Source organism: Thalassovita mediterranea (assembly GCF_001458435.1).
Taxonomy (GTDB): Bacteria; Pseudomonadota; Alphaproteobacteria; order Rhodobacterales; family Rhodobacteraceae; genus Thalassobius; species Thalassobius mediterraneus.
Map to the genome: position 1 here is coordinate 171,367 of NZ_CYSF01000009.1, position 45,204 is coordinate 216,570.

Below are 45,204 nucleotides of genomic sequence, written 5' to 3' on the forward strand. Positions count from 1 at the left end.
CGGCACCGTACGTCGCAACCGCCTGTCGGATTTCACCAATGTGAAATCAAACGGCAAGATCGCGATGAAGTTCGAGGATGATCATGCCGACACCCGCCTGATCAACGCCCGCATCTGTTCCGAGGAAGACGATGTGATGCTGGTCACCAACTCGGGCCGTGCGATCCGCTTCCCGACAACTGAGGTGCGCGTGTTCAACTCGCGTGCGTCGGTCGGTGTCCGTGGCATCAAGCTGAACGGCGATGATGAGGTCGTGTCGATGTCGGTGATCCGCCACTTCGACGCCACGTCCGAGGAACGCGCCGCCTACCTGAAAATGCGCCGTGCGGTTGCTGGTCTGACGGACGATGCCGAAGGTGGTGATGAGGATGACGTGCCAGCGGGTGAGCTGTCACAGGAACGCTATGCCGAAATGTCGGCGGTGGAAAACCTGATCCTGACCATCACAGAAGGCGGCGCTGGCAAGCTGAGCTCCAGCCACGACTACCCTGTGCGCGGTCGCGGCGGCCTTGGCGTTGCAGCGATGGACAAGGCGATGCGCGGTGGCGCGCTGGTGGCCTCCTTCCCGGTTGAGATGGACGATCAGGTGATGCTGGCAACCTCCAAGGGTCAATCGATCCGCGTGCCTGTGGATGGCATCTCCTTCCGCTCCCGCTCTGCTGGTGGGGTGCGGGTGTTCAACACTGGCAAGGGTGAAACGGTTGTGTCCGTGGCCCGCGTGGTGGAACAGGACGATGAAGACGGTGCAGAGGGTCAGACAGAGAGCTGATCTGAGCGACATCGCTGAGAGATTGAAGCCGCCCTTCGGGGCGGTTTTTTTTGTGGAACAGTATTCGATTTGTGGTCTAGCGCCGCCCCGTGGGGGCGGAACGGCGCGGCCCAACAGTACCTGTTGGGCGGGACTTCAATACAAAACGGCGCCCCAAAGGGACGCCGCTCCATTCCATACGCTTGCGTAGGTTCAAAGGCCATAGATGCCTTTGAACTTCGCCTCCAGATACTCCAGCAACGGCTCTGCAGACGGCTCCATCCCACTGGCACGCCGCACCACATCACGTGGCGCATACAGCCCACCGTGACGTTGCAGGCTCTCTTTCAGCCAACCGGTTGCCGCCGCAGTGTCCCCCGCGGCCAATTGCGCATCCAGATCCGGCACTGCCTGACGCAGCGCCTGATGCAGGCAACCTGCGTAGACATTGCCCAAGGAATAGGTTGGGAAGTAGCCAAACAGACCCACCGACCAATGCACATCCTGCAAACAGCCGTTCGATGGCTTGTCCACCACATAGCCGAAGTCCGCCTTGAACCGGTCGTTCCACGCGGCCTCCAGATCGTTCACCGACAGATCGCCCAGCATCAACGCGCGTTCCAGATCAAACCGCAGCATGACATGCAGGTTATACTGCACCTCATCCGCCTCGGTCCGAATGTAGCCGTCATTGACGCGGTTAACGGTGCGATAGAACTCTTCCGCGCTGGCAATCCCGAAATCGCCAAACACATCACGCATCTGGCCATAGACCCAACCCGAAAACGCCGCCGAACGGCCCAGCTGGTTTTCATAAATCCGGCTCTGGCTTTCATGCACCCCCATGGACACACCGCCGCCGATGGGCGTTAGCAAATAAGCGTCATCCACGTTCTGTTCATAGCAAGCATGCCCCACCTCATGGATGGTGGAATAGAAGCAGTTGAACGGATCATGATCGCTGGTGCGGGTGGTGATGCGCACATCATGGCCCGAGCCGGAGGAGAACGGATGCACCGCCTTGTCAATGCGACCGTGGTTCAGATCATAGCCAAAGGCCAGCGCCAGCTTTTCGGTCAGCTGCATCTGTTTGTCGGCATCAAAATGGCCGGACAGTTTCTGCGGTGCCTCGGCCGCCAGCGCTGCTTCGCGCAGGGCAACCAGACGGGGGCGCATGGTGTCGAACATCGCGGCCAGCTCTGCGCCGGTCATGTTCTGTTCGTAATCATCCACCATCGCGTCATAGACGTTTCCGCCAGCGGCCAGCGCCTCACCCTCGCGGCGCTTCAGCGCGACGACCTGTTCCAGCACCGGCAGGAAGGCAGCGACGTCTTCGTCCGCGCGCGCCTGTGCCCACTGGCCTTGGGCCCTGCTGGTGACTTTGGCGATCTCTACCGCCAGATCGGCGGGCACCTTGCTGGCACGATCAAAGGCGCGGGAAATTTCGCGCACTTGGGCCTGCCCCACCTCATCCAACGTGGCCGGATCAATCGCCGCCAGCCATTCACCAACCTTTGGGTCGGTGCGGCGTGCATGCAGCATCTTTTCCATCGCGGCCATTTCTTCAGACCGCTGATCGGCAGCACCGCGTGGCATCATGGTTTCCTGATCCCAGCCCAACCGGCCCGCCACTTGGCCAAGCGCCGCCGTGTCACGGGCAAAGCCCATCAGGTTCTCAAATGCACTCATTCCATCACTCCAAAATTAAACACGCACAGACCTAGCCGCGCAGAGAGGCCACAATCGGATGCGCGGCCAGAAAACGCGCACGCAGGATCAAAGCAAACACAAGAATCGCAAACACCTGATGCACAATCGCAATGTTCCAAGGCGCAGCGGTCACAACGGTGTAGATGCCCAACACGATCTGCGCGATCACCGCGATGAAGGCCGCCGTAAAGGCCGCGCGCGTCGCCGCATGGGCCGACTTGCGCCCTTTGACAAAGGCCATCACACTAAACGCCAACAGCACATATCCCACCATGCGGTGAATGAACTGCACCAGACCTGCGTTTTCAAAGAAGTTGCGCCAAACCGGTGTGATATCAAACGCCTCGGGCGGGAAAAACTGATCCTGCATCCACGGCCAATCGGTAAAGCTACGACCTGCATCAATGCCAGCAACCAGCGCACCCAGCAGGATCTGCAAAAATGCCAGATGCAGCCAACCGGTTGACAGGCCAAACAAACGTGCCTCTTTTTGACGGCGGGCCTGCATCAGCTCGCGCTCTTCGCGCCCGAGCAGCATCACGTACCACGCGATAAAACCAAGGATCACAAAGGCCAGACCAAGATGGGTCGCCAAACGGTAAGAGGCCACAGTCGTCACGCCTTCGCCCGACGTGACGCCAGAGGCAACCATCCACCAGCCCACAGCGCCCTGCAGACCGCCAAGACCACCGATAAAGGCCAGACGTCCGGTCCAGCCCACAGGGATCTTGCGTGCCGCCAAGAAGCCGAAGAAGCCGACGGCCCAGACCAGACCGATCACACGGCCGATCTGACGATGACCCCATTCCCACCAGTAGATGAATTTGAAATCTTCCAGTGTCATCCACTGGTTATCAATCGCCCATTGGTCGATCTGTTTGTATTTATCGAACTCGGATTGCCAGTCTGCCTCATTCAGCGGAGGGATGGCCCCCGTTACAGGGCGCCATTCTGTGATCGACAGCCCGCTGTCGGTCAAACGGGTCAGGCCGCCAACCACAACCATCACAACGACCATGGCAAACAGCACCATCAGCCACGCGCGAATGCCGCGCCGTGCGCCGCCGCGTCCCTGATCAATCATGCCGCCCTTGGGCGCGGGTTTGCTGGCGCTTTGCTCACCAACCTCTTCGAATATATTGCGTTTCTGGCTCATTCCACCCTCCGGTTCCGGCGCAGGATATGGGGTATATAGGGCGCAGGGCAATGCCGGTGCGACCACTTGTCTTGGCTATGATGTTTTGGGGCGATTATTTATCGCCGCTGCGCTCTTTCCAGCGCACCATCTGGCGCATCACGCCATGCAGCATCTGGGTGTCAGACCGCGTCAGGCGCATCCGCGACCACAGATTGCGCAGGTTCACCTTCATCCCTTCGGCCTTTTCCGGCGGGAAGAAGAAACCGGCCTCGTCCAGACGGTCCTCATAGTGTTCGGCCAGCTTCTCCACCTCAATGGTGCTGGCCCATTCGGACCCAGCCATTTCGACCCGCTCACCCTCAATTTCAACCGACTGACGACGGAATTCATAGGCGGTCAGCAACACACATTGGGCAAGGTTCAGGCTAAAGAATTCCGGGTTCACCGGCACGGTGATGATCGCATTGGCGCGCGCCACATCCTCGTTTTCCAGACCAGAGCGTTCTGGGCCGAACATCACCGCAACCTTTTCACCGGCGGCGATCTTCTGACGCGCCAGCTCCATCGCCGCCTCAGGGCTATAAACAGGCTTGGTCATGCCGCGACCACGGGCCGTGGTGGCGAACACAAAGGTGCAATCATCCAGCGCCTCGGCCACGGTGTCATGCACCCCCGCCTCATCCAGCAGCCGCCCGGCACCAGAGGCCAGCGCAACCGCGCGCTGGTTCGGCCAGCCGTCACGAGGATCGACAATACGCATCCGATCAAGGCCAAAGTTCCACATCGCACGCGCCGCCGCGCCGATGTTTTCCCCCATCTGCGGGCGCACCAGAACAAAGCTGGGCTGTGGCATATCGCTGGGCATCACGGGTCTCCAAAAAATCCAATGCCGCCTGATAATCCACCGCCGCCGTCTTTTCCAGCCCTGCCAGCATGATGTCAGCAATAGCCAAAGCGAAAAAACCAATGTATAGCGGCGCGAACGCATGAATTCGGGCCACCTGCGCCCGCAATAAAGGAGCCGCGCCATGTCAGAGGTTGAGCAGCCGCAAATCTATCTGATCACCCCCCCTGAGGTGGAGCTGTCGCGCTTCCCTGATCGTCTGGCGGCGGTTCTGGATGCCCACGATGTGGCTTGCGTCCGTCTGGCATTGGCCACACGGGACGAGGACAAGATCAGCCGCGCCGCCGATGCCTTGCGCGAGGTGACATATTCCCGCGATGTGGCGCTGGTGATCGACAACCACATGCTGCTGGTCGAACGTCTGGGTCTGGACGGTGTCCACCTGACCGACGGCGCGCGTTCTGTGCGTAAAACGCGCAAGGCGCTGGGTCAGGACGCCATCGTCGGCGCCTTCTGCGGTGCATCGACACATGATGGCATGTCGGCGGGTGAGGCTGGCAGCGACTACGTGGCCTTTGGCCCGCTGCGCGACACCGGTTTGGATGATGGCACCGTGGCAGAGCGTGATCTGTTCCAGTGGTGGTCCGAAATGATCGAAGTGCCCGTGGTGGCCGAAGGCGCCCTGACGCCTGAGATCGTGCGCGAGGTGTCGCCGTTCACCGACTTCTTCGGCATCGGTGAAGAGATCTGGAACGCAGAAGATGCGGTGAAAGCACTGGCCGATCTGAAAGCCGAATTCAGCTAAGAGACACGCGGGCGGGAAATCTGGCGCCAGATTTCCCCGCAACCCAGACGTTTAGGCGTGATTAAACCTGCACGCCCATGCCACGCAAAACCGCATGGGCGGCGCGCAGACCCGGACGCTGCCCTCCACGGCCCAGGCGCTGCATGGTCAGTTCCATCGCCTCTTGCTGCCCACGTGCGCCGTCCAGCACTTTCAGAACCGCAGGGGCGATAAGCTCTGGCTGGCAGTTCTTGCCGATAAACTCGGGGATGGTGCGGGTGTCTGACACCAGATTCACCAGCGTCACCGTGTCGATCTTCAACATCCGTGAAATGATGATCCGGCTCAGCCAGTTCATGTCATAGGCAATGACCATCGGCGTGGCGGCAGCGGCCAGTTCCAGCGACACCGTGCCAGACGCCGCCAGCGCCGCGTCCGCCGCTGCAAAGGCCGCAGCCTTTTCCAATTTGTAGATCGCCGGATCCATACCACGCGGGTCCATCACGAACGGTTTCACCGGCCACTGCGCGACCTGTTCGTTGACCAGATCGGTGACATTCGCGGTCGTTGGGATCACCACGTTCAGATCCGGCTGTGCAGCCACCACGTCCGTCAACACCGCGCCAAATGTAGGCGTCAGGCGGCTGACCTCGCCACGGCGCGATCCGGGCAGGACGAGCAGTGTTTTCCCCTGCCCCATACGGTGTTTCGCACGAAACAGCGTCGCCTCTGACGCGCTGGCTTGCGGTTCTGACACGACCGGATGACCGACGAAGCTACATTCCATCCCTGCCGCCTCCATCAGGGGCGGTTCAAACGGTAGCAGGGCCAGAACGTGATCAATCACCTTGGCCATTTTAGCAGCACGCCCCTCGCGCCATGCCCAAACCGACGGCGCGACGTAATGCACGGTGCGGATATCGCTAGCGGCCTTAACCAACTTCGCCACACGCAGGCAGAAATCGGGGCTGTCGATGGTGATCATCACGTCAGGTTTCGCCGCCAGCGCGGCCTCTGCCGTTTCGGCAATGCGGCGTTTCAACTGGCGGTATTTCGGCAGGATTTCGGCCAATCCCATGACGGATAGCTCATCCATGGGAAACAGGCTCTGCATCCCTTCGGCCTGCATCAGCGGTCCGCCGACGCCGAGGAATTCCACCTGATCTTCCAGCAGCTCAGACAGGCCCGCCATCAAGGCAGCGCCCAGACGGTCGCCCGAAGCCTCACCCGCGATCAAGAAGATACGCATCAGGAATGCCCCTCAAACTCTTGCCCCAGCAGGAAAATACCCGCCTCATTTGCCGCCGCAATCGTGCGGTCGCGTTCCAGAACCATCACATGGCCGGCCTGTACCGCGATTCCGGCCAGTCCGGCAGCAGCAACCTGCGCCACGGTATCCGGCCCGATTGCGGGCATATCGACGCGCAGATCCTGCCCCGCTTTGGCGGCCTTCACAAAGACACCCTTGGCCCCACGGCGCAGATGCGGCGCGGTACGGGTGACAGTATCCAACATAAATTCGGTGCCCTGCAGGGTTTCCACCCCCAAAACCAAACCACCGCCAACCACACAGCCCTGCCCCACATCATGGGGCGACAAGGCGGTCAGGATGGCAGCGGCGCGGGTGATGTCTGCGGTTGCAGTCACGTCCGGTTCAGGACCAGCCAGTAGCGCGGCCTCAGCGGTCAGACCGTCCAGCAGCTCATGGGCGCCTAGAACCTCAAAACCTTCATCCTCGATCACTGAAATGATCAGCCGCAACAGCGCATCATCACCGCCCTGCATCGCCGCCATCAAGCGTGGCGCAAGCGCGATCATGAAGGGATCAAGGGCGGCAGGGTCCAGCGGTGGGCGGCTCATCGAGCCAGCCATGACAACACGGGTTACGCCCGCAGCACGCAAAGCGTCAAACAACTCGCCCAGACGTTCAAACCGGTGGGTTTCAACCGCGCCGGTCAATTGGTGCGCCACGCCTTCGAACGTCACGCACAGCGCATCGGGATGTGCTGCGGAAAGGGCAACGGGCAAAGCCCCGTCGCCGGAAAGAATTGCCAGACGCCCCATCAGATCCGCCCCTTAGCTGGGTGTTAGGAAGGAGCGATCAGACGCTCCGGTGACGAAATCAATGATCTCGCGCACGTAGTCGCTATCGTCATCAAGGTTGCGCACCCGTTCTTGGAACGTGCCCTCACCCGACGCCATCGCCTTCAACGCGGCCCGCAGCGCAGAGATATCCGCACGCGGCACGCCACGCCGTTTCAGGCCGACGAGGTTCAACCCGTCCAATTCACCGCGCGGTGCCTGCACCAGACCGTAGGGCATCACATCCGCAGTCACCATCGACAGGGCACCAATGATTGCCCCCTTGCCGATGCGCACAAACTGATGAATGCCCGACAAGCCGCCGATGATCACATCATCATCAATCAGGCAATGGCCCGCGACAGCGGTAGAGTTCACGACAATCACGCGGTTCCCAATGATGGCATCATGGGCGATGTGGCAGCCAGCCATGAACAAGCCGTCGTCACCAATTTTGGTCAAACCGCCGCCACCTTCGGTGCCGGTGTTCATCGTCACGTGTTCGCGGATCCGGTTACGCGCCCCAATTTCCAGACGGGTCGCTTCGCCGTTGAATTTCAGGTCCTGCGGAATCTCACCGATCACAGCGAACGAGAAGATCACCGTGTCTTCTCCAATAGAGGTTTTGCCAGACACGACAACGTGGCTTTTCAGTTCGACCCGATCATGCAGGACAACGTCTTTGCCCACGACACAAAACGGGCCGATTTTGCAGCCCGCCCCGATTTGCGCGCCATCCTCGATAATGGCAGAGGGGTGAATATCAGCACTCATACCGATCACCCTGCGTTGGCGCTGAGGTCCATCATCGCGGTAAATTCGCATTCGCAGGCCATTTCGCCTTCGACCGTTGCGACACCGGCGAATTTCCAGACCTTGCCGCCCGGTTTACCACGGGTGGTGGTCACCTTCATTTCCAGCACGTCGCCAGGAACGACCATGCGGCGGAACTTGGCCTTGTCGATGGCCATGAAGTAAACCAGCATGTTCTTGTCGGCCATATCCAGCGCGGTGCCCACCATCACGGCGGCGGTTTGCGCCATCGCCTCGACGATGGTCACACCGGGCATGATCGGTTTGCCGGGGAAGTGGCCCTGAAAATGGGGCTCGTTCATGGTGACGTTTTTGATGCCACGGCCGGACTGATAGCCGTCGATGTCCACTACCTTGTCCACCAGCAGGAAAGGATAGCGATGCGGGATGATCCGTTGGATCAGGTCGATATCCGCTGACAGCAGCTGCTCGGTCATGGTGTGTCCTTTCTGACGCCGTATTCTTATCGCTGATCCCTAGCAAGTCGCCGCCAAAGGGGCAAGCAAACAAGCACCTTGGCCGCGATCTCTATCTATCTGGGATCAGTTGTCGTTTCCCGCTTGTGGTGCGTTTTCGGTCGCAGGCGCGGCATCGGTCTCTGTGCTTGTACCGTCGTCGGTGCCGGTCTGTCCGCTTTGGCCTGCGATAAAGGCCAAACCGTCCCCCAGTTCTGCATTGATGCGCGCGATCGCGTCATCCGTGATTTCGATCGACAGATTAGTGGCATAGACATTGCGTTTTTCCACAATGATTGCGGCGCCACGTTCTGTCATCAACGCTTCTACCACGGGAAAGGCGGCGGTCAGAAAACGGCGCTCAGCCAATTCCACGCGCGACTCGATAACCTGTTGTTTGGCGGTTTGTTCGCGCCGGATACCCTGCACACGCTCGTGAAACGCATCAGCCATTTTGGCGAAGGTTGCGCTGTCCAACTGCGCCCGCTGCGCGGTCAGCGCCTGCTCTTCTGCGCGCAGTTCGTCAGCAATACGGGTGTTTTCCACATCAAGCGCACGCAAGGCATCCTGATATTCCGCGATCACACGCAACCCAAATGCAGAGCCGCGGAAGAACTGTTCGCTGTCGATGCTCAAAACGGGGGATTGGATAGGTGCCGTGGGTGTGGCCTGCGACTGCACCTGAGGGGTGGCCGATGACTGCGGTAAAGACGTATCTTGCGCCCCAGCTCCTGTGGTTAGCGGCAGCCCCAATAGGACCGCCGCCAAGGTGGCGCGCCCAATCTGGCGCTGCCTTTTCGTCATCATTCGCATCAGAATTGGGTCGAGACCGTCAAGTTGAAGGTCTGTTCCTGATCGAATTCCTCTTTCTGCAATGCGTGGCTCCAGTTGAAGCGCAGCGGGCCGATCGGCGTGGTCCAGAACAGCGACACACCGACGACCTGACGCAGGGTGAAATCATCATAGAACACATCACCCGTTGCCGCAGCCGCGTTACCGACCCCCCAGACCGAGCCGACATCGTAGAATACACCGCCACTCAGGCCATATTCTTCGGGCAGGCCCAGCGGGAATTCCGCCTCGAAACGCGCGACGGCGAATTTGTCGCCACCAAGGGCGTCGTTGGACACAATCGCCCCAGTCGGAACACCGCCAGCGCGCACAATCTCACGCGGGCCGATCCCGTCAGGCTGGAAGCCGCGGATCAGGCCGCTGCCAATCTGGAAACGGTCTACCGACCGGCTGGAGCCCTGATTGAACGCCAGAATACCCGCCTCAACGGTGGCGCGCAGCGTGATCTCATCATTGAACACTTTGGTCTGCGCAGTCGCGTTACCTGTGGTTTTGATGTAGGTGTTGTTGCTACCCATACCGCCCGCTTCTTGTTCGAAGGTCAGACGGTAGCCACGATCACGTTCCAGTTCGTCGATACGGCTGTCATAGGTCAGACGATACCCCAGCCCCAGATCCCATTCGTCCGGACGATCAATTTCCGAAGTAACGATACCACCAAGGTCAGTGACGCTGGCGCGACGTTTCAGCGAAATCCGTTCTGCTTTGGTGAAGACACCCAAGCGGCTCTTTTCACCCAGCGCAAAGCTCAGCCCCGGACGCAAGCGAATGGTTTCAGTGTCAAAGTTCGCAAACGAACCAGAGGTGCTTTCGGAGTAAGTCGCATCCAGCGAGAAAGACAAGTCACGCCCCAGCAGCGCCGGTTCGGTGAACTGCAGGCTGTAAACCCGTGATCCTTCGGCACCCGACAGGTTCAGCGCAACAGATTGCCCACGACCAAGGAAGTTACGTTCGCGCAGACCAATCACCAGACCCAGACCTGCGTTGGTGGAATAGGTCCCACCAAAGTTGAGCGAGCCTGTGGGCTGCTCTTCGACGGAAACATCCACGATCACCTGATCAGGACGGCTACCTTCACGAGCGCGCACATCCGAGTTTCCAAAGAACCCAAGCGCGCGAATACGCTCTGCGGTCTCACGAATCTCACGTGGGTTGAAGGGGTCACCTTCAACAATGCGGAACTGGCGACGAATGACCTGATCCAGCGTGGTGGTGTTGCCTTCGATATCGATACGTTCCACGAAAACACGCGGGCCACGTACCAATTCAAATTCAACATCCAAGGTCAGGTCGCGTTCATTACGGCTGATGCGCGGTTCAACACGAACAAAGTTCAGACCTTTTTTGTTGGCCAGACCTTCCAGACGGGAAATGGCATTTTCAACACCGGTCGGGGTGTAAATGTCGCCGCTTTTCAGTTTCAGTTCTTCCTGAAACTCATCTGCGTCCACGTCAGACAGATCGGAAATGGTGGTGATTTCACCGACGCGGAACTGATCACCTTCGTGGACGTTGAACGTCACAAAGTAAGCGTCACGTTCACGGGCCAATTCGGCGTTCACACCCATCACGCGGAAATCCACGTAGCCGCGCGACATGTAGAAATCGCTCAGCACCTGCTTGTCGAACTCGATCCGATCTTCGACCAGGGTATCGCTACGCAGGAAACGGCGCAACAGGCCTGCCTGTTTGGTGCTCAGGACGCGACGCAGACGGCGATCAGGATAAACGGCATTGCCAACGAAGCTGATGCGCTCAATCTCGGTTACGTCACCTTCGAACACCTCAAAGACAACATCGACGCGGTTATCGCTGCGGCGAATGATCTTGGGGGTGACGCGGCTGGCCAGACGGCCCTGCTGCGCATAGGCTTCGGCGATTTTTTCCGCATCACGGTCCGCCTTGGCAGGATCAAACACCAAACGCGGTTTGATTTCCAAAAACGCGGTCAGATCTTCGTCTTTCAGACGACGGTTGCCTTCAATCGCGACACGGTTCACCGTCGGATATTCGGTAACTTCGATCACCAGCGTGCCGCCGCGCGGTACAATCTCAACGCTTTCAAACAGGCCACTGGCCAAAATACGTTGATACGCCGCGTTCAGTTCACCGGCAGATACAGTCTGCCCACGCGCGATCCCAGCATAGGACAAAATGGTCCCATCTTCGATGCGCTGGTTTCCTTCGATTGAAACGGAATTGAACCGGTAACTCTGCGCCGAGGCAACATTCGGCGCGGCTGTCAGCGCGGTGGTAGCAGAAAGAAAAACAGCGAGCCCCAGGCTGCGCAGTTTCGATTTAGATTCGGCAGGCGAAACGCGCCGACCCCCCAGAAAGTTGGTCATTCAATCAACCTAAGTCAGACATCCCATTGTTGTCCTGACTAACCAGATTGTCGCCCATTGTCAAAAGCACAAACCGCCCAAGGGGAACATGGGCGGCGCTTTGCTAATGTTTCCAAGGCATCGTCGCAGATACGCCGCATACATACGCAGCGCAATGTCTGCGACTGAGGGTTTAGGGCGTGCTGAATACGACCGTCAGCGCCAGCGTCAACGCGATGGTGCCGACCATCAGGATACGATCCCAGTTCAGTTCCAACAGCAGGCTCAGGCCGTTGTAGCTTTGTTGAATGATGTGCATGCCAGTCTCCTTTGCGAAGGCGGAAAGGGATTGGACCGCGTGGTCCCCGACAACGTGGATAGACCGCCAATAAGGCAAAAAAGGGGCACAATCGCGCCCCTTTTGTTAAGATTTTAGCGATCAGAGCCCAATCGGCTACATCACGGACAGAAGAAATCGTTGAACAACGCAAATGCCGTCAGCGACAGGATCACCGTCAGACCTAGCGTCATCAAGAACTGCAATGCGCGCTCGCTAGGCTTGCGCCCTGTTACGGCCTCGTAGGCGTAAAACGTCAGGTGGCCACCATCCAAAACCGGGATCGGGAACAGGTTCAGCAACCCAACGGCAGTGGACAGAACACCAATAAAATAGATGAAGTTCTCAAACCCCTGCCGCGCCATTGCGCCACTGACCTGCGCAATACCCAGCGGGCCGGACATGTTGCACGAACTGATCGCACCCGACACCATATGATACAGACCCGAAAAAGAGCCAGTGATGATGCTGGTGGTCATGTTTACGCCTGCTTCGATCCCTTGCAATGGGGACAACTGCTCCGTGGCGGGGCGGAACAACATTCCACCCACGATGCCGATGCGCCAGTTGGTTTCATACCCACCGCCCGGCTGAGGTTCATCCACGCGCTTGGCCGACAGGGTCACATCCAGAACTTCGCCATCACGCCATACAGTCAGCGCCAGCGGCGCCCCTTCGGCCGCTAGAACAGCCTGCTGCAGTTGGCGGAACGCAAGGATTTCTTTGCCTTCGACATGGGTTATCACATCGCCTTGCTGCATGCCGCTTTCATAGGCCGCCGATTGCGGTGCCAGCTGCACAACAACAGCCGGCATCGGGTGGGCCGTGCTGACAGTGGTTTCTACCCCACCCCGACGCAGCAGATAATCGACGTTGGATTCAACAGGCAGTTGGCGCAGCAACTCATCAAAGGTCAGCGCATCCCCCGGCCCCGGCACCTTGATCCCACCGATTTCCAGCACTTCGTCACCAGGACGCAGATCAACTGCGTAGGGCACGGTGTTTACCGAGCCGACTGTCAGGGGCTGGCGGGGGGTGCCGTTCAAAGTGGCGATCGCCGCAAAGATGGCAATCGACATGATAAAGTTAAAAATAGGCCCAGCGGAAACCGTTGCCGCACGTGCCCACAATGGGGCGCCAGCCATGGTATTGCGCGCAGGCGGTGTGGCGTCTGGGTCCCCTTCGGACCCGACAGAGGCCGCGTTGGCGTCGCCCACAAATTTCACATAGCCGCCGAAGGGCAGAGCAGCCAGTTGCCAACGGGTGCCACGCTTGTCCACGCGTGAAAAGATCACCGGCCCGAAACCCAGCGAAAACACCTCGGCCTCAATCCCCGACCAACGGCCGACGATGTAGTGGCCATATTCATGCACGGCAACGATGATGGACAAAGCCACCACGAAGGCCACGAAGGTCGTCAGCGAACCGCCCAATGCGGAAAACAAGGAAAGACTGTCCAAGTTCATACCTCTTGATTAACGCGCAATGCTACGCGCGCTGCTTCAGCAGCGTGTCTGCCTGTTCTCTTGCCAGATGGTCTATGGTGGCCACATTGGCAAGGGTCACCGGCTGCATCAGGTCCGCTGCACCGGCAGAAAGTTTGTCCAGCACATCCTCAACCATGCGCGCCATATCCAGAAAGCCCAAAGATCCGGCAATGAAATGATCCAGCGCCCGTTCCTTGGCCGCGTTGAACGCCGCGCCATAAAGGCCGCCCTTCTCCATCACCTCATAGGCCAACCGCAGCGCTGGATAGCGCTGCATGTCGGGCGCACGGAAGGTCAGTTGCCCGATCGCCACCAGATCCAGACGGGCCACCGGCAGTTCGCGCCGTTCAGGCCAGTGCAGTGCGTAGCCGATGGCATGGCGCATATCGGGCGCCCCCACATGGGCCATCAGAGCCCCGTCGTTGAACCCGACAAGGGCGTGCACCATGCTTTCGGGATGCACCACGACCTCGATCTGGTCAGGGCGCACGCCGAAGTATTCTTTGGTTTCAATGACCTCTAGCGCCTTGTTGAACATGGACGCGCTGTCGATGGTGATGCGCTGGCCCATGTCCCAGTTCGGGTGGCTCGACGCCTCGGCCAAGGTCGCGGTCGCCAGCTTTTCCAGCGGCCAATCGCGGAAGGCCCCGCCGGAGGCTGTGATGATGATGCGCTCAACCGCTGCCATATCCTCACCCACCAAACCTTGGAAGATGGCGGAGTGTTCGCTGTCCACCGGCAAAACGCGGGCATTGTGCGCCTTGGCCGTGGCCATCAGCAAGGGACCTGCTGCGACCAGCGATTCCTTATTGGCCAGCGCAAGTGTTGCGCCCTGTTCCAGCGCCTTTAGCCCCGGTTCCAGGCCGGCGGCGCCGACGATGGCGGACATCACCCAATCTGCGGGGCGGCTTGCCGCCTCGGTCAACGCAGTCTTACCAGCCGCGGCCTCAATCCCTGATCCATCCAGCGCTTCGCGCAGGTCGGGCAGCAGTTCTGGATAGGCAGTGACGGCAACATCCGCGTTCAGACGTTTGGCGTCATGGGCCAGCTGCACGATATTGCGCCCCCCGCTGAGGGCGACGACGTCATACCCGTCAGGATCACGCGCGATCAGATCAATGGTGTTTTGCCCGATGGAGCCTGTGGCGCCGAATATGGAAACCTTTCTCATCCCACCCCCGGCAGAATTTGCAGCAGATGACCAGCAACCAGCACCAAGAGAAGCGCGCCCAGCATGCCGTCGAAACGATCCAGAAAACCGCCGTGGCCGGGGATCAGGTTCGAACTGTCTTTGATGCCGAACCGACGTTTGATCGCGCTTTCGGCGATGTCACCCATTTGCGCGGCAAAAGCGGTGATAACGGACAGAACGATTAGCCCCAGACCCGCCGGACTGTTCATCGCAAACAGCGCACCGATGATGCCTGCGCCAACCCAGCCAGCGATGGTGCCGGACCACGTTTTCTTGGGGCTGACCTTGGGCCAGAACTTCGGCCCACCCAGCAGGCGACCTGCGAAGTATCCGGCGATATCGCTCATCACCACAACAGACACCAGCCAGCCCAGCCAGAACAACCCATGTCCGCCCATGATGACCAAGGCGCTATAGCTGCCCAAGAGCACAACCGCGCCATAGGCCATCCAGATGCCAGCGCTACCCGTTGCGACCATCGAGGCCCCCACCAGCAAGGGCGCCGCCAGCATCGGCAGGTGCACGATCACCGGCAGATAGGACAGCGCAGCCATCACCACAGCGCTCAGCACCCCTAGTTGCACCGGCGCACCGGGCTGTTTTGGCCCCAGAATGCGCACCAATTCCCAGATCATCAGACCCGCCACAGCAGCAACCAGCAGCACAAAGGCCACGCCGCCCTGCCACAGCGCCGCAGCGCCCACGGCAACCATGACCAGCGCCGACAACAGGCGCGGCCCCAGGTCGGTCCATTTCGATTTTATGCTCATGTCTTTACAGCACCAAAGCGCCGGTCACGTCCGGCGTAGCTTTTGACCAGCTTGGTAAAGATTTCATCGGTGAAATCCGGCCACAGCGTGTCAATGAATTCGTATTCCGCATAGGCAGATTGCCAAAGCAAAAAGTTGGAAATCCGTGCTTCGCCACTGGTGCGGATCACCAGATCGGGATCAGGCAACACGCAGGTATCCAGATACTTGGGCAGGGTTTCCTCGCCCACATCAGCTGGGTCCAGTCGACCATCCGCGACGTCCTGCGCCAGACGTTTGGTGGCGCGCGCCACCTCATCGCGACCGCCATAGTTCAGCGCGATAGTCAGGTTCACCCGCGTATTGCCGGCTGTATAGTCTTCCAACTCGTCCATCAGCTTGACCAGCTTGGCATCCAGCCGCACCCGATCCCCGATGAACCGTACCCGCACGCCTTCGTCATGCAGGGCGCGGGTTTCTTTCTTGATGTAGCGGCGGAACAGGCTCATCAAACCGGATACTTCGGTTTGTGTGCGTTTCCAGTTCTCGGTCGAGAAGGCGAAAATCGTCACACATTTCACCCCGAGGTCAGGGCATGCTTCGACGATTTCGCGAACACGGCGCGCGCCAGCGCGGTGACCAAATAGACGTGGTCTGCCGCGCGATTGCGCCCAGCGCCCGTTGCCATCCATGATGATGGCAACATGTTGAGGACCTTTGCGGTCAGTTGCCTGCGCCGTGTCGCTGTTTTTTGACATCGTGCTGATCCGATCAGACCTGCATGATTTCGGCTTGTTTGGTTTCAAGCGCTTTGTCGACGTTGCCGATGAAGGTGTTGGTCAGATCCTGAACCTCGGTTTCCCAGAGTTTCTGGTCGTCCTCGGACATGCCGTCGTTTTTGGCCTTCTTGATCTGATCCATACCGTCGCGGCGTACGTTGCGGATCGCAACACGGGCGCTTTCGGCGTATTGGGCAGCAACGCGGCCCAGATCGCGGCGGCGCTCTTCGTTCAGCTCAGGGATTGGCAGCATGATGATGGTGCCGTTCAGCTGTGGGTTGATGCCCAGGCCGGAGTTACGGATCGCTTTTTCAACGGCGCCCACCATGGATTTATCCCAGACGTTTACCGTCACCATGCGCGGTTCCGGCACGTTCACTGTGCCCACCTGGTTGATCGGGGTTTTCTGGCCGTAAGCTTCAACCATCACCGGCTCCAGCATGGTGGCCGAGGCACGCCCGGTCCGCAGCGATGCGAATTCGGTCTTCAGGTTGGACATGGCACCTTCCATGCGGCGCTCCAGATCGTCGGTATCGATCATGAAATCATCGGACATTTCTGCTGTTTCCGTCAGTTGTCTGCGTCAGGGATTAGCTCATAAGCTATTGTGGGACAGTTGTATAGCACCGCGACCCAAGGGTGAAGGGCGAACCGCATTGCGGGTGGCGTATTCTTGCAAACGACAGCCCGTTCAACCGAAAAAGGCGCGCCCTCAGGGCACGCCAGTTCCAGTTTCTACATCAGCAACCGCTGCAGCGTAGCCGAGCCTTAGCTGTGGACGGTGGTGTAGGTGCCACGGCCTGCCAGAATACCCTTGAACCCACCCGGTTCATCCAACGGGAAGACGATCAGCGGCAGGTTGTTGTCCCGCGCCAGCGCAATGGCCGAGGCATCCATGACCTTTAGGTGCTTGGCCAGAACCTCATCATAGGTGATATCCTCATAGCGCACTGCATCGGCGTTGGTGGCGGGGTCTTTGTCGTAGATACCGTCCACACCATTCTTACCCATAAAGATCGCTTCACAGGCCATCTCATTCGCACGCAGGGTCGCGGCGGTGTCGGTGGTGAAATAGGGGTTACCAGTGCCGGCGGCAAAGATGCAGACACGCTTCTTCTCAAGGTGGCGCACAGCACGGCGACGGATGTACGGCTCGCAGACCTCATCCATACGGATCGCGGAAATCACACGGGTGAACACGCCGATGCTTTCCAGCGCGCTTTGCATTGCCAGCGCGTTCATCACGGTCGCCAGCATACCCATATAGTCAGCGGTGGTGCGTTCCATCCCCTGCGCCGCACCGGAAAGGCCACGGAACACGTTACCGCCACCGATGACCATGCAGATCTCAACCCCCAGATCATGCACCGTCTTTACCTCACGGGCGATACGCTCCACGGTCGGCGGATGCAGGCCAAAGCCCTGATCGCCCATCAATGCCTCACCGCTGATTTTCAGCATGACGCGATTGAATTTGGTGTCGTTTTCTAGGGTGATGGCGGAGGAGGTGTCGGCGGCCATGCGGGGCTCCATCTGGGAAGGACTCAAAACTTCACGCAAAATGTCGGAAAACGACGTAAGGTTCAATCGAATAACGGGGCGTAAATGAAAAAGCTGCGCCGCTCTAGTGTTACACAAAACGCGGCTCGCGTCCGCCCCTTTCCTCATCCCCACAATCGCGATATTGGCAGGATATGGATCTGATTGCGCAAATATCCCCCGAACAGCCCGTGTTGATCGCAGGCCCCACAGCCTCCGGCAAATCCGCGCTGGCGTTGGAGGTGGCGATGCGACAGGGTGGCGTGGTGATCAATGCGGACGCCATTCAGGTTTTTAACAACTGGCGGGTGCTGACCGCCCGCCCTCCGGCGGAGGATGAGGCGCAGGCGGAACACCTCCTTTACGGCCATATCGCGGGCGATGCGGACTATTCCGTCGGCCACTGGCTGCGCGAGGTTACGCCGTTACTGCAAGGGCAGCGTCCGATCATCGTGGGCGGCACCGGCCTCTACTTCACCGCATTGACCGAAGGTCTGGCCAATATTCCCCCCACCCCACCAGAAGTGCGCGTGCTAGCGGATCGACGGCTGGCCACAGAGGGTCGCGAGGCACTGCTGGCTGAACTGGACGACGCCAGCCGCGACCACATCGACCAGCTGAACCCAATGCGGGTGCAGCGCGCGTGGGAGGTGCTGCACAGCACAGGCAAAGGCATCCGCGCATGGCAATTGGATACCCCGCCGCCTTTGCTGGCGCTGGCGGACTGCTTTCCGATTGTCTTCGACCTCAGCAGTGAAGCGGACAAAGACTGGCTGAACACCCGTATCGCGCAACGCTTTGATCTGATGCTGGAACAAGGCGCATTAGAAGAGGCGGAGGCAAATCTGCCCACATGGAACCCTGCCCATCTGTCCGCCAAAGCCATCGGCGCGCCAGAGCTGATTGCGCATCTGCAAGGCACCCTGACATTGGATCAAGCGCGCGAGGCGGCCACCATCGCCACCCGCCAGTTCGCCAAACGCCAGCGCACATGGTTCCGCGCCCGTATGAAGGCGTGGCACCCCTATCAACCAGCACGGTAGCACCCCGCCCGACCACACATCACATAGCTGCGCACGCCCTGTCTGCGCCGAATAATCGTGCGGTATTCTTAGGAAAATCCTTTACAGAACGCATCTGCCCCCCAAAACTGCGGCTGAGTTTCCGTGATGTCAGACGCAATAGGCAGGCCCGCCCGTGCAGATGCAGCCCCGCACACATCCCCAGACCGCGCCGCAGCCACCGCGCAGCGCATTGGGGGTGTGGCTACGCCCGCTGGCACAGTTCGAACGCGGCGAAGACTGGCGCCTGACCACACTTCATGACCGCAAGGACTATTTGGTCATCTGGCTCACCAAAGGCCAGGGGCGCGTCATACTGGCGGGTCAACGTCGGGGCATTGCAACGCACACAGCGTTAATGATCCCGCCTGATACCTTGTTTTCTATGGATCTGATGCGCAACAGCGGCGCACAGGTTCTGACAGTACCCGCCGATCTGGCTGTGGACCTGGCGCTGCCGCACCGCCCGCACTTGCTACGTTTGCGTGAGGGGCAAGATCAGGCGGAGATGACCCATCGGCTGGACGCCATTCACCGCGAACAGGCCAGCCCCCTACCCCATGCAAGCGACGCACTAAAGGCGCATATTGCGCTCCTCTCCGTTGCGCTAAGACGCTATCTGGATGCAACGGATCCGGCACCGCGCCCCAGCGCCAGCGTCCGCCTAAGCGAAGCCTATTGCGCCTTGATCACCCAACACTATGCCAGCGGCATGGGGGTCAGCGAATATGCCCGAATGCTGGGGGTCACCACACCGCATCTGACACGGTCATGCAAACAGGCCGCAGGCCTGACGGCAGCGGCCATCCTCAGCGACCGCGCGCTTTATGCTGCGCGCGATTTGATCGAACGGTCTGACATGCCGATCAGCACCATCGCCGCTGAACTTCAGTTTGGCACCGCCGCCTACTTTTCACGCTTCGTCACAAAACACACGGGCCACGCCCCATCCAGCCTGCGCAAGCGTGCCACTCACAAATTCACCTAAAGAACTTGCGCGATCACTCTTCCAACAGATGTTCGTAACGCTCGTCTGTCAGCGTTTTCATAAAGGCCACCAGCGCATCAATCCGCTGATCATCAAGCGCAGGGCCATGCGTCAACTGTTCAACAGATAGCGTATCCGGCACCTCAGGCGCGCGCCACGGCTCCCCGGTTTCGGGGTTGATCTGACGCGCCTCTGCGCGGGAATTGTATTTGTTGTAGAACAATACAACGGTGCGCAGATCCTCAAAAACACCATTGTGCATATAGGGCCCGGTCACAGCGACATTGCGCAGGGTCGGTACTTTGAACTTACCAGCAGCATCCGGCGCTTCGACCGCGGGGTTGGCCAAAAGGCCCACATCGACATATTCCTCGTCAATCCCGTTCAAAGCACGGGCGCGCTCATTCACTGGCGTGCCGATATTGTGGTATTCATAATTGCTAAAGGTTTCAAACCGCGACACGGGGCTGGTTTCCAGCTGGTGGCACAGGTTGCAGTTGGTAAACTGCTGCGAGAAGAACAGAACGCGACCCAACTCTTCGTCGCGGGTCAGTTCTACTTCGCCACGCAGATAACGGTCATATTTGCTGTCAAACGGCGCAAACTGCTCTGTGCGTTCGAACGAGGCGATGGCATCCATCATTGCGCTATAGCCAGCATCGGCATCCTGCAACACACCGGCACCGTACAAACGCTCAAAGGCGGTTACATAATCCGCATTGGCGCGCAGGCGCTCCACAACCGCCTCTTTGGACGGCATGCCCATTTCAATTGGGTTCAACGGCGGACCACCCGCCTGTTCGGCTAGATTGGTTACACGACCGTCCCAGAATTGTCCCCCCACATAGGCGCCATCAGCGCGTTGGTGAAAGGGCGGTGAAAACCCGGCGTAACCGATGGAGGGCGTGTTGCGGTCCCCAAGAGAAACCCCGTCATCACCGAGCGAAACCGCGCGTCCTGCGTCCGTCACGCGCGGATCTGCAAAACCGCTTTCAGGATCGTGGCAGGTGGCACAAGACATGGTGCCATTGGCAGACAGATCGACATCGAAGTAGAGCCGTTCCCCAAGCGAGGCACGCTCCATGATCTCTGCCACGAATTCTTCAGCCTGCGCAGGTTGCCCAGTAGGGGCGATGCCCGCAGCAAATGCCGCACCCATCAGCCCTGATACCAAGGCCCCGCCAAAACGCTGAGAGGACATCAAAGAACGCACTGCTTTCATCCTACCTTATTACCGACACGGGGCCGCCAATCGCCGCACCACGAATATGTGCCACCTGATAGAACAACTTTTACGAAAATACCATTAACCAAACAGCGAAAAAAGCGATCTCTTTTGAGAGCCTTGTCACCTGTATCTGGTGTATCTTGCATCGAGGCGGCGAAGGATATCACCTTAGCTGCCAAGGATGATCCGCACATAGTCCCGTGTTTCCTTGAACGGGGGCACCCCGCGGTGTTTTTTCACCGCCCCTGGGCCTGCGTTATAGGCGGCAAGCGCCAGACGCCACGACCCAAAGGTCCGGTATTGCTCTGCTAGGTAACGCGCACCACCGTCCAGATTTTCATAGGGATCATGCGGATCCACGCCCAGTGTCGCAGCGGTTGCAGGCATTAGCTGCGCCAGTCCCAACGCCCCCTTGGGCGACACGGCTTTGGCGTTGAAGCCGCTTTCCTGCTGCACCAGCTTCAAGAACATGTCTTCGGGGATGTTGTGGCGGCGCGCAGCGGAACGGGCCATGTCCAGATAGGGGCCGTCATATTTGCCCTCAAAACCTTCGCCATCCCATTTGGTCGGCGTACGCACCACAGGCGCCGCGATTGATACTGACAGGTTATCCTGCCCTTTCAACCGACCATCCAACAGGTTGGTTTGCGATTTGAACAGCTTGACCCGACTTTTTGACCCTTTCAGATCCGCCGCACCAGCGTGATCCACAGGCACCATCGCGACCGTCATTGCCAACGCCAACAGACCGATCCAAGACGATTTAGCTGTCCGATGTGTCATGAGGCCTCTCTGCCTGTCTCAACCCGAATTGTCACGCGCCACCGCAGGTGCCGGTGACCAACTGCGGGGAATATAAGGAAAACTTGCTTCAAATCCACCCTTTGACACAAAAGCAGGCAATCCTCCGCCTTGGTCCCTAAAAGGCGACGAAGCCGTCGTAGGCCTTGTTTCTAGCAGTTTTCACCGCCCTGCCCCCATTTGAAATTGCATTTTCTGACAATTATAAGAAACTTTACCTTTCCGTGAGAGCATGGTGTAAGCAATGCCCAAGTTCGAGTCAGAGGGAGACAATCATGGCCGGATCCGTCAACAAAGTTATTATCGTCGGCAATCTGGGCCGTGACCCCGAAGTGCGCAGTTTCCAGAACGGCGGCAAGGTGTGCAACCTGCGCATTGCCACCTCTGAAAACTGGAAGGATCGCAACACCGGTGAACGCCGTGAGCGGACCGAATGGCATTCGGTTGCCATCTTCTCGGAACCGCTGGCACGGATTGCGGAACAGTATCTGCGCAAAGGCTCCAAGGTTTATATCGAAGGTCAGCTGGAAACCCGCAAATGGCAGGACCAGAACGGCCAGGATCGCTATTCGACCGAAGTGGTGCTGCGCCCCTACCGTGGGGAACTGACCCTGCTGGACGGCCGTGGTGACAACCAAGGTGGTGGCCAAGGCGGCGGCTACGGCGGTGATCAGGGTGGCTACGGCGGTGGCTACGATCAGGGCGGCGGCTACGGCGGCGGCAACCAGAACCAACAGCAAAGCGCCCCGTCGCGCGATCTGGACGACGAAATCCCGTTCTGATCCGCACACAGCTTATTCAGAGAAAACGGCCGATCACATCGGCCGTTTTTTTGTGCGACTGTTAAAGGATGCGGATCAAATCACCCGATGAACCAATGCCAGCCCAATCGCTGCGTAGATCATCATCGCACCGCTCAGCACCACCAGTGCGCTGATCATGCGACCCACCCGTGGCGGCATTTGTTTGAGACGTTGTTTCACAAAAGCCATAAATAAACTCAGACACTAAAACGTTACATCTTCGTGAATAACGGCAAATCCCGTGCCGGATTTATGCCGCAGGCGTCAAAAATCACCAAAACGCCCAATTTCACTGGCCTTCCGAACCGATCCGGTATAGCCGGAGCGCGAACAAACAAGGACAGCCTTATGGATCTGCGCAACATCGCCATTATCGCCCACGTTGACCACGGCAAAACCACGCTTGTGGATGAGCTGCTGAAGCAGTCGGGCGCCTTCCGTGAAAACCAAGCCGTGGCCGAACGTGCCATGGACAGCAACGACCTGGAACGTGAACGTGGCATCACCATCTTCGCGAAACCCACCAGCGTTGAATGGAAAGACACCCGTATCAACATCGTGGACACCCCCGGCCACGCCGACTTCGGCGGCGAGGTAGAGCGTATCCTGTCGATGGTTGACGGTGTTGTCCTGCTGGTTGACGCCGCCGAAGGCCCGATGCCGCAGACCAAATTCGTAACCTCGAAAGCACTGGCACTGGGCCTGCGCCCCATTGTGGTTCTGAACAAGGTCGACAAACCCGACGCCGAACCCGATCGCGCGCTGGACGAGGTGTTTGACCTGTTCTCGTCGCTGGATGCGAACGAAGATCAGCTGGATTTCCCGCACATGTACGCCTCTGGCCGTTCTGGCTGGGCCGATCATGATCTGGATGGCCCGCGCAAAGACCTGCACGCGCTGTTTGACCTGATCGTCAACCACGTGCCGGAACCCAAGCAGGTGAAACAGCAAGGCGACGATTTCCGCATGCTGGCGACCACCCTTGGCTCGGACCCGTTCATGGGCCGCACCCTGACCGGTCGCGTTGAATCCGGCAAAATCGCTGTGGGTGCCACCGTTCAGGCGATCAGCCGCATCGGCCAGAAAATCGAACAGTTCCGCGTCACCAAAATTCAGGCCTTCCGCGGCCTGCAAAACGCCGACATCGATGAAGCCACCGCAGGCGACATCGTCACCCTCGCCGGTATGTCGAAGGCCACCGTGGCTGACACCATCTGCGCATTGGCCGTGGATGAGGCGCTGGACGCACAGCCCATCGACCCGCCGACCATCACCGTGACCTTTGGCATCAACGACAGCCCGCTGGCGGGTCGTGACGGCAAAAAGGTTCAGTCGCGCGTGATCCGTGACCGTCTGTACAAAGAAGCGGAATCCAACGTCGCAATCAAAATCGAAGACACCCCCGGCGGCGAAGCTTTTGAGGTGTCCGGTCGTGGCGAACTGCAAATGGGTGTTCTGATTGAAAACATGCGCCGTGAGGATTTCGAACTGTCGATCTCCCGCCCGCAGGTGATCATGAAAGAAGAAGACGGCCAGCGCATCGAACCCGTCGAAGAAGTCACCATCGACGTGGATGACGAATACTCCGGCGCGGTGATCGAAAAACTGACCGGTGCGCGCAAAGGTGATCTGGTGGAAATGCGCCAGAACTCGGGCAAGACCCGTATCATCGCCCACGTCCCGTCGCGTGGCCTGATCGGCTACCACGGCGAATTCCTGACCGACACCCGCGGCACCGGCGTTCTGAACCGCGTGTTCCAAGGCTGGACCGCGCACAAAGGCCCGATCCCCGGCCGTCGTGCAGGCGTTCTGATCTCGATGGAAGATGGTGAGGCCGTGGCCTACGCGCTGTGGAACCTCGAAGATCGTGGCCGCATGATGATCGGCGCTCAGGCGAAGGTGTATCAGGGCATGATCATCGGCGAACACTCGCGCGATAACGATCTGGAAGTGAACCCGCTGAAGGGTAAGAAGCTGACCAACGTGCGTGCCTCCGGCAGCGACGAAGCGGTCCGTCTGACCACCCCGATCACGCTGAGCCTGGAAGAGGCGATTGCCTACATCAACGACGACGAACTGGTGGAAGTGACCCCCAACTCGATCCGTCTGCGCAAACGCTACCTCGACCCGCATGAGCGTAAGCGTATGGCGAAAGCCAACCAGTAAGACACTGGCATAGAATTAGAAAAGCCCGGTGAGAGTGATCTCACCGGGCTTTCTCTTTCTAATCTCGGCGCCGCTCAATGCCGCTCAGTGTGGCTCAAACGGCTCAATCACCGCATCAGACGCGGTGAAGGTGCAAAACGATCCCGCAGGCACCTCTTCCCAACAGTCGCCCGTATGCAGTGGCTCAGACACAACCATACGCCCCTGCCCGTTTGGCCCCACATGGCTATAGACCGTGGGCGCACGGCTATCAGAAGAATAGCGCACCGCGAATAGTTTCTCGCCACAGCTGAACGCCGCTGCCAGCCGCATATGCGGCGTGGTGCCGTGTTCACGGCTCAGCCGTTCCAGAATGGCAACCGCGCGTTCCATCGCGCCTTTGGGATCCTCAAACAGCCCCTCGGACACCGCGATCAAAAACAACGCCTCACTGTCGGTGGCGCCTTTGCGTTCGGGATACAGCTCATCGGGAATCAACATGTCCGCGCGGCGGCGGAACGTCTCAAATCCCCCGACCTGCCCGTTGTGCATGAACGACCAACAGCCCGAGGTGAACGGGTGGCAGTTATTGCGGCTGGTCGCCGTGCCAGTCGACGCGCGCACATGTGCCAGAAACAGCCCTGATTTCACCTGATGCGTCAACGAACGCAGATTAGGATCAGACCATGCCGGATGGGTATCGCGATAAATCCCCGGCGTGCCGCGATCCCCGTACCAGGCCACACCAAACCCATCGGCATTGGTCGCGGTTTTGCATTCATTGGCAGAAATGCTCTGCGCAATCAGCGAATGGTCCGGTTTGCTGACCAGATCCTCTAGGTAAACGGGGGATCCGATATAGGCGGCCCAGCGGCACATGGGGTGTCTCCTGCACTTCTTGGTATGCGTCCTCACAGACCACAAAAAAGGCCCACGCGGAAGGCGCAGGCCAATCTGCTGTTATGCACAGAAGTGGTCATTCGGTCGTTTCGACCACCATCAATTCACGCTCTGACGCATCGCGCGCGTGGCTTAGCGCCTCTTGGTATTCGGGGCTGTTGTAGCAATCGACAGCCGCCTCAACACTGGGGAATCGCGCGACGACATTGCGCGGACGTTCCTTGCCCTCTAGCTGCACAAAACGGGCGGCGCGGGCGATGAAGTGGCCACCATGTTTGGCGATCGCAGGCCCTGCAAGGGCGGCGTATTTTCCGTAGGCCTCTTCGTCGGTGACGGTGACGTGGGCGATCCAAAGTGCGGGCATGAAAACTCCTCCGGCGTATGTGTTTCCCTAAAGATTAGAGAAACCGCCGGAGGAGCCAATTGTTTTATGCGCTAAGGCGCGAAGTTTTTTGACCAACGGGTCGAATATTAGCCGGTGATCGCCGCCTCTGCCGCGGCGATGGCTGCATCGGCGTTGGCAACATCCTTGCCGCCACCTTGGGCCATGTCAGGACGACCACCGCCGCCCTTACCGCCCAGTTCCGGCACAGCCGCCTTCACCAGATCCACCGCCGACACCTTGTCGGTTGCGTCCTTGGTCACGCCAGCGGCCACGGCCACTTTGCCGCCTGTGTCCGCGATCAGCAGAACCGCGCCAGTGCCCAGACGTTCCTTATGCTCATCAATCAGTGCGGGCAGATCCTTGCCCGACACGCCGGACAGTACCTGCGCGATGAACTTCACACCGTTGATTTCCTTGGCTTCCACGCCGCCGCCATTCGATGCACCGCCCGCCATTGCCAGTTCACGACGCAGCTGTGCCACCTCGTTTTCCAGCTTCTTACGTTCGTCCATCAGGCCGCGCACACGATCCGCAACTTCGGCCGGTTTGGTTTTCAGAACCAGTGCAACCTCAGCCAAACGCTGATCCTGCTGCGCCAGATACTCCATCGCGGCCTGACCAGTCAGTGCCTCAATCCGGCGCACACCAGCGGAGGACGCGCTGTCCCCCAGCGCCACAAAGGCGCCGATATCACCGGTTTGGCGCACATGCGTACCGCCACACAGTTCCAGCGAATAGGTGTTGCCATCGTTGCCCTTGCCGGACCCGTCCTGCACACCCATCGACACAACGCGCACTTCGTCGCCGTATTTCTCACCAAACAACGCCTGCGCACCCAGCGCGCGGGCATCATCGGGGGTCATGATACGGGTCGTGACCTCGGTGTTCTGGCGGATGTAGGCGTTCACGTCACGCTCCACACGGGCCAGTTCATCTGCGGTCAGCGCCTTGGCATGGCTGAAGTCAAAGCGCAGTCGATCCGGCGCGTTCAGCGAGCCGCGTTGCGCCACATGTTCACCCAGCGCCTCGCGCAGGGCTTCGTGCAGCAGGTGCGTGGCCGAGTGGTTGGCGCGAATGGTGCTGCGGCGGACGTGATCGACGATCAGCTGCGCGGCGGCGCCTTTGGACAGTTCACCTTCGGTCACTTCGGCGAAGTGGATGAAGACGCCAGCGGCCTTGCGGGTGTCGGTCACGCGGGCTTCACCGCCATCAACCTTGATCACGCCGGTATCGCCAACCTGGCCACCGCTTTCTGCGTAGAACGGCGTTTGGTTTACAGCGATCTGCACGCTGTCACCCTTGGCAACCCTATTAACCTGCGCACCGTTCTTGATCAGCGCCACAACCTGCCCTTCGGCCACTTCGGTGTCATAGCCTAGGAATTCGGTGACGCCACCCGCTTCGGCCACGTCGAACCAAATGGTTGCATCCGCCGCCTCACCCGAACCAGCCCAAGCCGCGCGCGCCTTGGCTTTCTGCTCTTCCATCGCGGCGTCAAAACCGTCGGTGTCCACGGTCAGGCCCTTTTCACGCAGCGCATCCTGCGTCAGGTCCAGCGGGAAGCCGTAGGTGTCATAAAGCTTGAACGCGGTTTCGCCGTTCAGCGCGTCGCCTTCGTTCAGGTCCGCAACCTCACCGTCCAGCAATTTCAGACCGCGATCCAGCGTCTGCTTGAACCGGGTTTCTTCCAGTTGCAGCGTTTCTTCGATCATCGGCTGCGCTTGGCGCAGTTCCGGATAGGCGTCGCCCATCTGGCTGACCAGCGCCGGCACCAGCTGGTGCATCACCGGATCTTTGGCTCCCAGCAGGTGCGCGTGACGCATGGCGCGGCGCATGATGCGGCGCAGCACGTAGCCGCGTCCGTCGTTCGACGGCATCACACCATCCGCGATCAGGAACGAGGTCGAACGCAGGTGGTCCGCGATCACGCGGTGATGCACGTTCTGATCACCGTAGGGGTCAACGTTGGTCACGTTGGCCGAGGCCTCGATCAGCGATTTGAACAGGTCAGTGTCGTAGTTGTCATGGCTGCCCTGCAGCAACGCGCCGATCCGTTCCAGCCCCATGCCGGTGTCGATCGACTGCATGTCCAGATCGGTCATCGAGCCGTCTTCGAACCGTTCATTCTGCATGAACACAACGTTCCAAATCTCGATAAAGCGGTCGCCGTCTTCCTCAGGGCTGCCCGGAGGGCCACCCCAGATGTGATCGCCGTGATCATAGAAAATCTCGGTACACGGACCGCAGGGGCCGGTCGGGCCCATCTGCCAGAAGTTGTCAGAAGTGGCGATGCGGATGATGCGATCCTCGGGCACGCCGAGTTTTTTCCACATCTCAAACGCTTCGTCATCGGTGTGATACACCGTGGTCAGCAGGCGCGATTTGTCGATGCCAAACTCTTTGGTCACCAGTTCCCATGCAAAGGGGATCGCCTCAGACTTGAAATAGTCGCCAAAGCTGAAGTTGCCCAGCATCTCAAAGAACGTGTGGTGGCGTGCGGTGTAGCCCACGTTATCAAGGTCGTTATGCTTGCCGCCAGCGCGCACACATTTTTGCGACGTGGTGGCGCGGGTATAGTCGCGTTTTTCGACGCCGGTGAAGCAGTTTTTGAACTGCACCATGCCAGAGTTGGTGAACATCAGCGTCGGATCGTTACGCGGCACCAGCGGGCTGGAGGACACGATCTCGTGCCCCTGTTTCTGGAAGTAGTTCAGAAAAGTCGAACGGATTTCGTTAAGACTGGGCATCGGCCTGAAATTCCCCAATAGATCGGTTTCACGCTGATGTATCCGCAGGATAGGGCCATGTCCACTGCTACCTCTGCGAAAGCAGGGCCGCATGGCCATTACGGATGTCACGTTTTGTTAATCCGCCCCCCAAGGCGGCGGGCACATCAAATGCAAAAGCCGCGGCAATCATGCCGCGGCCCTTAGTCGGTTCAGATCTAGTCAGAGGATCAGGATTCCAAAATATCCTCGTCATCCTTGTCCATATCAAATTCCAGCCCGTGGGCGGCGCGGATCTTATCCTCAATCTCGGTCGCAATCTCGACGTTGTCGCGCAGGAACTGTTTGGCGTTTTCACGCCCCTGCCCCAGACGATCATCCGCATAAGAGAACCACGCGCCGGATTTATCAACCACGCCAGCCTTTACCCCCAGATCCAGCAATTCGCCGGTTTTGGAGATGCCTTCGCCATACATGATGTCAAATTCCACCTGTTTGAACGGCGGCGACACTTTGTTTTTCACGACCTTCACACGGGTGGCGTTACCCACAACCTCATCACGGTCCTTGATCGCGCCGATGCGGCGGATGTCCAGACGGACGGAGGAGTAGAATTTCAACGCATTACCGCCAGTGGTGGTTTCGGGGCTGCCGAACATGACGCCGATTTTCATCCGGATCTGGTTGATGAAGACCACCATACAGTTCGAACGATTGATCGACCCAGTCAGCTTACGCATCGCCTGGCTCATCAGGCGGGCCTGAACGCCAACATTGCTGTCGCCCATGTCGCCTTCCAGTTCCGATTTCGGCGTCAGCGCTGCAACCGAATCGACCACAACCATGCTGACCGCACCAGAGCGCACCAAGGTGTCGACAATTTCCAGCGCCTGTTCACCAGTATCGGGCTGCGAAATCAGCAACTCATCAAGGTTAACGCCCAGCTTTTTGGCGTATTGCGGGTCAAGCGCATGTTCCGCGTCCACAAAGGCACAAATACCGCCCTTTTTCTGCTCTTCTGCAACGCAGTGCAGGGTCAGCGTCGTCTTGCCCGAGCTTTCAGGGCCGTAAATTTCAATGATCCGCCCCTTGGGCAGGCCACCGATGCCCAGCGCAATGTCGAGCCCGAGGGAACCGGTGGAGGTCGCCTCAATCTCGGGGACGACGTTTTCGCCGCCCAGTTTCATGATCGAGCCCTTGCCGAACTGACGTTCGATCTGTGCCAGAGCGCTATCCAGCGCCTTTTGCTTGTCCGCGTTGCGTTTGCTGTCCATCGAAAGAAGATCTGCCATAGCCATTGTTATGCTGTCCTTATCCCACAGCCGCGGCGCCGCGGCAATCCCTGGATGTTCTCATCTTGTTCCTACTGTGTATGAGATCAAAACAGGAACATTGCAAGAAATTTCTTCGCAGCCAGTATTTGACCAAACTGGTTAAGGAATGGTTTATAGAACGCGCGCAGGTGCAACTTCAGGAGGCGGCGTCGTATGTTGGTGTTTTGGAAGCAAAATTTGGTGTTCCTCTCGGTGCCCAAAACAGGCACCACCGCCTATGAGAAAGCGCTGGCGCCGCTGGCCTCGATGTCGGTCCAGGATCCGCCGGAACTGAAACACTCGCCACTTTTTCGCTACAACCGCTTCTTTCGGCCAATGTTCGAAAAGGTTTGTGGGCAAGAGCCCGAAATACTGGCGGTGGTTCGTGAACCGGTCAGTTGGCTGGGCAGCTGGTATCGGTATCGCCGTCGCCCGTTTCTGTCGGGCCGCCCCAATTCCACTGAAAACATCAGTTTCGACGAATTTGTAGACGCCTATTGTCGCGGCGACACCCCGGCCTTTGCCCGCGTGGGCAGCCAGGCCAAGTTTCTGGAACCGCGCCCCAATGGGACAAACGTCACACATCTGTTCCGCTATGAGGATCAGGCGCCGCTGATCGCCTTTCTGGAGGCAAGGCTGGACTGCTCGCTGGATCTTGGGCGCGAAAACGTCTCTCCAACGATGGAGCTGGAGCTGAGCGCCAAGACGCGCGCCAAGCTGGAGCGCAAATTCAGCGACGATTTCGACCTATGGGAAAGCAGTGCGCGCTAGCGCATCTGGTTTTGAACCGTCTCTGTCAACTCGTCCAACGTGAAAGGCTTGGGTAGAAACTGCGCCTGCGCAAATTCGTGACGCGAATCCTGTAGCGCGTCTTCGGCATAGCCAGAAACAAAGACGACCGGCACCCCAGGTCTGGTTTTCAACGCCTCTCGCACCCAGGTCGGCCCATCCATTCCAGGCATAATCACATCAGTCAGGAACAAATCCACGGTCAGCGCCTCATCCGAGAGTAACTCCAATGCTTCCTCTGCACAGCAGGCTTCGACCACCTTGAAACCCGACAGTTGCAGCGCGCGCGCCGTAAAGGCCCGCACAGGCGCCTCATCCTCGACCATTAGGATGGTGCCTGCGCCAGTGACAGAAGTTGCAGGAGATACCGTTTCGGTTTTGCGCGTAACAGCAGCTTCAAATGCCGCCGGAAACATGAGCGTGAACCGTGTCCCTTCGCCGACGATGCTGTCGACAAAGACAAACCCGCCACTTTGTTTGACGATGCCATAAACCGTCGACAGTCCCAATCCGGTGCCTTTGCCCGGCCCCTTGGTCGTGTAAAAGGGTTCAAACACCTTCTGCAGCTTGTCCGGCGCGATCCCGCAGCCGCCATCCTCAACCTCGATCACCAGATAGTCGCCTGCTGGGACGGTTACGTGATCGCGGACCAATGGCGCCGCCACTTTTTGGTTGCCTGCATTGATATCTATCTGCCCCTGCCCGTTCATCGCATCGCGGGCGTTTACAACCAGGTTCATCATTACCTGTTCCAGCTGACGTCGATCAGCGCGCAAGTTGTGGATATCTGGATCAACCTTCAGGGACAACGTCACACGTTCCCCAACCAACCGGTTCAACAGATGCGCAAGTTCCGAAAGAACATCGCGCAGCCCCATCACCTCTGGGCGCAGGGTCTGCTTGCGCGAAAAGGCCAATAGCTGCCCGACCAAAGCCGCCGCGCGATTGGAGTTTTGCCGGATCTGCATCAGGTCGCTGAAGTCTTTGTCGTCTTCAACGCGGTGACGCAGCAACAAATCACAATGCCCCGAAATCGCAGTCAGCAAGTTGTTGAAATCATGCGCGATCCCCCCGGCAAGTTCACCAACGGCCTGCATTTTCTGGCTTTGGGCGAATTGATCCTCTAGAGATTTGATCATTGTCGCATCACTTAGAACCGCCAACAGGCGGCGCCCCTCGCTCTGTTCGATCTGGCACAAGGATACCTGCACGAATAGGTCATCCGTATGTCCTTTGACCCGCAAAAATTCGGATTTGGTCGGCGCGCTATCAGATAGCGCCAACGCCAACCATTCGCGCACGTCGCGGCCCGGGCCCTCTAGAGTGTCGCCCAGATAACATGGCAGGTCTGGTTCAATCTGCAGCAGGGATTGTGCTGCGTGATTGGCCCCCAGAATACGGCCCTTTCCATCCAGACGCAGGATCGCCAAAGGCAACAGATCCAACGCACCGTCCCCGACACCGCCCTGACTTAACCCATCGCCATCCATCATCGGCAGAAAGTAGATCTCTCGGCGGCCCATACTTTGTTCGACAAAATGGGCCAGACAGTTGCGCGGCCCCGCCTGTGACAAGGCCACCGCAAAACGCCCCGAGGTGGTCGGCGGGTCGGGGAACACCTCCTCCAACGCATTAGGTCGGGCGCCGCAGAAATCGCGCGCTGCCTCATTCATGAACAGGATCGTGTTCCCCCGGCCAATCGTCAACATAGGCAAGCCCGCCCCGGAACGCTGACGCGCGGGGCCGATGCCGCGATCTTCTAGGCGCCAAAGATATCCAACACGGGGCTGACGATGGACCGAGAGGCGCAAATATCCCTGACGTGTGATTGCCTCCTCCTCGGCGACGCCAACCTTGTCGGCCTGCGCTTTCAATCGGTCCAAGATAGCATTGGGATTGGCGAAAATATCGCTCACAGCCTCGCTCAGCGATCGGGCCGATTGCCAACGCCCCTGCTGGCGGGCCGCGTTATTCATATAATGCAACGCATTACTGCGATCCGTAACGAAACAGGGCGTGGGGTCCCCATCCAGATACCGCCCCATACGTGCCACGTGTAGCTGCAGCACCCATCGTCCAATCCATTGCAGGACAATGCGCAGTGGGAACAGAGTTAACAGGGTTGCGCCAATGCTGGCAAAAAACAACGACCAGCCATTGGGCGTCAGAAACGAGGCCGCAGCAAAACTCCCCCCCAATAACACCAGACCAGTTGCGATATGCCGATCGCGCGCGGCGCGGTCGTCATTCACTGTTGAGCGATCATCTGTTGCGCCAGCGCGACGTGTGTCCGGCTGCAGGAACATGACATCGGGCAAAACCCCCGCCCGCGCGGCCGCAATGCCAGATGACCCTGCGCCATGCGCTACCGCAGTGGGCGCATCGCCTATTCGCTGCGCCTGAGGTCGCTGCTTCAGTCTGCGCTCTGCCTGTCGGTCCTGCGTTTCAATCACAACTGCCCACCCTTCCGTCACCGTGTCCGCAACGCAGTATGGCCGAGAGAGACTTAACAGTTACTTAATGGAATAGAGGGACCAAGGTGCGCGCAAAACATAACCAAGGGTTGCACTGACTTATTGTGCTGTCAAGATCGCCAGATAGAAGCCATCGCCATCCGCACCGGGAAGCCAGTGAATTTCGCGGGTCAGAGAAAACCCCTGATTTTCAGCCAGGAAACTGGCCACCACATCGTCATTTTCCTGTTTCAACACCGAACAGGTCGCATAGGCGAGCGTGCCACCCGTCGCCACCAAATCCGCGGCACGGCGCAGAATTTGCCCCTGTAGCTGGGTCAGATCATGCAACCCATCGGCGTCCATGCGCCACTTCCCCTCGGGCGCGCGGCGCCAACTGCCACTGCCGGAACAGGGCACATCGCACAGGATCAGGTCAAAGGGCGCAGCACCTTCGGGGTTATTGCACACCTCGATCTGCGCGCTGGCGCGGCGGGCGCGTTCGGGCAGATCACGCAGCCGTTGGGCGTTGGCGTCATAGGCCATGAACCGCGCTTTGGCGCGTGCGGCCATCGCCAGTGATTTGCCGCCGCCACCGGCACACATATCCAGCACCTTTTGCCCATCTTCCAACGGCAACGCCTCGGCCACCGCCTGACTGGCACCGTCCTGCAATTCCACCAGACCGTCGCGGTAGGCGTTGGAATTGTTGATCTTGCGCGCACCCTCGGTGACGTGCAGCGCGTTTGGCGCGGCCTCGGACACCTCAGCAATGATGCCTTCGGCGGCGAGCTTGGGGATCGCAGCATCGCGGCTCAGTTTACGACTGTTGACCCGCAACATCACCGGCGCACGGTGGCGCAATGCCTCGGCATACTCCGCCAGATCATCGCCCAGACTGTCGCGGAACATCTCCAGCAGCGCCTCTGGCAGGTCGAGGGCAGCGCCGCCTTCGGCGGGCTGGCCTGCGGCCTGCTCTGCCTCGGACAGGGTGGCAGGCGCATGGCCTTCACCGGTGAAGACCGTGGCCGGATCAATGCCCTCTTGACGCAACAGACCCAACACCATCGCACGCCCAGTTTCCACGCCGCCCTCAACAGCGGTACTGCGCTTGCGGCGCAGGATGTCGAAAACATGATCGCGGATTGCCGCGCGGTCCTTGGATCCGGCAAACCGCGACCGACGCGCCCATGTGGTCAGCGCCTTTTCAGCAGGCGTTCCGTCCAAAATCTGATCGAGGATTTCAATGGCGGCACCATATCGGGCGGCTGGGGTCATCGGGGCATCCTCGCTTAGCTATCAGGCGTTTTGGCGGGGATAGCAGTGGCGGGCAGTGGCGACAAGCGTAACAGCGTGACTTGACCGGCGTGCGTGATGTGGCGCAAGCAGGGGACAACACAACGAAGGATGAAAGATATGATCGAACGCATGCACACCGGCCAGCGGATGAGCAAGATCGTCAAGCACAACGGCACCGTTTACCTGTGCGGTCAGGTCGGCAAGGCCGAGGATGGCATCAAGGAACAAACCGCCGAATGTCTGGCCCGCGTTGAGGCGTTATTGGCAGAGGCCGGGTCCAGCAAGGAACAGATCCTGCAGGCAATCGTCTGGGTGTCGGATATGAAGTATTTTGCCGAGATGAACGAGGTTTGGGACGCATGGGTGCCCGAAGGCCACGCCCCTGCCCGCGCCTGTGGCGAAGCGAAACTGGCACGGCCAGAGCTGTTAGTAGAGGTGATTGTGACGGCGGCGTGTGATTAAGCTTCGGCCCGCCAACTCATCCAAAAGCAAAGAGCGCGTGGTTTCCTCCACGCGCTCTTTTTATGTCATGTGCACCCCGCCCTCGGGCACAAACCTATCACGGCACCTTACCCAATCCGGTAGTTCGGTGCCTCGCGGGTGATCTGAACGTCATGCACGTGGCTTTCCTTCAGACCGGCACCAGTGATGCGGACGAAGTTCGACTGGGTGCGCATCTCGGCCACGGTGGCGTTGCCAGTGTAGCCCATCGCTGCGCGCAGACCGCCCACCAACTGGTGGATCACCGTGCCAGCCGGACCTTTGTAGGGCACCTGACCTTCGATGCCTTCGGGCACCAGTTTGTCGCTGGCCGCATCCTTCTGGAAGTAGCGATCGGCCGAGCCACGCGCCATCGCGCCAAGGCTACCCATGCCACGGTAGGATTTGAACGAACGACCTTGGTACAGGATCACCTCACCCGGGCTTTCATCCGTGCCCGCGATCATCGACCCGACCATGGCGCAAGAGGCACCTGCGGCAATCGCCTTGGCAAAATCGCCGGAGAATTTGATGCCACCGTCGGCAATCACCGGAATGTCGCCCGCCGCTGCGGCGCAATCCATGATCGCGGTCAGCTGCGGCACGCCGACACCTGCCACCATACGGGTGGTACAGATGGAACCTGGGCCGATGCCAACCTTCACCGCATCTGCGCCCGCGTCGATCAGCGCCTTGGTCGCGTCGCCGGTGGCCACGTTGCCCGCGATGACCTGAACGCCACTGTTCAGCGCCTTCACACGTTTCACCGCCTCGATCACGCCCTCAGAATGGCCGTGCGCGGTATCAACAACCACAACGTCCACGCCTGCATCAATCAGCGCCTCGGAACGGGCAAAGCCGCTGTCACCGACAGACGACGCGGCCGCAACGCGCAGACGACCCAGATCGTCTTTACATGCGGTGGGGTTCAACACCGCCATTTCGGTGTCTTTCAAGGTCAGCATGCCAGTCAGCTTGCCCGCGCCATCATGCACCAGCAGTTTTTCAATGCGACGTGCGCGCATCAGGCTCTTGGCTTCGTCCAGATCGGCAGGCTCTGCCAGCATCGCCAGATCCTGCGTCGTCATCATTTCGCGCACCGGCATATCGTCGGAATTGGCAAAACGCATGTCACGGTTGGTCAGAATGCCGACCACACGACCTTCGTTATCAACGACAGGGAAACCGGTGAACTTGTACCGTTCCACCAGTGCCTTGGCATCGGCCAGCGTCTGATCGGCGGTCAGGGTCACGGGGTTGTAAACGATCCCCGATTCAAACCGTTTCACCCGACGCACTTCGCGCGCCTGTTCTTCGACGTTGAGGTTTTTGTGAATAACCCCCATGCCGCCTGCCTGCGCCATGGCAATCGCCATCCGGCTTTCGGTCACGGTGTCCATCGCCGAGCTGAGCAGCGGAATGTTCATCGCAATATTACGCGTCACCTGCGTGCGCGTATCCGCCGTGTTTGGCAAAACACTGGAAGCCGCCGGCACCAGCAAAACATCATCAAAAGTGAGAGCCTCACGAATTTGCATAACCCGTCCTCATGCATAACCCCGTTTGGCGATGACCCTATGTCACATATTTCCCAAAGGGGGAAGCCCCCACATCTGCAATCCCATCACAATTTTGCTGCACCTGCAAAAAGCGCAGGTATCCGATCACCATATGCGGTGAATTTTCCGCCGCCAGCCGCCCTTTCACAAAGCTGAAGAGTCTGATCTGTATCAATGCGGCACAGTATGACAGCGCTATCAAGCGGCCAAACAGACCCCACTCCTGACCAGAGGATCGTACATATGAGTGCCCCCCTTTCCGGTATCACAATCCTGGACCTGACCCATGTTCTAGCTGGCCCCTACGCTTCGATGATCTTTGCCGATCTGGGCGCACGGGTGATCAAGGTGGAACGCCCCGGTATTGGCGATGACACCCGCGCCTTCCCGCCCTTCAAAGACGGGCAAAGCGCCTATTTTGCCACCATCAACCACGGCAAGGAAAGCATCGCGCTGGATCTGAAACAACAAGACGACCGCGCGATTTTTGATCAGCTGTTGGAACACGCCGATGTGGTGCTGGAAAACTATCGCCCAGGTGTGATGGAAAAACTGGGCTATGGTTGGGAGGATCTGCACAAACGCCTGCCCTCGCTGATCTATGGCGCTGTATCCGGCTTTGGTCACACGGGACCAGAGGCGTTGAAGCCCGCCTATGACATGGTGGTGCAGGCCCGTGGCGGGGTGATGTCGATCACTGGCGAACGGGACCGCGAACCAGTGCGCGTCGGCGCCTCTATCGGGGATATTGTGGCGGGGATGTTTCTGGCCCAAGGCGTCACTGCTGCGCTGCTGCAACGGCGCGACACAGGGCTGGGCCAAAAGGTGGATATCGCCATGCTGGACAGTCAGTTGGCGCTGTTGGAACATGCGGTCGCGCTCACCTCGGTCACCGGAGAGGCCCCGCGCCCATCCGGTGCGCGCCATCCGTCGATCACCCCGTTTGAGACCTTCCATGCCGAAGATGGGTTGTTTGTCATCGCCGCAGGCAATGACGCGCTGTTTTCGCGCCTGTGTGACGCACTGCAACTGCCGCTGGCGGCGGACGAACGGTTCGCCACCAACCCCGCGCGCTGTGACAACGCCCGCCTGCTGAAACGTTTGATCGAGGCGGTGACGCTCGGCGCGCCCAAGGCGCACTGGATCGAGGTTCTGACAGAGGCAGGCATTCCCACCGGCCCGATCCAAAACGTCGCCGAGGTGATGAAAGACCCGCAGATCCTGTCGCGCAACATGGTGGTGGATGTGCTGGACAAGGCAGGCAAGCCGCAGTTCACCGCCGCCGGCAACCCGATCAAACTGTCTGGCATGACGGACAGCACCACCCGCGGCCCGTCGCCTGCCCTAGATGGAGATCGGGCAGAGATTTTGGCCTGGCTCGCAGAGGCAGAAAGCTAACGGCGCCTTCAACTGGGTGCGCCCCCGGATCAAGTCCGGGGGTTGGCTCAATGCACACCCGCTAGGTAAACCCGCACACGCCTCGGACCTGATCCGGGGCCTCCTGCCGTGCCGCAACAGACAATGCTTGCCCGAACGCCTGCTTTCCCCCACTCTCCCTTAAACACAGCTAAATAAGGGAGAACGCAATGGCAGATCACGGATATGAAAGCGGACGTCTGGATCTGCCTTTTGTCGGCATCGCTACCTTTGGCAAACGTCCCTATCAGCCTGACTGGACCCAGCTAGAGGCGGATGTCGCCGTCATTGGCGCGCCCTTTGATGCAGGCACGCAGTGGCGGTCCGGTGCGCGCTTTGGCCCCCGCGCGGTGCGAGAGGCCTCGACCCTGTTCAGCTTTGGCCATGCTGGTGCCTATGATCATGAGGATGAGGCGACCTATCTGCCCGGATCCGTCCGTATGGTCGATATGGGGGATGCCGATATCGTGCACACTGACACGGTGAAAAGCCACGCCAACATCGAAACCGCCGTGCGCGCCGCCCTTGCGGCCAAGGCGCTGCCGGTGGTGATTGGTGGCGATCATTCAGTCAACATCCCCTGCATCAATGCCTTTGACGATCAGGGCGATTTTCATATCCTGCAAATCGACGCCCATCTGGATTTTGTCGATGAACGCCACGGGGTGCGCTTCGGCCACGGCAACCCGATGCGCCGCGCTGCTGAGAAACCCTATGTCACCGGCCTGACGCAGGTGGGCATTCGCAACGTGTCGTCCACTGCGAAAGAGGGTTATGAGGACGCCCGCGTCATGGGGTCAGACATCCTATCAGTGCGCCAAATGCGCAAGCTGGGGCCAGAGGCGACCGCCCAGCGTATCCCCGAGGGCGCGCGGGTCTATGTGACGATTGATATCGACGGTTTCTGCCCCTCTATCGCCGCAGGAACAGGCACGCCCAGCCATGGTGGGTTCCTGTTCTATGAGGTGCTGGAGCTGCTGCAACAGGTCGCCCAACGGCATGAGATTATCGGCATTGATCTGGTCGAAGTGGCGCCGGATTACGATCCATCGGGCGGCACGCAAATCCTGGCGGCGCAGGTTTTGCTGAACCTCCTCGGCTTCATCTTCCACGCGCGCGGATACCGCTAACGGCCAACCGCTCACTGCGACCTAACTGCCAAAATATAACTATAAAATTCAACTTCATGACGCGGTTGGAATGGTTTATGCCGCCTTTGCACTGTCGGGCGGTTTGCGTCGCCCTATGCTAAACTCACGCGAACAATATGTGATGAGCCATGACCACTGAGCCAAACACCGATCCTCTTGTCATCTTCACGCCCTCGGGGCAGCGCGGACATTTTGCCAAAGGCACCTCGATCCTGGATGCCGCCCGTCAGCTCGGCGTTGATCTGGACAGTGTCTGCGGCGGACGCGGCATCTGTTCCAAATGTCAGGTGACGCCCTCCTTTGGCGACTTCCCCAAACACGGGCTGACTGTGTCCGAAGAAGCCCTGTCAGAGTGGAACGCAGTTGAGGAACGCTATCGCCACAAACGCGGGCTGATCCACGGCCGCCGCCTTGGCTGTCAGGCCAAGGTTGAGGGCGATGTGATCATCGACGTCCCGCCCGAAAGTCAGGTTCACAAACAGGTGGTCCGCAAAGCCGCCGACAGCCGCGTGATCGAAATGGATCCCGCCACCAAATTGGTGGTGGTCGAGGTGGAAGAGCCCGACATGCACGCCCCCACCGGCGACTTTGAACGGCTGAAGGACGCGCTGCGTGAACAGTGGCAGATCGAACGGGTCGAGGCAGACCTGAACATCCTGACCCGCCTGCAACCCACCCTGCGCAAAGGCAAGTGGCAGGTCAGCCTCGCGATGCACATCTGTCATGCCGGTGGCCCGTCGCGCATTCTGGATATCTGGCCGGGCGTTGCGGAACAGGGGCTATACGGTCTGGCGATTGACCTTGGCTCCACCACCATTGCGGCGCATCTGTGTGACCTGAGCGACGGGGCCGTGATGGCGTCATCCGGCGCGATGAACCCGCAGATCCGCTTTGGTGAAGATCTGATGAGCCGCGTCAGCTACGCGATGATGAACCCCGGTGGCGATCAGGAAATGACCAAAGCCGTGCGCGAGGCGCTGAACGGTCTGATCGCCGATCTGATCAAGGAAACCGACATTCCGCCAGAACGCCTTTATGAGGCGGTGATCGTGTGTAACCCCGTCATGCACCATCTGTTGATGGGCATTGATCCGGTGGAACTGGGGCAGGCGCCCTTTGCGCTGGCGACCTCAGACTCGCTGTCTTTGCAGGCCTCTGATCTGGACCTCTTGGCCATGGCACCGCGCGCACGGGTTTACGCCCTGCCCTGCATCGCTGGGCACGTTGGCGCCGATGCCGCTGCCGTGGCGCTGGCGGAATCACCGCAAAGCTCCAGCGATCTGGCACTGATGGTTGACGTGGGCACCAACGCGGAAATCCTGCTGGGGGATCGTGATGGCGTGTTGGCCTGTTCCTCGCCCACCGGTCCGGCGTTTGAGGGGGCGCAGATCTCCTCCGGTCAACGGGCCGCGCCGGGTGCGATTGAACGGATTGAGATTGATCCGGTGACCAAAGAGCCCCGTTTCCGCATCATCGGGGTGAACATGTGGTCCGATGAGGCCGGATTTGAAACCGCGGCGGCGGCCACTGGTATCAGCGGCATCTGTGGATCCGGAATTATCGAAGCGGTGGCTGAAATGCGCATCGCAGGCCTGCTGGATCCCACCGGGTTGATCGGTTCGGCCGAGGCAACGGGCACATCCCGCTGCATTCCCGACGGGCGCACCCATTCCTATGTGATCTGGGACGGCAGCGCCGATGGCGGGCCGGTGATCACCGTGACCCAGGGCGACATCCGCGCCATCCAGCTGGCGAAATCCGCGCTATACGCGGGTGCGCGTCTGTTGATGGATCAACGCGGTGTGGACAAGGTCGATCGCGTGGTGCTGGCCGGTGCGTTCGGTGCCCATATCAGCCCCAAACACGCGATGGTGCTGGGCATGATCCCCGATGTGCCGCTGGACAAGGTGCAATCCGCCGGCAACGCCGCAGGCACCGGTGCGCGGATCGCGCTGTGTAACCTGGGTGCGCGGGCCGAGATTGAGCGTGTGGTGCGCGAAATCACCAAGGTGGAAACCGCTGTGGAGCCGAAGTTCCAAGACCACTTCGTCGCCGCCAACGCGATCCCGCACGCCAGCGATCCCTTCCCAGAGCTGAGCCAAGTCGTCACCCTGCCGGATGTGAACTACAACACCGGCGGCGGCGATAGCGCCGAAGGTGGCCGTCGCAGACGTCGCCGCAAGGCTTAGAACCGCCGCTAGGGAATAGCCAATACTCCAAAAGGGCGTTGCTTCGTTGAGGCGACGCCCTTTCTGCGTCATACTCCCCGTATTTTAAGCATCCATTCCCTGATGGCGGAGAGAACGCCCATGTCACGCAAGTTGATTGTCTGTTTTGACGGCACCGGAAATGAGATTGAAAAGAACGAAAGCAACGTGCTGCGGCTTTATAAATGTCTGCAACATAACGACCGCCAGCTGATCTACTACGAACCGGGCGTTGGCACGCTGTCGACCCGCCCCTTTGCCCGCAACAGCTTTGACAAGGTGCGGTTGGCGCTGGGGCTGATCGCCGGTCTTGGCCTGCATGACAACGTGTTGCACGCCTACCGCTTCCTGTGTGAAAACCACCGTGAGGGGGATCAACTCTACTTCTTTGGCTATTCGCGTGGCGCCTATACCGCGCGGGTGCTGGCGGGGTTTATCAATGATTTCGGCCTTGTGGCGCCGCATGAACTGCACCTGATCGGTCCAGTGTTCAAAGCGTGGCGCAAACTGCGCCAGAACGGGCCGCGCGAACAATATGCGCCGTTGCGAATATCGCAGCAGTTCTTTCACATGCGCCACCCGTCGATCCGGTTTTTGGGGCTGTGGGACACGGTCAGCTCGATGATCCGGCTGCGGCTGAAGTGGGGGACGTTTCTGGAATTTGGCACCCACTCCAGCGTTGATGAAAACCCATCTGTGCGCGCGGTGCGCCATGCGCTGTCCATCGACGAACGCCGCCGATTTTTCCGCCATCAGTTCTGGACAGATGGTCAGACATATTACGGCAACCGCTTCAAAACAAAGAACGATCCGCCACCGCAAGACGTCAAACAAGTCTGGTTCCCCGGCACCCACACCGATGTGGCCGGCAGCGTGCCGGAAGCAGAAGCGGGCCTGAGCAAGATTACCATGCAATGGATGCGACAAGAGCTGGACGGCCTTGGCGTCGATCGGTTGGAATTCCGTGATCCCTTCTACAACCGCTATGTGCTGGGCAAAAAGGACAAGGTGACAGAGCGTATGGGGCTGAACATTTCGCCCCCAAGCCACACTGCCGCGTTGCATGATCAACTGGCGCCGCCAAAACCGTGGATCCTGTTGGAACGGCTGCCCCGACTGACCAAACGCAGCCGCTGGCCGGACCAGCGCGGGCTCTTGGGCTATTACCTACCGCTAGGTCAATACCGCTACATCCCGCCAGAGGCCACAATCCACCCTTCCGCCTTTGAACGCCGCGCGGCGCTCAGCGACTATGACCCACTGAACCTGCGGGATTTCAAACAAATGGAGACGGGGGAAGAAAAGGCATCCTGAACACCTTGACCTTCCCCGACCGCTTGGATACCTCAAGGGCGAGCGCGGGTATGGTGAAATGGTATCATGCGAGCTTCCCAAGCTTAAGGTGCGGGTTCGATTCCCGCTACCCGCTCCAACTTCCCTACCATCGACGTCGCCCGCGCACCGTAGCCCTCCGACTTGTGGCACCTGTCGCGCTGTGACATGAACATGGATACAGGTTACGGAGGCCCGCCATGAACAGCCGCAGTATACTCACCACTCTTGGGCTGTGTGTGATTGCGGGGATCGGCGGTTATCTGGCCAGCTTCACCCTGCTACCCCTGCCCTATATGTTGGGCGCTCTGCTGACATCGGGCGCGATTGCGTTGTTTCAGGAGGATCGCCTGCCGCGCGAATACCAGTTTCCGCAACGGTTCCGTCTGATTTTTATGGCGCTTGTGGGCGTGATGATCGGGGCGCAGGTGACGCCTGATTTGATCGGGCAACTGCCGGGTCTGACACTGTCGCTGGTGGCGCTGACCGCATTCACACTGCTGGCGCAGCTGGGCAACTATTTGATGTTTCGGCACGTTGGCGGATATGACCGCACAACCGCCTTGTTTGCCGGTGCGCCCGGGGGATTGCTGGAATCTCTCGCCATGGGCGAGGAACGCGGCGCCGATCTGCAATTGCTGACCATGCAACAGTTTTTACGGATCATTTTGGTGATCTCGCTGCTGCCGATGGGGCTATCGTTGTGGTACGGCACCCCGCTTGGCAGTGCAGCGGGCGCCAGTTCTGCGCCACAGGATATTGCGCCACTGACCATCGTTCTGGCGGTCTGTGTTGGCCTTCTGGGGACCGTCGCTGGCCGCTTTCTGCGCCTGCCTGCGGGGCAACTGACCGGCCCGCTGTTGGCCGCGGCTATTGTCACGGTTAGCGGGTTGGCACCACTGGCCCTGCCGGATTGGATGATCAACATGGCGCAGGTCGTTATTGGTGCATCACTGGGATTGCGGTTCAAGGGATTGCGCGGACACGCCATGATACGGGCGTTGTGGCTTTCGGGGCTATCGGTGGCATGGATGCTGGGGCTTGGATTAGCCCTATCGCTTGGGGTCGGGGCCTGGACCGGCTTGCGATTTGACATACTGCTGCTCTCTTATGCGCCGGGTGGCGTCACCGAAATGGCGCTGGTGGCGCTGAGCCTCAATGCCAACCCCGCGCTGGTCACGTTGCACCATGTCTACCGCATCTTTGTCACCGTTTTGGCAATGGGCGCATTCGCGCGTTGGCTTCTGGGGCCACAGAACCGCTAGCCCATTCTTGGCCTCACTTTGACAGCCTTCCTTTGACAGATGCCGTCGAACCCGCTACCCATTTACTGAACGATTGTTCAATTCAAGACAATCAGCGCATCACAGTGGAAAAGGGAGACACGAGGGATGGAGATGAAAGACACCTGCGCGGTGATCACTGGCGGCGCGTCCGGTCTGGGAGAGGCCACAGCCCGCGTATTTGCAGCAAGCGGCGCCAAAGTGACTCTGCTGGATCGTGACAGCACCCGTGGCGCGGCCATCGCCACAGAACTGGGCGGCACCTTTGTGGAAACCGACGTCACCGACGAAGCATCGGTTCAGGCCGCCCTGGCCACCGCACGCGACGCAATGGGTGGCCTGAACGCAGCCGTAAACTGCGCCGGTATCGCCATTGCGGAGACTGTTCTGAAAAAGGACGGCGGGCTGCATAGCCTAGAAAGCTACCGCAAGGTGATCGACGTCAATCTGGTGGGCACTTTCAATGTCGCCCGTCTGGCCGCTGATGCGATGAAGGACAATCCCCCTGCCCCTGATGGCAACCGTGGCGTCATCATCAACACGGCGTCAATCGCGGCCTTTGACGGGCAACGCGGCCAGACAGCTTATGCCAGTTCCAAAGGGGGCGTCGTCGGCCTGACCCTGCCCATGGCTCGCGATCTGGCGCGCAGCGGTATCCGTGTGATGGCAATTGCGCCGGGGATCTTTATGACCCCGATGCTGGCAGGCCTGCCACAAGAGGCACAGGATAGTCTGGCCGCATCCGTCACCAACCCCAAGCGTCTGGGCGATCCCAGCGAATATGGCCGCCTGGCAAAGTTCATCGTGGAATGCGGCTACCTGAACGGCGAAACCATCCGCATCGACGGCGCTCTGCGCATGATGTGAATCCACACAGACAACACATCAAAAAAAACGGCGGGGAAAACTCCCCGCCGTTTTGTTTTTGGACAACAAGCAAAGCGTTTAGGCTGCTTTGCGGGTTTGCGTACGTCCTTGTTGCAGCTGCGCGGCTTGGGCCCCATCCTTTGCAACAGACAGCGTTTCAACCTCCGCCGATGGCGCCTGTTCTA

39 protein-coding genes and 1 tRNA gene (1 of these 40 only partly in view) are annotated in these 45,204 nt (G+C 59.4%); 15 read left to right on the top strand and 25 right to left on the bottom strand.

Annotated features, from left to right (window positions below; translation table 11 throughout):
• A protein-coding gene (gene gyrA, locus TM5383_RS10680) for a DNA gyrase subunit A (protein WP_058319025.1) crosses the window boundary here: on the top strand, nucleotides 1-769 show its 3' end. Its footprint begins 1,982 nt before the window's first position; the window shows 769 of its 2,751 coding nt (coding positions 1,983-2,751); its start codon lies beyond the left edge, outside the window; its stop codon occupies nucleotides 767-769.
• Between the two features lie 192 nt (nucleotides 770-961).
• On the opposite strand, the gene TM5383_RS10685 is transcribed toward gyrA, so the two are convergent.
• From TM5383_RS10685 to TM5383_RS10695, 3 genes are all read right to left on the bottom strand, one after another.
• A complete protein-coding gene (locus TM5383_RS10685; protein WP_058319026.1) occupies nucleotides 962-2,437 on the bottom strand; it encodes a carboxypeptidase M32 in 1,476 nt (491 codons plus the stop codon).
• Between the two features lie 31 nt (nucleotides 2,438-2,468).
• Complete coding sequence (ctaA, locus tag TM5383_RS10690; RefSeq protein ID WP_058319027.1) at nucleotides 2,469-3,614, bottom strand: heme A synthase; 1,146 nt, start codon at nucleotides 3,612-3,614, stop codon at nucleotides 2,469-2,471.
• 94 nt (nucleotides 3,615-3,708) lie between these two features.
• Nucleotides 3,709-4,461, bottom strand: coding sequence for an RNA methyltransferase (locus TM5383_RS10695; RefSeq protein ID WP_058319028.1), 753 nt, complete (start codon nucleotides 4,459-4,461; stop codon nucleotides 3,709-3,711).
• 163 nt (nucleotides 4,462-4,624) lie between these two features.
• On the opposite strand from TM5383_RS10695, the gene TM5383_RS10700 reads away from it, so the two are divergent.
• Nucleotides 4,625-5,245: a thiamine phosphate synthase gene (locus tag TM5383_RS10700; protein WP_058319029.1), complete on the top strand. Its 621-nt coding sequence runs from the start codon at nucleotides 4,625-4,627 to the stop codon at nucleotides 5,243-5,245.
• A gap of 61 nt (nucleotides 5,246-5,306) precedes the next feature.
• On the opposite strand, the gene lpxB is transcribed toward TM5383_RS10700, so the two are convergent.
• The 13 genes from lpxB to pyrH form a co-directional block, all read right to left on the bottom strand.
• Nucleotides 5,307-6,473 (bottom strand): lipid-A-disaccharide synthase, encoded by a 1,167-nt coding sequence (gene lpxB, locus TM5383_RS10705; protein ID WP_058319030.1) that lies wholly within the window; start codon nucleotides 6,471-6,473, stop codon nucleotides 5,307-5,309.
• The gene (locus TM5383_RS10710) at nucleotides 6,473-7,288 is read right to left on the bottom strand and encodes an LpxI family protein (protein WP_058319031.1); all 816 of its coding nucleotides are present in this window, start codon (nucleotides 7,286-7,288) and stop codon (nucleotides 6,473-6,475) included. The genes lpxB and TM5383_RS10710 overlap by 1 nt, the downstream gene beginning before the upstream one ends.
• A 12-nt stretch (nucleotides 7,289-7,300) precedes the next feature.
• A complete protein-coding gene (lpxA, locus tag TM5383_RS10715; protein WP_058319032.1) occupies nucleotides 7,301-8,080 on the bottom strand; it encodes an acyl-ACP--UDP-N-acetylglucosamine O-acyltransferase in 780 nt (259 codons plus the stop codon).
• Nucleotides 8,081-8,085: 5 nt separating this feature from the next.
• Entirely contained in the window at nucleotides 8,086-8,556 is a 471-nt protein-coding gene (gene fabZ, locus TM5383_RS10720; RefSeq protein WP_058319033.1) for a 3-hydroxyacyl-ACP dehydratase FabZ, read from the bottom strand.
• A gap of 105 nt (nucleotides 8,557-8,661) precedes the next feature.
• The gene (locus tag TM5383_RS10725; RefSeq protein WP_058319034.1) at nucleotides 8,662-9,210 is read right to left on the bottom strand and encodes an OmpH/Skp family outer membrane protein; all 549 of its coding nucleotides are present in this window, start codon (nucleotides 9,208-9,210) and stop codon (nucleotides 8,662-8,664) included.
• 176 nt (nucleotides 9,211-9,386) lie between these two features.
• Nucleotides 9,387-11,771 (bottom strand): outer membrane protein assembly factor BamA, encoded by a 2,385-nt coding sequence (bamA, locus tag TM5383_RS10730; protein WP_058319035.1) that lies wholly within the window; start codon nucleotides 11,769-11,771, stop codon nucleotides 9,387-9,389.
• Nucleotides 11,772-11,943: 172 nt separating this feature from the next.
• Nucleotides 11,944-12,069, bottom strand: a complete 126-nt coding sequence (locus TM5383_RS17095; RefSeq protein WP_268807754.1) for a hypothetical protein — start codon at nucleotides 12,067-12,069, stop codon at nucleotides 11,944-11,946.
• 140 nt (nucleotides 12,070-12,209) lie between these two features.
• The gene (gene rseP, locus TM5383_RS10735; protein ID WP_231725125.1) at nucleotides 12,210-13,547 is read right to left on the bottom strand and encodes an RIP metalloprotease RseP; all 1,338 of its coding nucleotides are present in this window, start codon (nucleotides 13,545-13,547) and stop codon (nucleotides 12,210-12,212) included.
• A 28-nt stretch (nucleotides 13,548-13,575) separates the two neighbouring features.
• Nucleotides 13,576-14,745, bottom strand: coding sequence for a 1-deoxy-D-xylulose-5-phosphate reductoisomerase (gene dxr / locus TM5383_RS10740; RefSeq protein ID WP_058319037.1), 1,170 nt, complete (start codon nucleotides 14,743-14,745; stop codon nucleotides 13,576-13,578).
• The gene (locus TM5383_RS10745) at nucleotides 14,742-15,536 is read right to left on the bottom strand and encodes a phosphatidate cytidylyltransferase (protein WP_058319038.1); all 795 of its coding nucleotides are present in this window, start codon (nucleotides 15,534-15,536) and stop codon (nucleotides 14,742-14,744) included. Before TM5383_RS10745 ends, dxr begins: the two co-directional genes overlap by 4 nt.
• Complete coding sequence (gene uppS / locus TM5383_RS10750; RefSeq protein WP_058319039.1) at nucleotides 15,533-16,273, bottom strand: undecaprenyl pyrophosphate synthase; 741 nt, start codon at nucleotides 16,271-16,273, stop codon at nucleotides 15,533-15,535. Before uppS ends, TM5383_RS10745 begins: the two co-directional genes overlap by 4 nt.
• 13 nt (nucleotides 16,274-16,286) lie before the next feature.
• Nucleotides 16,287-16,850 carry a ribosome recycling factor gene (gene frr, locus TM5383_RS10755; protein WP_058319040.1) on the bottom strand — a complete coding sequence of 188 codons (564 nt, stop codon included), beginning with the start codon at nucleotides 16,848-16,850 and terminating at the stop codon, nucleotides 16,287-16,289.
• Nucleotides 16,851-17,062: 212 nt separating this feature from the next.
• On the bottom strand, nucleotides 17,063-17,815 hold the full coding sequence (gene pyrH / locus TM5383_RS10760) for a UMP kinase (RefSeq protein ID WP_058319041.1): 753 nt from the start codon (nucleotides 17,813-17,815) through the stop codon (nucleotides 17,063-17,065).
• A 173-nt stretch (nucleotides 17,816-17,988) separates the two neighbouring features.
• Between pyrH and miaA the strand changes: the two genes are divergently transcribed.
• Nucleotides 17,989-18,876, top strand: a complete 888-nt coding sequence (miaA, locus tag TM5383_RS10765) for a tRNA (adenosine(37)-N6)-dimethylallyltransferase MiaA (protein ID WP_058319042.1) — start codon at nucleotides 17,989-17,991, stop codon at nucleotides 18,874-18,876.
• Nucleotides 18,877-19,036: 160 nt separating this feature from the next.
• Nucleotides 19,037-19,882, top strand: a complete 846-nt coding sequence (locus TM5383_RS10770; RefSeq protein WP_076399959.1) for an AraC family transcriptional regulator — start codon at nucleotides 19,037-19,039, stop codon at nucleotides 19,880-19,882.
• A gap of 13 nt (nucleotides 19,883-19,895) precedes the next feature.
• On the opposite strand, the gene TM5383_RS10775 is transcribed toward TM5383_RS10770, so the two are convergent.
• Together TM5383_RS10775 and TM5383_RS10780 are read right to left on the bottom strand one after the other, a co-directional pair.
• On the bottom strand, nucleotides 19,896-21,083 hold the full coding sequence (locus tag TM5383_RS10775) for a cytochrome-c peroxidase (protein WP_058319076.1): 1,188 nt from the start codon (nucleotides 21,081-21,083) through the stop codon (nucleotides 19,896-19,898).
• Nucleotides 21,084-21,278: 195 nt separating this feature from the next.
• Complete coding sequence (locus TM5383_RS10780) at nucleotides 21,279-21,893, bottom strand: lytic transglycosylase domain-containing protein (protein ID WP_082645459.1); 615 nt, start codon at nucleotides 21,891-21,893, stop codon at nucleotides 21,279-21,281.
• A gap of 293 nt (nucleotides 21,894-22,186) precedes the next feature.
• On the opposite strand from TM5383_RS10780, the gene ssb reads away from it, so the two are divergent.
• Both ssb and typA read left to right on the top strand, forming a co-directional pair.
• Complete coding sequence (ssb, locus tag TM5383_RS10785) at nucleotides 22,187-22,693, top strand: single-stranded DNA-binding protein (protein ID WP_058319043.1); 507 nt, start codon at nucleotides 22,187-22,189, stop codon at nucleotides 22,691-22,693.
• Between the two features lie 369 nt (nucleotides 22,694-23,062).
• Nucleotides 23,063-24,880, top strand: coding sequence for a translational GTPase TypA (typA, locus tag TM5383_RS10790; protein ID WP_058319044.1), 1,818 nt, complete (start codon nucleotides 23,063-23,065; stop codon nucleotides 24,878-24,880).
• 84 nt (nucleotides 24,881-24,964) lie between these two features.
• Here the strand turns inward: typA and TM5383_RS10795 are convergent, their stop codons facing one another.
• The 4 genes from TM5383_RS10795 to recA form a co-directional block, all read right to left on the bottom strand.
• On the bottom strand, nucleotides 24,965-25,738 hold the full coding sequence (locus TM5383_RS10795; protein ID WP_058319045.1) for a class II glutamine amidotransferase: 774 nt from the start codon (nucleotides 25,736-25,738) through the stop codon (nucleotides 24,965-24,967).
• 97 nt (nucleotides 25,739-25,835) lie between these two features.
• On the bottom strand, nucleotides 25,836-26,123 hold the full coding sequence (locus tag TM5383_RS10800) for a DUF1330 domain-containing protein (protein ID WP_058319046.1): 288 nt from the start codon (nucleotides 26,121-26,123) through the stop codon (nucleotides 25,836-25,838).
• A 107-nt stretch (nucleotides 26,124-26,230) separates the two neighbouring features.
• Nucleotides 26,231-28,891 carry an alanine--tRNA ligase gene (gene alaS / locus TM5383_RS10805; RefSeq protein ID WP_058319047.1) on the bottom strand — a complete coding sequence of 887 codons (2,661 nt, stop codon included), beginning with the start codon at nucleotides 28,889-28,891 and terminating at the stop codon, nucleotides 26,231-26,233.
• A gap of 209 nt (nucleotides 28,892-29,100) precedes the next feature.
• Nucleotides 29,101-30,168 carry a recombinase RecA gene (gene recA, locus TM5383_RS10810; RefSeq protein WP_058319048.1) on the bottom strand — a complete coding sequence of 356 codons (1,068 nt, stop codon included), beginning with the start codon at nucleotides 30,166-30,168 and terminating at the stop codon, nucleotides 29,101-29,103.
• 189 nt (nucleotides 30,169-30,357) lie between these two features.
• Here recA and TM5383_RS10815 point away from each other — a divergent pair, with 189 nt between their 5' ends.
• Nucleotides 30,358-30,954, top strand: coding sequence for a sulfotransferase family 2 domain-containing protein (locus TM5383_RS10815; protein ID WP_058319049.1), 597 nt, complete (start codon nucleotides 30,358-30,360; stop codon nucleotides 30,952-30,954).
• Here the strand turns inward: TM5383_RS10815 and TM5383_RS10820 are convergent.
• Both TM5383_RS10820 and TM5383_RS10825 read right to left on the bottom strand, forming a co-directional pair.
• A complete protein-coding gene (locus TM5383_RS10820; RefSeq protein WP_143570208.1) occupies nucleotides 30,951-33,278 on the bottom strand; it encodes a hybrid sensor histidine kinase/response regulator in 2,328 nt (775 codons plus the stop codon). The two genes, TM5383_RS10815 and TM5383_RS10820, sit on opposite strands and share 4 nt — an antisense overlap.
• Before the next feature lie 267 nt (nucleotides 33,279-33,545).
• Nucleotides 33,546-34,703, bottom strand: coding sequence for an RsmB/NOP family class I SAM-dependent RNA methyltransferase (locus TM5383_RS10825; protein WP_058319051.1), 1,158 nt, complete (start codon nucleotides 34,701-34,703; stop codon nucleotides 33,546-33,548).
• Nucleotides 34,704-34,841: 138 nt separating this feature from the next.
• Between TM5383_RS10825 and TM5383_RS10830 the strand changes: the two genes are divergently transcribed.
• Entirely contained in the window at nucleotides 34,842-35,186 is a 345-nt protein-coding gene (locus TM5383_RS10830; RefSeq protein ID WP_058319052.1) for a RidA family protein, read from the top strand.
• Between the two features lie 107 nt (nucleotides 35,187-35,293).
• Here the strand turns inward: TM5383_RS10830 and guaB are convergent, their stop codons facing one another.
• Entirely contained in the window at nucleotides 35,294-36,736 is a 1,443-nt protein-coding gene (gene guaB, locus TM5383_RS10835; protein ID WP_370695971.1) for an IMP dehydrogenase, read from the bottom strand.
• Between the two features lie 270 nt (nucleotides 36,737-37,006).
• Here guaB and TM5383_RS10840 point away from each other — a divergent pair, with 270 nt between their 5' ends.
• The 7 genes from TM5383_RS10840 to TM5383_RS10870 all read left to right on the top strand — a co-directional run bounded on the left by TM5383_RS10840 (nucleotide 37,007) and on the right by TM5383_RS10870 (nucleotide 45,019).
• Nucleotides 37,007-38,161 carry a CaiB/BaiF CoA transferase family protein gene (locus TM5383_RS10840; protein ID WP_058319054.1) on the top strand — a complete coding sequence of 385 codons (1,155 nt, stop codon included), beginning with the start codon at nucleotides 37,007-37,009 and terminating at the stop codon, nucleotides 38,159-38,161.
• Nucleotides 38,162-38,349: 188 nt separating this feature from the next.
• Nucleotides 38,350-39,309 carry an agmatinase gene (gene speB, locus TM5383_RS10845; protein ID WP_058319055.1) on the top strand — a complete coding sequence of 320 codons (960 nt, stop codon included), beginning with the start codon at nucleotides 38,350-38,352 and terminating at the stop codon, nucleotides 39,307-39,309.
• 149 nt (nucleotides 39,310-39,458) lie between these two features.
• Nucleotides 39,459-41,519, top strand: a complete 2,061-nt coding sequence (locus tag TM5383_RS10850) for an ASKHA domain-containing protein (protein WP_058319056.1) — start codon at nucleotides 39,459-39,461, stop codon at nucleotides 41,517-41,519.
• Between the two features lie 120 nt (nucleotides 41,520-41,639).
• Nucleotides 41,640-42,851 carry a T6SS phospholipase effector Tle1-like catalytic domain-containing protein gene (locus tag TM5383_RS10855; RefSeq protein WP_058319057.1) on the top strand — a complete coding sequence of 404 codons (1,212 nt, stop codon included), beginning with the start codon at nucleotides 41,640-41,642 and terminating at the stop codon, nucleotides 42,849-42,851.
• A gap of 44 nt (nucleotides 42,852-42,895) precedes the next feature.
• Nucleotides 42,896-42,969 (top strand) — tRNA-Gly (locus tag TM5383_RS10860).
• Nucleotides 42,970-43,069: 100 nt separating this feature from the next.
• Nucleotides 43,070-44,134, top strand: coding sequence for an AbrB family transcriptional regulator (locus tag TM5383_RS10865; RefSeq protein ID WP_058319058.1), 1,065 nt, complete (start codon nucleotides 43,070-43,072; stop codon nucleotides 44,132-44,134).
• Nucleotides 44,135-44,260: 126 nt separating this feature from the next.
• Nucleotides 44,261-45,019 (top strand): SDR family NAD(P)-dependent oxidoreductase, encoded by a 759-nt coding sequence (locus TM5383_RS10870; protein WP_058319059.1) that lies wholly within the window; start codon nucleotides 44,261-44,263, stop codon nucleotides 45,017-45,019.
• Nucleotides 45,020-45,204 lie beyond the last annotated feature (185 nt).

Coding starts and splice junctions, on each gene's coding strand:
- dxr (WP_058319037.1), bottom strand. CDS start 14,745: ATGAGAAAGGTTTCCATATTCGGCGCCACAGGCTCCATCGGGCAAAAC.
- TM5383_RS10820 (WP_143570208.1), bottom strand. CDS start 33,278: ATGTTCCTGCAGCCGGACACACGTCGCGCTGGCGCAACAGATGATCGC.
- TM5383_RS10795 (WP_058319045.1), bottom strand. CDS start 25,738: ATGTGCCGCTGGGCCGCCTATATCGGATCCCCCGTTTACCTAGAGGAT.
- lpxB (WP_058319030.1), bottom strand. CDS start 6,473: ATGCGTATCTTCTTGATCGCGGGTGAGGCTTCGGGCGACCGTCTGGGC.
- TM5383_RS10815 (WP_058319049.1), top strand. CDS start 30,358: ATGTTGGTGTTTTGGAAGCAAAATTTGGTGTTCCTCTCGGTGCCCAAA.
- lpxA (WP_058319032.1), bottom strand. CDS start 8,080: ATGAGTGCTGATATTCACCCCTCTGCCATTATCGAGGATGGCGCGCAA.
- TM5383_RS10840 (WP_058319054.1), top strand. CDS start 37,007: ATGAGTGCCCCCCTTTCCGGTATCACAATCCTGGACCTGACCCATGTT.
- pyrH (WP_058319041.1), bottom strand. CDS start 17,815: ATGGCCGCCGACACCTCCTCCGCCATCACCCTAGAAAACGACACCAAA.
- TM5383_RS10710 (WP_058319031.1), bottom strand. CDS start 7,288: ATGGGGCGTCTGGCAATTCTTTCCGGCGACGGGGCTTTGCCCGTTGCC.
- uppS (WP_058319039.1), bottom strand. CDS start 16,273: ATGTCAAAAAACAGCGACACGGCGCAGGCAACTGACCGCAAAGGTCCT.
- TM5383_RS10855 (WP_058319057.1), top strand. CDS start 41,640: ATGTCACGCAAGTTGATTGTCTGTTTTGACGGCACCGGAAATGAGATT.
- TM5383_RS10745 (WP_058319038.1), bottom strand. CDS start 15,536: ATGAGCATAAAATCGAAATGGACCGACCTGGGGCCGCGCCTGTTGTCG.
- typA (WP_058319044.1), top strand. CDS start 23,063: ATGGATCTGCGCAACATCGCCATTATCGCCCACGTTGACCACGGCAAA.
- TM5383_RS10770 (WP_076399959.1), top strand. CDS start 19,037: ATGCAGCCCCGCACACATCCCCAGACCGCGCCGCAGCCACCGCGCAGC.
- ssb (WP_058319043.1), top strand. CDS start 22,187: ATGGCCGGATCCGTCAACAAAGTTATTATCGTCGGCAATCTGGGCCGT.
- TM5383_RS10775 (WP_058319076.1), bottom strand. CDS start 21,083: ATGTCCTCTCAGCGTTTTGGCGGGGCCTTGGTATCAGGGCTGATGGGT.
- TM5383_RS17095 (WP_268807754.1), bottom strand. CDS start 12,069: ATGCACATCATTCAACAAAGCTACAACGGCCTGAGCCTGCTGTTGGAA.
- TM5383_RS10700 (WP_058319029.1), top strand. CDS start 4,625: ATGTCAGAGGTTGAGCAGCCGCAAATCTATCTGATCACCCCCCCTGAG.
- TM5383_RS10780 (WP_082645459.1), bottom strand. CDS start 21,893: ATGACACATCGGACAGCTAAATCGTCTTGGATCGGTCTGTTGGCGTTG.
- recA (WP_058319048.1), bottom strand. CDS start 30,168: ATGGCTATGGCAGATCTTCTTTCGATGGACAGCAAACGCAACGCGGAC.
- alaS (WP_058319047.1), bottom strand. CDS start 28,891: ATGCCCAGTCTTAACGAAATCCGTTCGACTTTTCTGAACTACTTCCAG.
- TM5383_RS10870 (WP_058319059.1), top strand. CDS start 44,261: ATGGAGATGAAAGACACCTGCGCGGTGATCACTGGCGGCGCGTCCGGT.
- frr (WP_058319040.1), bottom strand. CDS start 16,850: ATGTCCGATGATTTCATGATCGATACCGACGATCTGGAGCGCCGCATG.
- TM5383_RS10830 (WP_058319052.1), top strand. CDS start 34,842: ATGATCGAACGCATGCACACCGGCCAGCGGATGAGCAAGATCGTCAAG.
- fabZ (WP_058319033.1), bottom strand. CDS start 8,556: ATGACCGAGCAGCTGCTGTCAGCGGATATCGACCTGATCCAACGGATC.
- TM5383_RS10825 (WP_058319051.1), bottom strand. CDS start 34,703: ATGACCCCAGCCGCCCGATATGGTGCCGCCATTGAAATCCTCGATCAG.
- TM5383_RS10800 (WP_058319046.1), bottom strand. CDS start 26,123: ATGCCCGCACTTTGGATCGCCCACGTCACCGTCACCGACGAAGAGGCC.
- miaA (WP_058319042.1), top strand. CDS start 17,989: ATGGATCTGATTGCGCAAATATCCCCCGAACAGCCCGTGTTGATCGCA.
- bamA (WP_058319035.1), bottom strand. CDS start 11,771: ATGACCAACTTTCTGGGGGGTCGGCGCGTTTCGCCTGCCGAATCTAAA.
- speB (WP_058319055.1), top strand. CDS start 38,350: ATGGCAGATCACGGATATGAAAGCGGACGTCTGGATCTGCCTTTTGTC.
- TM5383_RS10695 (WP_058319028.1), bottom strand. CDS start 4,461: ATGCCCAGCGATATGCCACAGCCCAGCTTTGTTCTGGTGCGCCCGCAG.
- TM5383_RS10865 (WP_058319058.1), top strand. CDS start 43,070: ATGAACAGCCGCAGTATACTCACCACTCTTGGGCTGTGTGTGATTGCG.
- ctaA (WP_058319027.1), bottom strand. CDS start 3,614: ATGAGCCAGAAACGCAATATATTCGAAGAGGTTGGTGAGCAAAGCGCC.
- TM5383_RS10850 (WP_058319056.1), top strand. CDS start 39,459: ATGACCACTGAGCCAAACACCGATCCTCTTGTCATCTTCACGCCCTCG.
- TM5383_RS10685 (WP_058319026.1), bottom strand. CDS start 2,437: ATGAGTGCATTTGAGAACCTGATGGGCTTTGCCCGTGACACGGCGGCG.